Annotated in this window: 58 protein-coding genes and 3 pseudogenes (1 of these 61 running past the window's edge); 14 read left to right on the top strand and 47 right to left on the bottom strand. The window is 50.2% G+C overall.

The genetic code is table 11. The features are described from left to right. A protein-coding gene (locus tag J7E85_RS07175) for an ABC transporter substrate-binding protein (protein ID WP_215156429.1) crosses the window boundary here: on the bottom strand, positions 1-1,334 show its 5' portion. Its footprint begins 202 nt before the window's first position; only the first 1,334 of its 1,536 coding nucleotides appear in the window; its start codon is at positions 1,332-1,334; the stop codon falls past the left edge of the window. Between the two features lie 375 nt (positions 1,335-1,709). Here J7E85_RS07175 and J7E85_RS07170 point away from each other — a divergent pair, with 375 nt between their 5' ends. After that, complete coding sequence (locus J7E85_RS07170; protein ID WP_215156427.1) at positions 1,710-3,320, top strand: YifB family Mg chelatase-like AAA ATPase; 1,611 nt, start codon at positions 1,710-1,712, stop codon at positions 3,318-3,320. A 390-nt stretch (positions 3,321-3,710) separates the two neighbouring features. On the opposite strand, the gene J7E85_RS07160 is transcribed toward J7E85_RS07170, so the two are convergent. From J7E85_RS07160 to J7E85_RS07080, 18 genes and pseudogenes are all read right to left on the bottom strand, one after another. After that, complete coding sequence (locus J7E85_RS07160; RefSeq protein WP_215156425.1) at positions 3,711-4,094, bottom strand: YraN family protein; 384 nt, start codon at positions 4,092-4,094, stop codon at positions 3,711-3,713. After that, the gene (locus J7E85_RS07155) at positions 4,094-4,405 is read right to left on the bottom strand and encodes an EscU/YscU/HrcU family type III secretion system export apparatus switch protein (RefSeq protein WP_215156423.1); all 312 of its coding nucleotides are present in this window, start codon (positions 4,403-4,405) and stop codon (positions 4,094-4,096) included. The genes J7E85_RS07160 and J7E85_RS07155 overlap by 1 nt, the downstream gene beginning before the upstream one ends. Continuing rightward, positions 4,402-6,375 carry a hypothetical protein gene (locus J7E85_RS07150; RefSeq protein ID WP_215156421.1) on the bottom strand — a complete coding sequence of 658 codons (1,974 nt, stop codon included), beginning with the start codon at positions 6,373-6,375 and terminating at the stop codon, positions 4,402-4,404. Before J7E85_RS07150 ends, J7E85_RS07155 begins: the two co-directional genes overlap by 4 nt. Positions 6,376-6,455: 80 nt before the next feature. After that, positions 6,456-7,073: a ribonuclease HII gene (locus J7E85_RS07145; RefSeq protein ID WP_215156419.1), complete on the bottom strand. Its 618-nt coding sequence runs from the start codon at positions 7,071-7,073 to the stop codon at positions 6,456-6,458. 572 nt (positions 7,074-7,645) lie between these two features. After that, positions 7,646-8,512, bottom strand: coding sequence for a ribosome biogenesis GTPase YlqF (gene ylqF / locus J7E85_RS07140; RefSeq protein WP_098747089.1), 867 nt, complete (start codon positions 8,510-8,512; stop codon positions 7,646-7,648). A 55-nt stretch (positions 8,513-8,567) separates the two neighbouring features. After that, complete coding sequence (gene lepB / locus J7E85_RS07135) at positions 8,568-9,182, bottom strand: signal peptidase I (RefSeq protein WP_036663956.1); 615 nt, start codon at positions 9,180-9,182, stop codon at positions 8,568-8,570. Positions 9,183-9,284: 102 nt separating this feature from the next. Beyond that, positions 9,285-9,629: a 50S ribosomal protein L19 gene (gene rplS, locus J7E85_RS07130; protein ID WP_015736355.1), complete on the bottom strand. Its 345-nt coding sequence runs from the start codon at positions 9,627-9,629 to the stop codon at positions 9,285-9,287. A gap of 240 nt (positions 9,630-9,869) precedes the next feature. Continuing rightward, entirely contained in the window at positions 9,870-10,013 is a 144-nt protein-coding gene (locus tag J7E85_RS07125) for a hypothetical protein (protein ID WP_215156417.1), read from the bottom strand. A gap of 469 nt (positions 10,014-10,482) precedes the next feature. Beyond that, positions 10,483-11,022, bottom strand: a pseudogene (locus J7E85_RS35115) (hypothetical protein); the annotation flags it as partial. 282 nt (positions 11,023-11,304) lie between these two features. Further along, positions 11,305-11,676: pseudogene (locus J7E85_RS35110) on the bottom strand (collagen-like repeat preface domain-containing protein); the annotation flags it as partial. 228 nt (positions 11,677-11,904) lie between these two features. Next, on the bottom strand, positions 11,905-12,720 hold the full coding sequence (trmD, locus tag J7E85_RS07115) for a tRNA (guanosine(37)-N1)-methyltransferase TrmD (protein ID WP_215156412.1): 816 nt from the start codon (positions 12,718-12,720) through the stop codon (positions 11,905-11,907). Positions 12,721-12,723: 3 nt separating this feature from the next. Next, positions 12,724-13,245, bottom strand: a complete 522-nt coding sequence (gene rimM, locus J7E85_RS07110; RefSeq protein WP_215156410.1) for a ribosome maturation factor RimM — start codon at positions 13,243-13,245, stop codon at positions 12,724-12,726. Between the two features lie 112 nt (positions 13,246-13,357). After that, positions 13,358-13,588, bottom strand: a complete 231-nt coding sequence (locus J7E85_RS07105; RefSeq protein ID WP_006211360.1) for a KH domain-containing protein — start codon at positions 13,586-13,588, stop codon at positions 13,358-13,360. Between the two features lie 21 nt (positions 13,589-13,609). After that, complete coding sequence (rpsP, locus tag J7E85_RS07100; protein WP_006211361.1) at positions 13,610-13,882, bottom strand: 30S ribosomal protein S16; 273 nt, start codon at positions 13,880-13,882, stop codon at positions 13,610-13,612. 48 nt (positions 13,883-13,930) lie between these two features. Continuing rightward, positions 13,931-15,313 carry a signal recognition particle protein gene (gene ffh, locus J7E85_RS07095; protein ID WP_215156409.1) on the bottom strand — a complete coding sequence of 461 codons (1,383 nt, stop codon included), beginning with the start codon at positions 15,311-15,313 and terminating at the stop codon, positions 13,931-13,933. A gap of 21 nt (positions 15,314-15,334) precedes the next feature. Continuing rightward, complete coding sequence (locus J7E85_RS07090) at positions 15,335-15,691, bottom strand: putative DNA-binding protein (protein WP_215156406.1); 357 nt, start codon at positions 15,689-15,691, stop codon at positions 15,335-15,337. A 137-nt stretch (positions 15,692-15,828) separates the two neighbouring features. Further along, on the bottom strand, positions 15,829-16,476 hold the full coding sequence (gene trhA, locus J7E85_RS07085) for a PAQR family membrane homeostasis protein TrhA (protein ID WP_215156403.1): 648 nt from the start codon (positions 16,474-16,476) through the stop codon (positions 15,829-15,831). Positions 16,477-16,554: 78 nt separating this feature from the next. Further along, a pseudogene (locus J7E85_RS07080) lies at positions 16,555-17,423 on the bottom strand (UDP-N-acetyl glucosamine 2-epimerase). Positions 17,424-17,668: 245 nt separating this feature from the next. On the opposite strand from J7E85_RS07080, the gene J7E85_RS07075 reads away from it, so the two are divergent. The 5 genes from J7E85_RS07075 (at position 17,669) to J7E85_RS07055 (ending at position 21,512) form a co-directional block, all read left to right on the top strand. Beyond that, on the top strand, positions 17,669-18,697 hold the full coding sequence (locus tag J7E85_RS07075) for a glycosyltransferase (protein ID WP_215156400.1): 1,029 nt from the start codon (positions 17,669-17,671) through the stop codon (positions 18,695-18,697). 203 nt (positions 18,698-18,900) lie between these two features. Next, positions 18,901-19,866 (top strand): glycosyltransferase family 2 protein, encoded by a 966-nt coding sequence (locus J7E85_RS07070; RefSeq protein ID WP_251035530.1) that lies wholly within the window; start codon positions 18,901-18,903, stop codon positions 19,864-19,866. 29 nt (positions 19,867-19,895) lie between these two features. Then, positions 19,896-20,906 carry a polysaccharide pyruvyl transferase family protein gene (locus J7E85_RS07065; protein ID WP_215156394.1) on the top strand — a complete coding sequence of 337 codons (1,011 nt, stop codon included), beginning with the start codon at positions 19,896-19,898 and terminating at the stop codon, positions 20,904-20,906. Positions 20,907-20,919: 13 nt separating this feature from the next. Beyond that, the gene (locus J7E85_RS07060; RefSeq protein ID WP_251035529.1) at positions 20,920-21,246 is read left to right on the top strand and encodes an LSm family protein; all 327 of its coding nucleotides are present in this window, start codon (positions 20,920-20,922) and stop codon (positions 21,244-21,246) included. 62 nt (positions 21,247-21,308) lie between these two features. Further along, positions 21,309-21,512, top strand: a complete 204-nt coding sequence (locus tag J7E85_RS07055) for a hypothetical protein (RefSeq protein WP_076325023.1) — start codon at positions 21,309-21,311, stop codon at positions 21,510-21,512. Positions 21,513-21,604: 92 nt separating this feature from the next. On the opposite strand, the gene ftsY is transcribed toward J7E85_RS07055, so the two are convergent. From ftsY to J7E85_RS06995, 12 genes are all read right to left on the bottom strand, one after another. Then, entirely contained in the window at positions 21,605-22,606 is a 1,002-nt protein-coding gene (gene ftsY, locus J7E85_RS07050; RefSeq protein ID WP_098747111.1) for a signal recognition particle-docking protein FtsY, read from the bottom strand. 27 nt (positions 22,607-22,633) lie between these two features. Further along, the gene (smc, locus tag J7E85_RS07045) at positions 22,634-26,203 is read right to left on the bottom strand and encodes a chromosome segregation protein SMC (protein WP_215156391.1); all 3,570 of its coding nucleotides are present in this window, start codon (positions 26,201-26,203) and stop codon (positions 22,634-22,636) included. Positions 26,204-26,408: 205 nt separating this feature from the next. Then, positions 26,409-27,107, bottom strand: coding sequence for a ribonuclease III (gene rnc / locus J7E85_RS07040; RefSeq protein WP_215156376.1), 699 nt, complete (start codon positions 27,105-27,107; stop codon positions 26,409-26,411). A 12-nt stretch (positions 27,108-27,119) separates the two neighbouring features. Next, positions 27,120-28,358: a beta-ketoacyl-ACP synthase II gene (gene fabF, locus J7E85_RS07035; RefSeq protein ID WP_076325026.1), complete on the bottom strand. Its 1,239-nt coding sequence runs from the start codon at positions 28,356-28,358 to the stop codon at positions 27,120-27,122. Between the two features lie 160 nt (positions 28,359-28,518). Next, positions 28,519-28,752, bottom strand: a complete 234-nt coding sequence (acpP, locus tag J7E85_RS07030; protein WP_006211375.1) for an acyl carrier protein — start codon at positions 28,750-28,752, stop codon at positions 28,519-28,521. 109 nt (positions 28,753-28,861) lie between these two features. Continuing rightward, entirely contained in the window at positions 28,862-29,611 is a 750-nt protein-coding gene (gene fabG / locus J7E85_RS07025; RefSeq protein ID WP_215156359.1) for a 3-oxoacyl-[acyl-carrier-protein] reductase, read from the bottom strand. 46 nt (positions 29,612-29,657) lie between these two features. Then, a complete protein-coding gene (gene fabD / locus J7E85_RS07020; RefSeq protein ID WP_215156356.1) occupies positions 29,658-30,590 on the bottom strand; it encodes an ACP S-malonyltransferase in 933 nt (310 codons plus the stop codon). A 49-nt stretch (positions 30,591-30,639) separates the two neighbouring features. Further along, positions 30,640-31,629, bottom strand: coding sequence for a beta-ketoacyl-ACP synthase III (locus J7E85_RS07015; protein WP_215156353.1), 990 nt, complete (start codon positions 31,627-31,629; stop codon positions 30,640-30,642). An 8-nt stretch (positions 31,630-31,637) separates the two neighbouring features. Next, positions 31,638-32,624 carry a phosphate acyltransferase PlsX gene (plsX, locus tag J7E85_RS07010; protein WP_215156350.1) on the bottom strand — a complete coding sequence of 329 codons (987 nt, stop codon included), beginning with the start codon at positions 32,622-32,624 and terminating at the stop codon, positions 31,638-31,640. A gap of 24 nt (positions 32,625-32,648) precedes the next feature. Continuing rightward, a complete protein-coding gene (gene fapR, locus J7E85_RS07005) occupies positions 32,649-33,260 on the bottom strand; it encodes a transcription factor FapR (protein WP_179090709.1) in 612 nt (203 codons plus the stop codon). Positions 33,261-33,402: 142 nt separating this feature from the next. After that, entirely contained in the window at positions 33,403-33,576 is a 174-nt protein-coding gene (gene rpmF, locus J7E85_RS07000; protein ID WP_006211382.1) for a 50S ribosomal protein L32, read from the bottom strand. A 53-nt stretch (positions 33,577-33,629) separates the two neighbouring features. Beyond that, entirely contained in the window at positions 33,630-34,139 is a 510-nt protein-coding gene (locus J7E85_RS06995) for a YceD family protein (protein ID WP_215156333.1), read from the bottom strand. 197 nt (positions 34,140-34,336) lie between these two features. Between J7E85_RS06995 and J7E85_RS06990 the strand changes: the two genes are divergently transcribed. Beyond that, positions 34,337-35,572, top strand: a complete 1,236-nt coding sequence (locus J7E85_RS06990) for a nucleotidyltransferase (RefSeq protein WP_215156330.1) — start codon at positions 34,337-34,339, stop codon at positions 35,570-35,572. Here J7E85_RS06990 and J7E85_RS06985 read toward each other — a convergent pair. Then, on the bottom strand, positions 35,562-36,602 hold the full coding sequence (locus J7E85_RS06985) for a SepM family pheromone-processing serine protease (RefSeq protein ID WP_215156326.1): 1,041 nt from the start codon (positions 36,600-36,602) through the stop codon (positions 35,562-35,564). The genes J7E85_RS06990 and J7E85_RS06985 overlap by 11 nt on opposite strands. Positions 36,603-36,715: 113 nt before the next feature. Here J7E85_RS06985 and J7E85_RS06980 point away from each other — a divergent pair, with 113 nt between their 5' ends. Further along, the gene (locus J7E85_RS06980) at positions 36,716-37,948 is read left to right on the top strand and encodes a nucleoside recognition domain-containing protein (RefSeq protein WP_215156323.1); all 1,233 of its coding nucleotides are present in this window, start codon (positions 36,716-36,718) and stop codon (positions 37,946-37,948) included. Here J7E85_RS06980 and coaD read toward each other — a convergent pair. Both coaD and rsmD read right to left on the bottom strand, forming a co-directional pair. Next, positions 37,926-38,441, bottom strand: coding sequence for a pantetheine-phosphate adenylyltransferase (gene coaD, locus J7E85_RS06975; RefSeq protein ID WP_100538183.1), 516 nt, complete (start codon positions 38,439-38,441; stop codon positions 37,926-37,928). The genes J7E85_RS06980 and coaD overlap by 23 nt on opposite strands. Further along, the gene (gene rsmD / locus J7E85_RS06970) at positions 38,431-39,036 is read right to left on the bottom strand and encodes a 16S rRNA (guanine(966)-N(2))-methyltransferase RsmD (protein WP_215156317.1); all 606 of its coding nucleotides are present in this window, start codon (positions 39,034-39,036) and stop codon (positions 38,431-38,433) included. The genes coaD and rsmD overlap by 11 nt, the downstream gene beginning before the upstream one ends. Positions 39,037-39,513: 477 nt before the next feature. On the opposite strand from rsmD, the gene J7E85_RS06965 reads away from it, so the two are divergent. Both J7E85_RS06965 and J7E85_RS06960 read left to right on the top strand, forming a co-directional pair. Next, on the top strand, positions 39,514-39,720 hold the full coding sequence (locus J7E85_RS06965) for a DUF5316 family protein (protein WP_215156302.1): 207 nt from the start codon (positions 39,514-39,516) through the stop codon (positions 39,718-39,720). 412 nt (positions 39,721-40,132) lie between these two features. Then, positions 40,133-42,106, top strand: a complete 1,974-nt coding sequence (locus tag J7E85_RS06960) for a stalk domain-containing protein (protein ID WP_215156291.1) — start codon at positions 40,133-40,135, stop codon at positions 42,104-42,106. Between the two features lie 227 nt (positions 42,107-42,333). Here the strand turns inward: J7E85_RS06960 and J7E85_RS06955 are convergent, their stop codons facing one another. Both J7E85_RS06955 and J7E85_RS06950 read right to left on the bottom strand, forming a co-directional pair. After that, a complete protein-coding gene (locus J7E85_RS06955) occupies positions 42,334-42,441 on the bottom strand; it encodes a YjcZ family sporulation protein (protein ID WP_233355008.1) in 108 nt (35 codons plus the stop codon). A gap of 205 nt (positions 42,442-42,646) precedes the next feature. Continuing rightward, entirely contained in the window at positions 42,647-42,937 is a 291-nt protein-coding gene (locus J7E85_RS06950; RefSeq protein ID WP_251035527.1) for a helix-turn-helix domain-containing protein, read from the bottom strand. Positions 42,938-43,079: 142 nt separating this feature from the next. On the opposite strand from J7E85_RS06950, the gene J7E85_RS06945 reads away from it, so the two are divergent. After that, complete coding sequence (locus tag J7E85_RS06945) at positions 43,080-43,751, top strand: tetratricopeptide repeat protein (RefSeq protein ID WP_215156288.1); 672 nt, start codon at positions 43,080-43,082, stop codon at positions 43,749-43,751. An 84-nt stretch (positions 43,752-43,835) separates the two neighbouring features. Here J7E85_RS06945 and J7E85_RS06940 read toward each other — a convergent pair whose 3' ends face one another. The 4 genes from J7E85_RS06940 to rpiA form a co-directional block, all read right to left on the bottom strand. Further along, positions 43,836-44,471, bottom strand: a complete 636-nt coding sequence (locus tag J7E85_RS06940) for a GDSL-type esterase/lipase family protein (RefSeq protein WP_215156286.1) — start codon at positions 44,469-44,471, stop codon at positions 43,836-43,838. Positions 44,472-44,600: 129 nt separating this feature from the next. Continuing rightward, positions 44,601-45,032 (bottom strand): GNAT family N-acetyltransferase, encoded by a 432-nt coding sequence (locus J7E85_RS06935; protein WP_215156283.1) that lies wholly within the window; start codon positions 45,030-45,032, stop codon positions 44,601-44,603. 30 nt (positions 45,033-45,062) lie between these two features. Further along, complete coding sequence (locus J7E85_RS06930) at positions 45,063-45,512, bottom strand: MarR family winged helix-turn-helix transcriptional regulator (RefSeq protein WP_076325043.1); 450 nt, start codon at positions 45,510-45,512, stop codon at positions 45,063-45,065. Positions 45,513-45,561: 49 nt separating this feature from the next. Continuing rightward, a complete protein-coding gene (gene rpiA / locus J7E85_RS06925; RefSeq protein ID WP_215156281.1) occupies positions 45,562-46,278 on the bottom strand; it encodes a ribose-5-phosphate isomerase RpiA in 717 nt (238 codons plus the stop codon). A gap of 87 nt (positions 46,279-46,365) precedes the next feature. On the opposite strand from rpiA, the gene J7E85_RS06920 reads away from it, so the two are divergent. Beyond that, positions 46,366-46,563 (top strand): hypothetical protein, encoded by a 198-nt coding sequence (locus tag J7E85_RS06920; protein ID WP_215156279.1) that lies wholly within the window; start codon positions 46,366-46,368, stop codon positions 46,561-46,563. 221 nt (positions 46,564-46,784) lie between these two features. Here J7E85_RS06920 and J7E85_RS06915 read toward each other — a convergent pair whose 3' ends face one another. The 7 genes from J7E85_RS06915 to J7E85_RS06885 form a co-directional block, all read right to left on the bottom strand. Further along, positions 46,785-47,360 (bottom strand): macro domain-containing protein, encoded by a 576-nt coding sequence (locus tag J7E85_RS06915; protein ID WP_215156277.1) that lies wholly within the window; start codon positions 47,358-47,360, stop codon positions 46,785-46,787. Positions 47,361-47,429: 69 nt separating this feature from the next. Then, the gene (locus J7E85_RS06910) at positions 47,430-47,861 is read right to left on the bottom strand and encodes a hypothetical protein (protein ID WP_076325046.1); all 432 of its coding nucleotides are present in this window, start codon (positions 47,859-47,861) and stop codon (positions 47,430-47,432) included. A 56-nt stretch (positions 47,862-47,917) separates the two neighbouring features. Then, entirely contained in the window at positions 47,918-48,541 is a 624-nt protein-coding gene (locus J7E85_RS06905) for a TraX family protein (RefSeq protein WP_215156275.1), read from the bottom strand. Between the two features lie 226 nt (positions 48,542-48,767). Next, positions 48,768-51,992 (bottom strand): cellobiose phosphorylase, encoded by a 3,225-nt coding sequence (locus J7E85_RS06900; RefSeq protein ID WP_215156273.1) that lies wholly within the window; start codon positions 51,990-51,992, stop codon positions 48,768-48,770. Positions 51,993-52,099: 107 nt separating this feature from the next. Then, on the bottom strand, positions 52,100-53,110 hold the full coding sequence (locus J7E85_RS06895) for a LacI family DNA-binding transcriptional regulator (protein WP_215156564.1): 1,011 nt from the start codon (positions 53,108-53,110) through the stop codon (positions 52,100-52,102). A gap of 153 nt (positions 53,111-53,263) precedes the next feature. Further along, complete coding sequence (locus J7E85_RS06890; RefSeq protein WP_215156271.1) at positions 53,264-54,472, bottom strand: SLC45 family MFS transporter; 1,209 nt, start codon at positions 54,470-54,472, stop codon at positions 53,264-53,266. A gap of 19 nt (positions 54,473-54,491) precedes the next feature. Continuing rightward, entirely contained in the window at positions 54,492-55,214 is a 723-nt protein-coding gene (locus tag J7E85_RS06885) for a glycerophosphodiester phosphodiesterase (RefSeq protein WP_215156269.1), read from the bottom strand. A 224-nt stretch (positions 55,215-55,438) separates the two neighbouring features. Between J7E85_RS06885 and J7E85_RS06880 the strand changes: the two genes are divergently transcribed. Both J7E85_RS06880 and J7E85_RS06875 read left to right on the top strand, forming a co-directional pair. Beyond that, complete coding sequence (locus J7E85_RS06880; RefSeq protein ID WP_215156267.1) at positions 55,439-55,903, top strand: MarR family winged helix-turn-helix transcriptional regulator; 465 nt, start codon at positions 55,439-55,441, stop codon at positions 55,901-55,903. Continuing rightward, complete coding sequence (locus J7E85_RS06875) at positions 55,896-57,134, top strand: MFS transporter (RefSeq protein WP_215156265.1); 1,239 nt, start codon at positions 55,896-55,898, stop codon at positions 57,132-57,134. The genes J7E85_RS06880 and J7E85_RS06875 overlap by 8 nt, the downstream gene beginning before the upstream one ends. Positions 57,135-57,671: the final 537 nt, after the last annotated feature.

The raw sequence follows: 57,671 nt of genomic DNA, 5'->3' as shown, positions 1-57,671 counted from the left end.
TCTTCATTTGTATAGGCAAGCCTTGGCTGCGGCTTCGTTTCATGGTCAGGCGCAATTTTCATCGCTTCCCGCATTTTCGGAGAATACATGGACTCGTAAGCCGTCATATCCAATACCGTATGTGCCCCGATCGTTGCGATGCCCGTCTTGGTTCTCAAGTCGCCGAACTCTTTGTAATCCGCGTTGAATTTGCGAACCCCGTTCTCGGTTGTAAATGTCTCCCCTTCCCTGCCCCAAGTTGCCAATTCAATTCCTTCGGGGGAGAACAAGAAATCGAGGTACTGAAGCAGCCGATCCCGCTCCTTGGAATTTGCCGCCACCGCAAAGCCGTCGGATTGCAATCCGGCGAATACATTGTGGGACTTGCCATCCGGAGTTCCAACAGGAGGAACCATATAATCGAGACTGAACTCGGATGCCTTATCCCCAAGCATTAACGGAAGTTCGTCCATGATGCCGATATAGTCGCTGGCGATAAACGATTTGTTCTGAAGCAGCAGATCGTTAAATTGCTTGCGTTTATGCGCCATAAAGTCAGGGGCTACCAATCCCTCCATGTAAAACTTGTTCATGTATTCAACCATTTTCTTGTAATTGTCCTCTGTCGGGCCGTAGCGCCATTCGTCCTTCTCATCATCGTAATAATAGCTGCTATTGGTGTTAAACGCCGGTGCCATACTGACCAGAGGACTCAAACCGTTAAACACGGCAATCGGAAAGCTGTCCGGATATATTTCCTTCAATTTTTTCGCAACCGTGTACAATTCGTCGTAGGTGGTCGGCGGCGTCAGATTGTGTTTCTCGAATACGTCGTCCCGGTAAAGCCATGACCGCCTGGATTGCTGCTCAAGTCCATACAACGGCATAAAATAGTTCTTCCCCTCAGGAGACAGAATAGCTGCTTTCACTTCCGGATGATCATCGAGAAACTTCTTATAGTTTGGCATCTGATCCAGATGCTCGAAATAGTCGACAAACGCTCCGCTGGCCCCGTGCGTATTGGCGGCATTCAGGCTGTTAACCATCATAAGATCCGGTATCTCGCCCGAGGATATTGCCAGGTTCATCGTTGTGGTGTAATCGCTCATTACAGGTTGTACCTTGAAGGAGATGCCGGTTTCTTCTTTTAAGTACTTATAAATCGGCCAGTTTTCCTTATAGGGCCAATTCGTATGAGAGAAGGTCATCATTTCTAGTGTGACTTCCTTGCCTAAGGCGGCGTTTTCAGGATTCTCCTCTTTTACCGCGTTCTCTTTTGAGCAGCCGCTCAATAATGTGCTGGTTATAACGGCGGCCAAGGCCACCAACCCAAGCTTTCGGTTCCAAATTTTCACGCGAGCCCTCTCCCTTATGTAAAATGATGTAACGCCAGCCGCTCTTAAGGCAGCATGTCGTTTATGATTTTGATTCTACTAGCCGGACCCGTGCTTTGACTATTTACATTCCTTCCCGTTATTGCCTGAAGCTACGATTCTGAAAAAGTGACAACTTTCTGAACCACGGTACATTCACCGCTCAGATCCCGCACCACGGATAGGCCCTTGCCTATTGAATGGAGTTTCTTGCATAGTGCGAATTGACAGTCGAGAGGGGAAATTTTACAATACGGACTAGAGTCACCCAGCGAAAATGAGGAAGCACCCTTTTCGAATCTTGGATGTTCTATTACGATTCAATCCACTGATATCAGAAATGAGGTGCTTTCATTTATGTACGGAAAACTTCATAGCGCTTGCTTGCACGGCATTGACGGCGTTGTCATCCAGGTGGAGGTGGACCTGGCGAACGGGCTGCCCCAAACTTCTATCATCGGTCTACCTGATTCCTCCATTCGCGAATCTATTGAGCGGGTTCGGGCATCGATTAAAAACTGCGGTTTTACCTATCCCTTAAAACGGATAACCGTCAATCTTGCACCGGCAGATCTGCGCAAAGAGGGCTCTTCCTTCGATCTGGCGATCGCCGTCGGCATATTGCTAACAAGCGAGCAATGGACCTTTTCGAATGCCGAGCAAATGTTGATCCTGGGCGAACTTGCACTGGATGGTACACTTAGGCCCATCACAGGGGTATTGCCGATGGTAGAGCAAGCGAAAAAGGAAGGGTATACCGGGGTGATTCTCCCGCGCGAAAATGCTCCGGAAGCTGCATTGATCGGGGGAATCGAGGTCTATGGGCTTCAGCATTTAAAGGAGCTTGTTCAGGAAGGACCCGATGAAAACATCCATCATAGTGAAACTGGGGGAACTACAAGCTCTACCGTTTCGCTGTCAATGCTCAGATATGATCGGTCGACGACTCAAAGCAGAACTCAAGTGGACAGCCTACGGGGCAAGCAGCTTGAAGACTATCGAGATGTGATCGGTCAGCAGCATATCAAACGTGCCCTGACCATTGCTGCCGCAGGCATGCACAATATTCTGCTCATTGGGCCCCCGGGTACTGGAAAAACGATGCTCATGAAGCGCCTCCCCACCATACTGCCGCCGCTGGCGGACCAAGAAGCATTGACTACAACGAAAATCTTCAGCGCTGCCGGAAAGCTAAAGCCATCCGACGGGTTGATGACAAGACGCCCCTTTCGGTCCCCTCACCATACCATCTCGGCTGGCGGGCTCATCGGAGGCGGCACCATTCCGAAGCCGGGGGAAGTCAGTCTGGCCCATAAAGGGATTCTATTCCTGGATGAGCTTCCCGAGTTCTCGAGGCATGTGCTGGAGGTGCTGCGACAGCCCCTGGAGGATCGCGAAGTAACCATCAGCCGGGCACGAGCGGTATTTACCTTCCCTGCGCACTTCATGCTCGCTTGTTCGATGAATCCCTGTCCGTGCGGTTATTACGGCAGTGATCATCCCCATCAACGCTGCACGTGCAGCGTTACTCGAATTGCTCAATACCGCGCTAGAATATCGGGGCCCTTGATGGATCGGATCGACCTTCAAGTGGACGTGCCTCGGCCCAAGGAATGGCCGGGAAGCGCAACACCTATATCCTCCGAGCAAATGCGGGATCAAGTCTATGCGGCACAAACGATTCAATTGGAACGCTACAGCAGGCTCCCGTTCAGCTGGAACAGCGAACTGTTTGGCAGCTTCCTGAGGAAACATGCGGTGCTGGACAAGGACTCGGCAGAGCTCTTGCAAGCGACAATCGATACGCTGGGCCTGAGCATGCGCGCTTATGACCGAATCCTGAAGCTGGCCAGAACCATCGCCGATTTGGAAGCATCCGATGCAATCCAGAGCCAGCACATCGCTGAAGCGATTCAATACCGTCAGCTGGATCGACAATATATCGCAGCCGAAGAAACAACTCGTTGATAGCCGATACCTATCTGCTTGAAGATAACGGTCATGCACATGGCTTTATTTCCCTTGTGGATGATAATCTTGCGGCGTTATTCATCGATACAAATCGTCAAAATCAAGGATATGGCAAAGCTCTGTTCCACGATGCCATGGACCTTCGAAAAGTATTGAGGCTTCAGGTAAATGTCGTGAAGCTTATCAGCATCAGGAATAAAACAGAATGTGTGTCAATAGTTTTCAAGTGCTTGCCCAGCCTATTACACTTTCTATGATCTGGATAACAACTGTCTGGAAGTTTGCTCTTCAATAAATAATCTGTCCTACGCAAAGAAGGTGATGGAGCTCGGCCCCTATCACCTTCTTTTTATTGTAATCCCTATAGATGCTTTGGATCGTATCCATCTAAAATGCATTCTCGATATGATCCATCGAGACAGGCGTCAGATCCGCGCGAAGCATAACGGAGATAACATCAAACCGGATCGACCGTTCATAATAACGCTTATGATGAACGTACTGCTGGGCTGTGTTTCGGACCTGCATCACTTTACGGGCATTCACGGACTCGGCAGGCGTGCCGAAGCTATTCGTTCCGCTTCGGCTTCTGACCTCAATTACCACAAGGGTCTCCCCTGTTTCAGCGACGATGTCCAGCTCTCCAAAGCGGCAGCGCCAATTGCGGTCCAGAATCCGGTATCCTTTTTCAATCAGGGCAGCGGCTGCCAGCTCTTCGGCAGCGGCTCCTTTTTGCTTGCGGCTATCCTTTTTACCGGATGGCGAGTTCATTAGGGCATCATCCCCCCATCCTTCGCTTGACGATCCGCACGATAAACATATGTCAACACTTCCGCTACAAGCTGGTACAGCTCCTCCGGAATCTGCTGATCCAGATCCAGCTTGGAGAGAATCTCCACCAAAGCTGCGTCCTCTTGAACAGGGACGCCATGCTCTTTGGCTTTGTCTAATATAGACTCCGCCAGTTTCCCTTGCCCCTTGGCAACCACAATCGGTGCTTCGCTCTCGCCAGGCGTATATTTAAGGGCAATCGCCTTTTTCATGGCCGTTATTTGCCCTTGCTCTTTCTCTTCCTTGCTCATATCCGCATATCCACCCCTTTATAGGTTTGCGGGGTGTATTCTGCCGCCGTTCCCTGCACGGACGTGTCTGAAGTAACCGGTGCAACTAGGGGCAGCGGTTCTGTTTTTACACTGAGCAATTGATAGCCGATAGACGAAACAGCCTGAGCCAACTCTTGCTTTTTCCCCTCAAACAGCTCTGCGGCGTAACTCTGATCATTCCGAAAGCTGAGGCTGACAATCCGGTCAACGACCTGCACATCGATCAAGGTCGGGCCCAGAAATTTCATGTCCAAGTCGAACAACAGCCTGCAGTTGGTTGCATCCAGCTCGCCTTTGCGGCCTCTGCGTGATTGAATATGTACGGATGCCGTCTGTTCCCCGTCGACCCCATGCAGAGGTATGAACATGGTGACCTGCGCGAACGGTGCTGTTCGATCGGTGTTTAGCAAGAGCTGCTGGCCCGTTAAATGCTGAACGACTTGCTGTGCCGCTTCCTTTAGCGCAGGCGGCGCGTCCTGGCTGGACAACACCTGAAGCAATACTCCCTTCAGTGTGTCTTGCAGGGCAAGCGCCGATTCACCCGATGGCGTTGAGGCCATGACAGCCTGTTGTACGCCTTGGGCAATACTCTGCTGCCCGGATGGCACAACTGGCTGCATCGAGCCCTGCTGATTCACAGCACTGGCCTGAGCGTTCGGAACAGCCTGCTGACTCGCATTCGCCGCATTCCCTGACGTGCCGAGAGTCCCGGATGTAATCGCTGCTGCGCCACTGCTGCCAGGGGAAGGGGTGGCGGGCAGTGAAACTGCTTGTCCGCCTGCTTGGCCTGCCCCGGCAGCGATTGGCTGAGCTGCAGCGGGCAGCGGGGCAGCAGCACTCGCAGCTGAAGCAGATGCAGGTGCTGGCACGGCCGCATTCGCTCCTGACGCGGTGCCTGGAGCCGCGCTTGCGGCCGTGTTGCTGCCGGGCTGCGCGGTTGCCGGCTGCCCGGCAGGTGCTGCGGCGCTACCCGTGCGCGCCGCTTCGCCCGCGGGGCCCGTACCGGCCCCGCGCAGGGCTTGCTGCTCGTGCTCCGCACCGAGCAGCTTCAAGAGCCGCCCCACCCACGGCTCCGCGCCGGGGGTGGGCGGCTTTGGCGAAGGGCCCACGGCTCCTTCGCCTGGAGCTGCCGCCGGGCCCATGGCCACGGCGGCGGGTTGACCGGCGGCAGGCGTTGCCGTGCCGCCGCTGGCCCATGGCTGCGCGAGCTCGCTGCGCAGCTGCTGCAGCAGGCCTTGCAGCTTGGTCAGCAGCGCTTGCTGCGGTGCCCCGGCGGAGGCCTCCCCGCCAGCAACCGTGGGAGGTGCTGCAGATGCTGCTTGTTTCCCCGCATCCACCAAACCTCCACTACCTGCGCTTAAAGCAGACGCCAGCTGCTGCTCCAACGACTGCAGCAGTTGATGCAGTTGGGGCCCGAATACCGCCTGATGCAGTCCCTTCACGCTTTCGGGGGTAATCGGCAGTCCGCGGTGAAACGCGATCGCAGCCGACTCCGCCCATTCCGCCGCGGGAATCTGCGGAGGCTTCACGGCCAATGCCTCTCGGAACATGACGATATTGTCCTTCGTTAGCGGAACTCCCGCGTTCTGCATCCCCCGGATCATTTCGCGGTTTTCCTTCGTATCCGGAAGACCGGCAAAATCCAGCACCTCAGCCATCGAAGACGGGGACAGCGGCTGGCGAGGCGTTTGACTAAGCGGCTTGAGAACGGCCGTCCCTCCCTCTCCCGGCGGCTGAACTTGCAGAAGAGCAGTTTCCCCGGCTCGAAGCGGCGTTTCCAGCTTCGCCTTCACTTGAACGCCCTGGATCTGCACCACGGCTTCCTGTCCGTCTTCCGATACGTTCATAACGACACCGCGAACGACCTGACCCGGTTTTAATTCCAACGTCTTGGCATCTCCCGGCTTTTGCTCTCCCAGGAGGCCGCGAATCAACGATCCGATGTTCACGATAGTTCCTCCCACACCTTCTGTTTACCTTATATATCGGCAGCAGCCCGCCTTTTGACGAGGGCGGGCTGCATCGAAATCTAGAATAAGGACAATTGCTCAATCTCCATATTTTTCAGAAAGCTTCTTCTATGCATAGCGGTAGGTCCGTGCAGTTGCAGCTGTTCACGGTGAAACTTGGTAGCATAGCCTTTATGTACGGCGATTCCGTATTCCGGATAACGCGTCTCCCATTCCCCTTCGCACAATCTGTCGCGAGTGACCTTGGCAATAATGGAGGCCGCAGCAATGGACTGGCTGTTAGCGTCGCCTTTAATGATGGCGCGCTGGGGAATATCGCAATCCACCTTCTCGGCATCAACAAGCAGAAACTGGGGAGTAACAGCCAATTGCTCCATAGCCATCTTCATGGCAAGCCTTGCGGCTTGTTTGATGTTAATGCGGTCAATCGTTTCCGCATCCACCAAACCAACGCCAACCGCCAGCGCCTGTTCCATGATTAGGTCATAGAGGGTTTCCCGCTTCTTGGCACTGAGTTTCTTCGAATCGTTGATCCCCTCAATCACTAACCCCTCCGGCAAAATGACCGCCGCAGCGACCACGTCGCCGAACAAACAGCCGCGGCCTACTTCGTCAATACCTGCAATATGTATATAACGGCTCCAATACTCACGCTCGTACATTAATAAATCTGTCATAGGTTTAACCCCTTTGGTTCCGAATTACCGCTTGTTTTATGTCTGTACATACGGTGTTTCAAACACTTTCTATCAATCTAGTAACTCTTCTAGATTATCACACTCGCCACAGAGCGTCACCCTTTATCCCCCCCTTTCCGGCTGGAGCTGATGCGAAAATGCCGGTCCAAACAAGTTATATGCCAAGATGATTTTACTGTGGTCCATGTTATGAAATCATTGAAGAATAAAAATATCGCCATTTTCGTTGTCATTGCCGGCGGCTTCAATAATGCACCTGAATTGCGTATTGTATAGCCTCACTTATCAACTATACATAGCGATGAAATCGGAATTAATGCTGCTAACATGCTATTATCCCTGGTGAAAGAACCGAAGTTATCTTATCAAGTCACGCACATCCAAGCGAAATCGTTCTTCAGAGCATCTACCCAGTTAAACCAGATAGAATGAATGCAGTCTAATCTCCTCCTGTTCTGATCCATAAAAAATAACCATTCCGCCGTTAACCGGCAGAATGGTTATTTTTTGGTTTAATCTAGTGGAAGATAGCGCTCGTTCACCCTATTGAATCAATAAGGGGATTCCATCGAATAACGCCCAAGCTTGCCTGCGCGTAGTTCACGTAGGAAAATGCTCGACGCTTTTTCCAGATCGACTCTTCCTCCGCTGACAATGCAGCCTCGTTTTCTTCCGATCGCTTCCATTATCGCAACAATTTCATCCGGGTTATCCAGATCTGTTGGGCGCTCCTTAAGATCAAAACGTTCGCTCATCGATTCCCAATAATAGTTGGAGAAATATTTGATCGCAAAAAAGGCAATATCCTCTACGTTCAATATTTCCTCTTTGATGGCGCCGGTTACCGCAAGGCGGTACCCTACATTCTGATCCTCGAATTTCGGCCACAGGATACCAGGAGTATCCAGCAATTCCATCTCACCACCGGCAACCTTAATCCACTGCTGTCCTTTCGTGACACCCGGACGGTCTCCCGTCTCCGCGATGTTACGACCAGCAAGACGGTTAATCAGCGTGGATTTACCTACATTCGGTATGCCTACAATCAACACACGCATAGCTCGCGGGTTCATGCCCTTGGCTATTTGTTTATCGATCTTCTCTTTCAGCAGCAGCTTAATCTGGTTAGGAATATCCTTAACACCTGTCCCTGTGGATGCATCTACAGGAAAGGCGGTTAGGCCATTTTCCTTGAAGTGGGCTTGCCATTGCCTTGTGACCTCAGGATCTGCCAAATCGGCTTTGTTCATAATAATGAGCCGCGGCTTGCCCTGCAAAATCTCGTCAATCATCGGATTTCGGCTTGAGAGCGGAAGCCTCGCATCGATCAGTTCAATTACAGCATCGATCAGCTTCAGCTTCTCCTGAATTTGGCGGCGCGCTTTGGTCATATGTCCGGGAAACCATTGTATTGTCAAACGTCGTCACCTCTACTTTGCACTGCAAACTTTCATCGTTTCTTTAGCGCCTTAGCTAATGGTTGATGAGCCCTATGTCTTTAATCGGCCAGAAGATCAAGTCTGCTCGCCCGATAATATCCCCCAAAGGAACATATCCTATCATACGGCTGTCCGTGCTGTTGGATCGGTTATCCCCCATCACAAACACATGGCCCTCTGGCACAACGCCGTCCTGAACGAACGAGTTCGGGAAATCTGTGTTATTGTATAATCTGTTTTCAGCATGGGCTTGATCAATCGCTTCCTGTATGTAGGTTTCATTCACAGGCTCCCCGTTGACAAGCACTTTATCGCCTTCAACTTTAACCGTATCACCAGCAACTGCGATCACCCGTTTAATGAAATCCCTACCTTCATCAGGAACATGGAACACGATAACCTCTCCACGTTCGGGTTTGCGGATATCATATAAAATCTCATTGACGATCAGCTTCTGATTGGATACAAAGTTAGGTTCCATGGATGGACCCTGCACAATAAACGGTTTAAAGAGAAGCCAGCGAATGAGAACGACGAGAACCAGAGCAATGAGAAGAGCCTTCAGCCATTCTACAAGCTCGTTCTTAGCCTTTTTGGCCGGTTTCCCCACGTTGGTTTCAATTGCCTCCTGGTGTTGATCTTTCTCCATAACCCACCGTCCTTCTCTATAGATCGCTTTCGCATTATAGCGATTTTTGGATATACAAAAGGGGCTTGTATATACGCACAAGCCCCTTTTACCGCCTTGTAATTAACGACGAATTTCTTTAATTCTCGCTGCTTTACCGCGCAGTTCACGAAGATAATAAAGCTTCGCACGACGCACTTTACCACGGCGAGCCACTTCGATTTTATCGATTTTAGGCGAGTTGATTGGGAAAGTTCTTTCCACACCAACACCGTAAGAAATTTTACGAACGGTAAAAGTCTCACTGATTCCGCCACCGCGACGTTTAATTACTACACCTTCAAACAACTGGATACGCTCACGAGTTCCCTCGATAACCTTAACGTGTACTTTTAAAGTATCACCAGGACGAAAGCTCGGAATATCTTTACGAAGTTGTTCTTGAGTAATCGCTTGAACGATATTCATCTATGACTCCCTCCTCTCACACAGGTGTTCTTGCATCTTCCGGAAACTCTATGTATTTCCTTCATTATCCGCAGCGGACCACCGTATTCACAACAAAAGAAATGATAACATATTTTGCAGGCCGAATCAAGTGTTTTATCTTTACACCCTCATGCATAAAGCAGCTTTTTCACCTAGCTCTCGTCCATAAAAAACCACTTCCAGCATGAAAAATCAATGCCGAAAGCGGTTAGCCTCACCTTAATTTACGGTTTCTTTCGAGTCGTGCATGCCCTTATGGCGCTTGCCATAGTATTCAAGGATGTCGTCTACTGTTTGAAATTGAACTTCTGTATTTGTTGTTTCTGCTATTTTCGCTTCATGTTGTTGTCGATGTTCTGTCATGACAAGATGCCTCCCAGTTCTCAAGTGATTCTCCAGTTACATATTACCCATCAACGCAGGAGTTGTATCAGCAATATTAAAAAAACATGACACTGAAGTATACAAATCTGGGCTAAGAGCCAATTCTAAAGATAGAAATCCTTGCGCCGGTTTGAGGAGCATTAATCGCTTTGCTGACTGGCGATAAATTATAGAGCCCTACGGTGTTACCGGCACTTAAATTGATGACGGCAGATCCTGAAACTTCCGCGTTGGTTGAATTTGAGTTCATGTTCGCCGTACTCGTGGTATTCCCATTCACAACGATCCCAAACGTGTTAGGAGCTACCTGACCTTCAGCAAGGGAAACCTGCCAATCAAAGTAATAAAAACCCGCTGTCACGATGGTCAACGTCGTTGTACCATTAAATGTTACACCTTGAAGCGTACTGGTCGAAAAAGTTATCGGTGAGTTGGTGGCCACATTTTCGGTGGCTCCATTGCTGGCATAGATGACACTGCCACCCACAAGGGTAGTAGAGCCTGTCGGACCTACCGGACCGGTGGCTCCCGTTGGCCCAGTACCACCAGTTGCTCCGGTTGCACCTGTTACTCCCGGCGCTCCTGTGGCGCCTGTTGCCCCTGTTGGACCCGTGACTCCTGTAACTCCTGTCGGACCCGTTACTCCTGCTGGCCCCGTAACGCCGGTTACTCCTGTAGCGCCTGTTATTCCAGTGGCTCCCGTTGCCCCGGTCTCGCCTACTACTCCAGTCGCACCGGTTTCACCAGTCGGTCCGGTCGCTCCTGTTATCCCGCCAGGTGCCCCTGGCGGTCCTTCCGGACCTGTTGGACCTGTAGCTCCCACCGCACCCGTCGGGCCAGTTGCTCCCGGCACACCGTCCAATCCGGGCCCTCCTGTAGCACCAGCAGTGCCTGTCGGGCCAGTCACTCCTGTCACACCCGTTGCTCCTGCCGCTCCAGTCTCGCCCGGCAGACCATTTCCTTGTACGCTTCCTAATGTTTCCCGGATCGTAAAACTTTGAACACTTTCAGCACTCGTCTTTGCAGTGGAGGGGAGAGATTGCAAGGCGGCATTTTGGACAGCCAATGGAATACTCAATGTCGCTAGCTGTTGTGCGGAGCTCCCTAATCTTGCAGCCTGCTCATTAATTCCTTGAAACACTTCGGCAAGCCGCTGACGCGATCCAACACCTGGATTCGTAGTCGCATCCATGATATAAAAAGGTATATTATCCATAAGGTTGACTAGTGGAGCTGCATCCGTACTCTGAATGGACTCTATGCTGGATTGAATACCATTCTGTAAAGCTGTGATATCCGGACCGATATCACTGCCGACTCCGAGTCGTTCTCCATACGATTGAAACAGCGTCATGACCTCGTTCAGTCTTGTTAAGATCTCCTGCAGATTATCTGCATTGGAAATCCTGGCAATTTGCTGTACAACCTGCCTAAGACCCCGCAGTTCCCGCAGCGAGAACTTCATTCCCGAGACCAGATCGTTAAGGCTCTGCAATTGTATTTTGATAAGTGTGAAATCCTCGTTAACCGGCTGTTCCACAAATGCGCGTAACAGTGATGTTAATTGACGGATCAATGTAACGAATCGAGTGGCTTGGTTCCTTCCGACACGGATTCGTCCGGGTGTAAGTCCCTGAATCATAACCTTGCTGCTCCTACGTTTCCTTCTTTCTTGCCTCAATCGATTTCACCCCTTACGATTAATGCATCCGCAAACGCCTATTTATCACACTATTCAATTCATACGAATTTTGTTCTCAGGTGCAAGCATGGAACGTGTATATTACTACATACTAGCCACATTCAAGAAATAAAAAAAACGAACAGACCTGTGCTTACAGATCTGTTCGTGTGATTAAACAAAAAAAGCTTATGAGGATCCCGCTTCTCGTAGAAGCTTGTCTAAATATGCCCGATCCTGCTTGGACAACTCCAGCTTGTCTAACAACTCAGGGCGACGCTCCCATGTCCGCTTAAGCGCCTGTTCTCGACGCCACACGTCAATATTTGCATGATGCCCGCTTAACAAAATATCCGGCACTTTCCAGCCGCGAAACTCTGCCGGGCGGGTATAATGCGGATATTCCAGCAGGCCTGTACTGAATGAATCCGTCACCGCTGAGGTTTCATTGCCTAGTACACCCGGCAGCAAACGGACCACTGAATCGATGGCAACCATCGCTGGCAGCTCTCCACCGGTAAGCACATAATCCCCAATGGATAACTCATCGGTAACAAGAAACTCGCGAATGCGTTCATCATAGCCTTCGTAATGCCCGCATATAAACACTAGATGGTCTTCCTGAGACAACTCTTCGGCCTTTTTCTGCGTAAAGGTCTCTCCTTGCGGACACATCAGAATGACTCGTGGAGGTTTGGCTGTTACGGAGGTTTCCACTGGAATCTCTCCAACAGGATGCGTCCCATCACTATGATTCGCAATCTCATCCGTATCAGAAGCAAGAATATCCTCCACCGCAGCAAAAATCGGGTCCGGCTTTAACACCATCCCCCCACCGCCGCCATATGGAGTATCATCGACCTGGCTGTGCTTATTTCCGGCATACTGGCGGAAGTTGATGGCATTTAAGTTCACTATTTGTTTTTCGGCCGCTTTACCCAGAATACTCGAATGAAACACTCCATCGAACATCTCGGGGAACAACGTCAGCACATCAATCCGCATGGACTATAACAACCCTTCCATGAGATGCACGCGAACAAGCTTCGATTCTTTATCTACATCAAGTACAACATCCGGTATGGCTGGAAGGAGAACTTCTTTTCCCTCAGGTGTCTTGACAACCCACACATCGTTCGCGCCTGGGGTCAAAATTTCGGTGATCGTGCCAAGCTCCTCGGCAGGGTCTTCGTCGGTCATCACCTTGCAGCCAATGATCTCATGGAAATAGTACTCGTTCTCCGGAAGCTCTTCCTGAAGATCCGCTGTGATCTTCAGCAGCGAGCCCTTATATTTTTCAGCATCATTGATGCCATGCAGCTCCTTGAATTTAACGATATACATGTTTTTATGAAAACGAGATGTATCCACCGTTACTTCAATCTGACTCCCCTTGTCCGGGACAATATACAACTGGCTCTTTGGAGCAAATCGCTGGTCGGCAAAATCCGTATGCGGCATGACTTTAACTTCCCCGCGGATGCCGTGCGTATTCACGATTTTCCCTACAGTTAACAACTTTTCAGACATGGTCTTCCTCCTGCATCACATAATGAACGTTCTAAGCTGGTATGACCGGCTGATTTCTTCAGCATGTACGAAAAAGGGCTAGGACATGCATCCTAACCCCCTTTCGTATATTTTAAGAAATGATATCAACGGTCACCCGTTTATCCATTTTAACCGCCGCCGATGTTACGACTGTACGCAATGATTTGGCGATACGCCCTTGTTTGCCTATGACCTTCCCGACATCGTCAGGATGCACGTACAGCTCATATACAATCAAGTGCTCCTTCTCAACTGTTTTCACAGTCACATCTTCTGGATGATCCACTAAAGCCTTAGCAATAACGCGAACTAATTCTTCCATAGATAACCCTCGCGATCAGTCTTATTTCTGATGCTTCAGCTCATGAAACTTCTTCATTACGCCCGCTTTGCTAAGCAAGTTGCGGACCGTGTCAGATGCTTGCGCACCATTTTGAAGCCAGTTCAGTGCTTTCTCTTCATCGATTTTAACTTCAGCCGGTTGAGCAACCGGATTGTAATAACCGATTTCCTCGATAAAACGGCCATCACGTGGGGAACGGGAATCAGAAACCACCACGCGGTAGAAAGGAGCCTTGTGAGCACCCATGCGTTTCAGACGAATACGTACTGCCATTTGAAAATTCACCTCCTTCAAAAAATGTCCATTCGATATGACCGAGACTTAACGGAATGGAAACTTCATACCTTTTCCACCGGTCAAGCCTTTTAGCTGTTTCATCGCTTTGTTCTTGCCGCCTTTAGGACCCATCATATCCGAGAACTGCTTCATCACGCGGCGCATTTCGTCAAACTGCTTGATGAGCCGGTTCACTTCAGCCAGCGAGGTTCCGCTGCCTGCCGCAATCCGTTTACGACGGTTGTGATTGATGATGTCAGGCTGCTGCTTCTCCGCCGTTGTCATGGAGTGGACAATAGCCTCAATGCGTCCCATCTGCTTCTCGTCAACCTTAAGATCCTTGGCTTGCTTCATCTTGCCCATGCCAGGAATCATATCCATCAACTGATCCAGAGGACCGAGCTTCTTGACCTGATCCATCTGCTCCAGGAAATCCTCGAACGTAAATTCGGCATTACGCATTTTACGTTCCATTTCCTTGGCCTTGTCTGCATCAATGTTCGATTGTGCTTTCTCGATAAGAGACAGCATATCGCCCATTCCGAGAATTCGCGATGCCATCCGTTCCGGATGGAACGGCTCCAGCGCATCAATCTTCTCGCCAAGCGCCGCGAATTTGATCGGACATCCGGTAACCGCCTTAACCGAGAGGGCGGCACCGCCTCGGGTATCACCGTCCAGCTTCGTGAGTACGACACCTGTAAGCGTCAATTGCTGGTTGAAGCTTTCCGCGACATTCACCGCATCCTGACCCGTCATTGCATCAACGACAAGCAGGACTTCGTCAGGAGTTACAACGCTGTGAATCTGCTTCAATTCTTCCATCAGCTCTTCATCGACATGAAGACGACCGGCAGTATCGATAATGACATAATCGTGACCATTATCTTTGGCATGCTGGAGGCCTTGCTTCGCGATTTCGACCGGGCTTGTCTTGTCTCCCAGGGAGAACACCGGCACGTTAATCTGATCACCGAGTACTTCGAGCTGCTTAATCGCAGCAGGACGATAGATATCGCCGGCAACGAGCAGCGGTCGGCTGTTCTGCTTCTGAAGCAGCTTGGCCAGCTTGCCCGAAGTCGTTGTCTTACCGGCACCTTGCAAACCGGCCATCATAATGACCGTTGGCGGCTTATTGCTCTTCGCCAGTTTGGCTTGGCTTCCTCCCATCAACTCCGTCAGCTCTTTATTAACGATGTCAATAATTACCATGCCGGGCGTAAAACTGTCCATCACTTCCTTGCCGATGGCCTTCTCTTTTACTTTGGATACGAAATCCTTAACCACTTTGAAGTTAACGTCGGCTTCGAGAAGCGCGAGTCGAACTTCACGCATGGCGGCTGTTACATCTTCTTCGGACACCTTGCCTTTACCACGAAGCTTGCTGAACACATTCTGTAGTCTGCTGGTCAATCCTTCAAACGCCATATCCGCCACCTCCGTTCATACTTAATCCCATGCTTTTAATCGTTCAACCATATCGGTCATTACATTCTTATCATGTTCACCCAGGTCGCTACTCTCCACCATTTCCCGAAACTTATCCAGCTCCCGGATGCGCGTCTCATGCTTGCTCAGGAGCCCCAACTTCTCTTCATAGGACTCGAGCACCTGCTCTGCACGCTTGATATGTTCATAGACGGCCTGACGACTAATCTCAAATTCACCTGCGATTTCTCCAAGGGAAAAATCATCATGGAAATAATATTTCAAAAAGGTCTGCTGTTTCTCTGTCAGCAGCTGCTCATAGAAATCGAACAGCAAATTGATCCGGTTCGTCTTCTCGAGCCGATTCTCCTGACTCATTTAAGGGCACCCCCTCGTCAAGGAAAAACACTTTACAGTTCGCTTAACGAACCTTATCATACAAAAAACAAAGAAGGATGTCAAGCCATTTCCCTTGTCATCCTTCTTCATGTTCAGGAAGCCCTCTTCCTGCCCGTTCAACCGATAGGAAGAAGGTAGATCAGTATCGCAAAAAAGTGGAGAATCGAACCCGCCAGCACAAACAAATGCCAGATGGCATGATGGTAAGGAAAACCCCGCCATACATAGAATATGGTGCCCAGCGTGTACAGCACGCCCCCAATGGCAAGCAAATTCATGCCTTGCGGCGCTACAACCGCCGTTAACGGATTCCAGGCAATGACGATCAGCCAGCCCATCGCAATGTAAAATATCGTGGAAAGGAACAGAAACTTCTTGACGAAGAATGCTTTAAATACGACACCGAACAGCGCAACGCCCCATACGATCCCGAAGAGACTCCAGCCCAGCGTTCCCCGGATGGCAACCAGCAGGAAAGGCGTATACGTCCCTGCGATAAACAAGTAAATGGAGGAGTGGTCCATAAACTCAAAGAAATCCTTAGCTTTCCCGTCTCTCAAGCCGTGTACGAGCGTGGAGCTCAAATACAGCAGGAGCATCGTCGATCCGTAGATCGTAAAGCTAACCACATGCCAGGCAGTGCCCTTCAAACTTGAAAAAACAATCAGGAGCACCAGTGCTGCAACACTTAGCGCCGCTCCTATGCCATGTGTTATTGCATTCGCTATCTCTTCTTTGCGTGGATATGTGTAAGTATTGGCCATAACAGGTATCCTTTCGCTTAAAATCTTATACTTCATTATACGCGCTTCGGGCATGCAAAATCAAAGCCGCCCCCTATATCAGCCCCTCTGCGATTGGAAGAATTGCTGGATGGCGCTGACGATTTGGCGGGACGCGTTCCCATCACCAAACGGATTATGGGCTCTTGCCATGCTGTGGTACGCTTCCTTATCCGTCAGCAGCTGCTCTATTCCTGACTGAACCGCTTCACACTCCGTACCAACACATTTAAGAGTGCCGGCCGTGACTCCTTCCGGGCGCTCAGTTTTATCCCTCAGCACCAGAACCGGCTTCCCCAGGGACGGCGCTTCCTCCTGTATACCGCCGGAGTCGGTCAAGACCAGATAGGAACGCTGCATAATATGATGGAGATCAACGACATCGAGCGGTTCGGTCAAGTGGACTCGTTCGTGCCCCTCAAGCTCTTGCGCGACCGCCTCCTGCAGCACAGGGTTCGGATGGACCGGATATATCACTACACGTGAGCCGAACGATTCTCGGCCTTGAGATTTGCTGCGGACAGCGCCGTCGGGGCAAAGTGCATATCCGCCACTCTGCCGATCCACTCGCGGTTCATCTCCTCTGGAAACGGTGCGTATTTGTCACACGTCCGCAGCCCTGCTTCCACATGTCCCACCGGTACCTTCGCATAATAAGCTGCCAGAGCACCAATGAATGCTGTCGTTGTATCCCCGTGGACCAGCACAAGATCATATTTTCTCGCTTGGAATACCTTCTCCATCCCTTTTAGCAGGTCAGCGCTCAGACTGTATAAGGATTGCCCTTCCTTCATGACATTTAGATCCGATTGCGTCTGGATTTCAAAAAAACGAAGCACCTGATCCAGCATCGCCCGGTGCTGGGCGGTTACGCATACGATTGGAGTTAATCCCGGGGCTGACTCCAATTCCTTGACCATAGGTGCCATTTTGATCGCTTCCGGACGAGTTCCGAATATAACAAGAACATTTTTCTGATTCACGAACGTTTTATATGAAAAGATAGATCTGAAACCTCATATCTTAAGCATTATATGGAAAATTGATAGATTCGTTCCGGTCATAGAGAAGCTTGTAGAAATCAACCATTTTTCAGTTATTCGGCTCATTCGTCCAATTCTATGAAGCTAGCAACGCATATATTATCCCGAGTATAAAGAAAGGAGGAAACCTCTTGGCTGTTATCATTTATCCGAGAACAATGAACTGGTCGTATATGAAACAGAGACCGCAGCAGCTTATGGCTCTATTGGGCGCGCTTGGTCATCAGGTTTTCTTCGAAAACCTGGCACCGCTGGATAAGGAGTTCAAAGAAATTGAACCAAATGTGTTTCTATTCACAGATACCAAAACATTTCTGCACAAAAAGCTGCCTGCTCTTCGCAAAGAACATCCGATTGTCGTCTGGACGACCTGGTCTAAACTCCGTACGCGTATTTCTACACTTTTCAAACCCGACATCACAATTTACGACTGCTGTGATGAATTTCCGCATTGGGCAAAATATGAACCTAAAATGATTGATGAAGCGGACCATGTCGTATGTACCGCAGAGGTGATTCACACCCGGTTGTCCCTGGCGTATCCGGATAAACCGCTTACCCTGATCCCCAATGGCGCTGACTCTTCATTTTTTCATATTCCATTCAGTGAAAGGCCCACCGATCTCCCTCCGGGTCCTGTTGTGGCTTATATCGGCGCCTGGGCGTATTGGGTAGATCATGAGCTGTTTGCTAAGGCGGCCCTTCGTTTTCCAAACGTCCGATTCGTTTCCATTGGAGCTCCTTACGGCAGCTCCGGCGATTATTCGAAGCTTCCCAATGTGCATATACTCGGTGAAAAGCCGCACCAGGAGCTCAAACGTTATCTGACTCATATTGACGTTGCATTGATCCCCTTCCAATACCATCCGATTACGCTGGCAACCAATCCAGTCAAGGCGTACGAGTATATGGCATCCGGTGTTCGCGTACTGTCAACAGCTCTGCCGGAATGCATTGCCATGGAGCCGCATGTTACCACAGCGACAACCCATGATGATTTCTTGGGCAAGCTGTCCTCCATGCTCCATCACCCGGATTCAGCAGAGCATAAGCTGGCACGCATTGCCTACGCCAGAGAGAATCGCTGGGTTGAACGCGGATTGAAAGCCGATCAAGTGATCCGGCAGGCCATCCTGGACAAAGGCATGCGCTCCCATTGAAACCCTATGCCATACTCCGTACGCAGCCATTCGGCTACAGAGCCACCGATATTTTTGCCTATCGTGAACAAATCATTCAGGAAATCTCACAAATAGACTGTGAGTGGATTCTATGGCGCGGTACCTTGTCTTTTTCCCATAAAAGCGCACAGACTTCCATTCCGACGCCACCCCCTATTCCAGATCATGTTGTCTGTATATGCATGAACGGTGCCCCGCTGTATTGGAGAAAAACCTGGCTTCTTGCTGCTCTTACCTACTGGAATAGCAGGCTTCCGGCTGTCAAATTTCTGCCTTACGATCTGCTGCCCGAAGACTCAAGCCTTACGATGCATCTGGATCCAACGCAAAATCCTCCGTATCAAAAGGATCTGGAGTATATTCTCCCTATTCTGTCTGAAACAAGGATGCGAGAGAACACCACCAGCTCCAAAGGGACTTTATCCCCTGAAATTCCTCCGCAGCCTGTCGTCTCCATTCTGATGAGCATCCATAATATGAAGGACACTTTAGGCTGGAGCATCCGTTCCGTGTTGGCACAATCAAGCGATAACTGGGAGCTGCTAATAGGCGATGACGGCTCCGAAGACGATAGTCTGGAGGAAGCCTGCGCTTATCTTGACAGCAGAATTCGGGTTCTGTCCCAATCGCGTAACCGCGGAAAGGCGATCATGATGAATCGGCTGCTTTTTGAAGCAAAGGGTCGATATATCCTGGAATTGGACGGAGATGACTGGCTGGCACCTGATGCGGTCGCACTCCTGTCCAACGCGCTTGACAACAATCCGGACTGCCGGATGGCCACGGGCCGGTATGGATGCTGGGAACGCACCCGGCAGCTCGGTCCTCTATGGAGAAGAAACGCTGATTCCGGCAAGCTTTATTCGGCGTGGTCTACTTCCTTAAATCGAACGAATCTACACGGCCACCCGCTCGTCCCCCGTATGTATCGAAAGTCATCCCTAATCGCCATTGGCGGCTGGTGGAATCGGGAGGATCGCTTCGGATGTATCTTCGAAGATATCGATGTCACTGCCAGGCTTCTGAAGCACAGCTCACCAGTTCAGGTCGATGCTATCTTGTATCATCGCGTCATTTATGGCAGCAGTATCAGCCAACGTAACCGCAGCCTCTTTGAAGCCTGGTATCAGCAAACACAGAAGAGCTAGACAGCGCTTGAAAAGGAGGTGATACGTACATGCATATTGCCGCTTCCGGGTACTATGGAATGGGAAACTTCGGTGATGATTTATTTCTCCACACCCTTCGCCAAGCATTCCACGATCATCACGTCTATCCCTGGAACTCCCGATTGGATCCCCATCAGACGGATGCCTTCATCATCGGTGGTGGAGATTTAATTACACCTTACTCGTTCAGTCCCTATTACTTCCCGCCTCAGCTCGTAGGACAACCCACTTGGGTCTATGGCGTAGGCATTGTCGATGCCTACCCCGAACACACCTGGCCTGAAGAGCAGGTATCCGCCTATCGGAATATCATCTCCAAGGCCAACCGCGCGGTGTTCCGAGATGAACGATCGTCGGCCATCGCCAAGCGGGCAGGCTTCCACCGGAATGTCGAAACAGCCCCTGACATGGTATTCGGCTATCGTCAGCCCGATATCCCGGTGAAACGTTTCTCTAAACGTCCAACGATTGGCGTCGTTGTATTTTCCTATGAATCATTTCCGATGGACAACATGACCAAACTGCTGGCACACCTTATCGCCAAAGGCTATCATGCCGTCCTTATCCCGGTCATCCATCATCCGGGCAACGCGTACTCCGATTACAATACATGTCTGCAATTGCAGCAAAAGGTAAAGGAGTCTGCACTCGGCGCTTCCATTGAGACGCTGCCGTTTCTTATGGACATTGAGCTCACTTATCGTTTCATTCAATCTGTCGACTATTTGATATCTTTCAAGCTTCACCCGGCGCTAGCCGCTTTACGTGGCGGCAAGCCTGTACTGGCGCTTAGCACCATGAGCAAAGTGCATAGCCTGCTGAGCTCTTTTCAACTTGGTCAGTACTTTACGGATTATCGTCAACCACTTGATGTTCTGATCGATAAAACCGAAAACTTCCTTAAATACGGCCCTGGTCATGTACAGCAGGTTATGCCCATGATCCGCACGGCGGAGGAAGAAAGCACCGCTTCGCTTCTGGATTTAAAGAAGCATATCGAAGAGCACAACCGTTGGTAATTCAGAAAGGAGAATGACTATGTGTTGCTTCCTGTTCTGCAGAAGACTTGCAAGGCGAGTCCAGATTTTAACAAGGCAGGTCGAACTTCTAAGCCAGGAAACCAGTCAATTAACCGAACGGGTAGAGTCATTGGAGAGTCAGGTCCTCACCGGTTTAACAATTAATCCGGAGCTGACTCAATTTTTCGAAGTCCATACCGGCCAACAAGTCCGGGTCAGCACAACGTTTGCCACGTTGGAAGGGGTCGTTTTGGCTACTGCTGAAGATGGTGTTCAGCTCCGTGAGGCATCTGGTGATCTTGTGCTGATTCCATTCGCTAATATTACTTCTGTTCAGTAATTCCTTCGGATGATACTGGATATCACCTTTAAACATTCATTACGGCAAGGAGGTTAACCGATATGCGCTACGTGGATTGGCTGCAGGGATTTATCGGCTCGGAAACCGAAGTAATGGTGCCCGGAGATGTGATCATTGGCACGCTGACCAAAGTGGGCGAAGGAACCATCACCTTAAAAGTACCGCCCATCATCTATGGTCCTCCTACAGATACGGCCATCATCCCGCTTCGTTCAATTGAATTCGTTCGGATCGTCTCTTCATAAAAAGCATGCGCCCGTAGATCGAGCCGAACATGAAGAAGGACCGAAAGTATATCTTTCGGTCCTTCTGTATACATATTCGATTAGACCAGTGTCTAGTCTTGTTGTTCTACAGCATTCTCTTCTTCTTTAATCAAACCCGCGAAGAGGGCATGAACGAACTGCTCCGAGTCAAAGGTCTGGAGGTCGCCCATTTTCTCTCCCAAGCCTACCAGCTTCACCGGAAGATTCAACTCTTGACGAATCGCGATCACGATGCCGCCCTTAGCCGTGCCATCCAGCTTGGTTAATACGAGGCCGGTCACGCCGCTCTTCTCCCCAAACAGCTTCGCCTGGCTCAGCGCATTCTGTCCTGTCGTCGCATCAAGGACCATCAGTACCTCATGCGGGGCACTCGGGATTTCACGCTGAATGACGCGGAAGATTTTATTCAACTCTTCCATCAGATTCGTTTTGTTCTGAAGGCGTCCCGCCGTATCGCAGAGCAGAACATCCGCTTGCCGCTGCTTGGCTGCTTGAACCGCATCGAACATAACAGCTGCAGGGTCTGAGCCGGGCTGCTGTTTAATGACTTCAACGCCAACCCGTTCTCCCCATACTTCTAGCTGTTCAATCGCACCCGCACGGAACGTGTCACCCGCTGCGAGCAAAACCTTCTTGCCCTCCTGCTTGTAACGATGCGCCAGCTTGCCAATCGTAGTTGTTTTACCGACTCCGTTAACGCCGACAAACAGAATGACCGTAATGCCATCCGGATTCTCCCGCAGCTCATTGCTGCTGTCATCACGAAGGAGTCCCATCAGCTTCTCTGACAATACTGGCTGCAGATCGGCAGCATCTTCAATCCGCCGTTTCTTCACTTCGGCACGAAGATCGTCCATCAGATCCATCACGGTATTCACGCCGACATCAGCACCAATTAGAATCTCTTCCAATTCCTCATAGAATTCTTCATCGATCTTTTTCCGGCGGATCACGAGGTCCGACACTTTCTCGATAAATCCCTTCCGAGTTTTCTCGAGTCCGTCGCGGAACTGTTTTGTTACGTTTTCCGTTTTGCTTGAAATGCTCTCTTTTAACTTCTTAAAAAAGCTCATACGTACCCTCCATGTCGTTATGTTAAATTAGGCAATCTCCGCTTCCTCATTCTCAAGCTTGACGGACACCAGCTTCGACACGCCGCCTTCTTCCATCGTGACGCCGTACAGCACATCCGCCTCTTCCATCGTTCCTTTGCGGTGGGTGACCACAATAAACTGCGTTTGTTCAGAGAATTCCCGCAAATACTGGGCAAATCGAACCACGTTCGCTTCATCCAGCGCCGCTTCGACCTCATCCAGTACGCAGAACGGAACCGGCTTCACCTGCAAAATGGCAAACAGCAGCGCCATCGCGGTTAATGCACGCTCTCCGCCGGAGAGCAGCTGCAGATTTTGCAGCTTCTTGCCAGGGGGCTGTGCGACGATATCGATCCCCGTCTCAAGCAATCGATCCGGATCGATCAGGACCAGGTCGGCTCGTCCGCCTCCGAACAGCTTCGTAAATACCGTGCCGAACTCGCGCCGGATCGCATCGAACGTCAGCTTGAAGCGCTTGGACATTTCATCGTCCATTTCCTTAATGACCTGGTATAGCGTTGTCTTCGCTTCAACCAGATCCGCCTTTTGCTCACTCAAGAACAGATATCTCTCATTGACACGCTGATACTCTTCAATGGCCCCAAGATTGACATCTCCAAGGGAAGTTATCGACCTTTTCAAGTCACGTACTTCGTTCTGAGCGGCAGTGATGTCTTCCGGAATCGGATAGCGCTGCTTGGCAAGCTCATAACTCAGCTCATAGTCCTCGCTTAATTTCTTCAATATATTCTCAAGCTCAACATCGAGCCGGTTTACTCCAATCTCGGTCTGGCGAAGCTGATCATCCACGGACCGCAGCTGCGTGCGCTGTTCCTTGGTTTCGCTCTCTTCCAGCTCCAGCTTCCGGCTTAGCGCGGTGCGTGCAGCCCGTTTGAATTCAAGCTGCTGCGTCGCCTCTTCCTTCTTCAGCTTGTACTGGTTCAGATCCTCGATCTGCTTCACGCTTTCGCTTTCGTTCTGATTCAGATCTGCTTGAACGGAGGCCAGCATCGTGCGGTTCTGCTTCTGCTCCTTCTCATGGTTGTCGACATCCGACTGAAGGCGCTTGAGCTGTTCCTCCAGCGAGAAGGTTTCCTGATCCAGCTTTCCTTCGCGAACCTTGAGGTTCGTCAGCTGACTCTGAAGCTCTTCCTTCGCCGATTCATTTGCTTTCCGGGCAAACTCTGCAGCTTGGATGGCCAGATGGGTTGATTTCTCTTCTTCCTCCAGCTCGGACAACAGTTTCTGCGCGCGTTCACGGCTTGCCTGAATCTCTTTGGCTTCCTTCTCTTGACTGCTCTTCTCTTCCCCTGCCAGCTCGGCTTGTTCGAGGACGTGGCGCAGCTCATGCTCAAGCTGCTTGCGGTCCCCTGCAGCCTGCTGTTCCTCAATCCGCTTATCGTCGCCGGCTTTACGGAGCTCGTCCAGCTTATCCTGAGATTCAATCATTTGATTCCGGACGCCTTCAATGCCCTGCTGCAGCTTCTCCAACTGCTTCTCGGTTTCCGAAATTTCCTGATCGAGCTGATCCAATTGACGCTTGCGTCCCAGCAGACTGTTCGTTTTCTTGTGCTGACTACCGCCTGTCATAGATCCGCCTGCATTGACCACGTCTCCCTCGAGCGTGACTACGCGGAAGCGATAGGAGAATCTGGCGGCAATCTTGTTCGCTTGCTCCAAGGTCTCGGCGATCACGACATTGCCCAGAAGGCTGCCGACGATGTTGCTGTATCTGGAATCATACTTCACCAGTTCGGAGCCAAAGCCTACAAACCCGGCTTCCCCTTCTGCCAAATGTCGGTCGGATGCGGATACATTCCGCGGACGAATGACGTCCAGAGGGAGAAAGGTCGCCCGACCTAACTGGCGCTGCTTCAGGAAGGCAATCGCCTGCCTGGATACGGATTCATTCTCCATGACGATATGCTGAACCGATGCGCCAAGGGCGGTCTCCATCGCAAGCTCCAGCTTTTCCGGTACACGAATAAGCTCGGCCACCGCACCATGGACACCATGGAGCACGGATTTGCGCGATGCCTTCAGCACTTCCTTAACACCCAGCATAAATCCGTCAAAATCGTCCTGAAGCTCTTTCATGGTATCGCGGCGGGAAATTTGTGCCTCCCGCTTCTGCTCCCATTTCCGAAGCGCTCCCTGCGTCTCTTCCTGCAATTTCTGCAGGGATTGATATCGCTCACTCTCGCTGATATAACCGCTGCGGAGGTCGGCAATCTCTTTACCGAAGCGTTCAATGCTTCGATCGATGCTCTCTTTGCGGCGGAGCAAATCCTCTTTCAGGGCTTCCCACTTACCGGACTCTTCTTGTGCCCGATTCATCCGCCGATCCAGCGCTTCCTGCTGCTGGTCCGCATACCGGATTTCATTCCGGGCTTGAGCCATTTGGTTCATAAGCTCTAGCAAATTCCCCTTCAAGCTCTCTTCCTGCTGCTGACTGATTCCGCCGGTTACGCCCACCAGCTTCGCTTCTTCCGCTGACAGCTGATCCCGCACCTGGGTTAATTCCTGCTGGAGCTCCTGCAGCTTGCTCTTCATGCTAGCAAGCTCGCCTACGCGCTCTCCCAGACGATGATCGCCTGATTGCAAGCTTTCTTCCAGTTGCTCGCGCGTACGTTCCAGGTTACGGCGGCGTTCCTTGAGCACTTCGCCATAGCCTTCGCTCTTCTCAAACAGCTCGCTGAATTGAAGCAGCTGGCTCTGCAGATCCTCAACTTCCTGCTCCAGCTGGCGCAGCGCTGATCTGTCACTCTCCAGCTTGGCATCATGCGCGGATACAACGGTGGACAGAGCAAGCTGCTCTTCCTTCAGCTGCTCCAGCTTGGCATTGGCCTCGCTCCATGAGGTATGTATCTGTTCGATCTGATACACATACAAAGAAATTTCCTTGTGCTTCAGCTCTTCCCGAAGCTCCTTGTAGCGAATGGCCTTCTCAGACTGCTCTTTCAGCGGTCCGATCTGATCCTCAAGCTCTGTGACCAAGTCATGGATACGAAGCAGGTTTTGCTCCGTTTCATCCAGCTTGCGCACAGACTCTTTTTTACGAGATTTATATTTAACGATCCCGGATGCTTCCTCAAAAATCCCCCGGCGATCTTCTGAGCGTGTACTTAAAATTTCCTCAATACGGCCTTGTCCGATGATGGAATAGGCTTCTTTACCGATTCCGGTGTCCATGAACAGCTCCGTAATATCCTTGAGTCGGCACGATTGCCTATTAATGAAATACTCGCTGTCCCCACTGCGGTGGACCCGTCTGGTTACGGTTACCTCGTTAAAATCCAGCGGCAACACATGGTCCTCGTTGTCCAGCGTAAGGGAGACCTCTCCATAATTAACCGCTTTGCGCGCATCACTCCCGGCAAAGATAATATCCTCCATCTTGCCGCCGCGAAGCGATTTAGCGCTTTGCTCGCCGAGCACCCAGCGGATCCCATCGGAAATGTTGCTCTTACCGCTGCCATTTGGACCTACAACGGCTGTAATTCCCCGGACAAATTCCATCTCCGTCTTGTCGGCAAACGATTTAAATCCTGCTAACTCGATCCGTTTCAAAAACATATTCGACCTATCACCTCTCCTGCTATTGTACCACAAGTAGAATCGGCTTCACCGCCGTCTCTGGACGAGGTCCATCAACGTTATAAGCAGCTGTCCGCTTTATAAAGACAGACAACGAAAAGAGCAAAAAACAGTCATCCTATCCGGGTCCGGTTATCCGCTTGACTGCTCTTTGCTCTTTGTTTGTCATCACATCAGCGAAGCTTTAGGCATCCGCACGTTTCAGCTGCTTTAAGGCTACTGCCGCTGCTTGCTGCTCGGCTTCTTTCTTGGATCTGCCGCTTCCGCGTCCAAGACATTCGCTTCCCATGTAAACCTCCGAGACAAACTCCCGCTCATGTGCCGGTCCTCGCTCTTCTACGATACGATATTCCAGTGCGCCCATGCCGTGATGCTGGGTCAGTTCCTGAAGCTCGGTCTTATAATCGCTCATCTGCGGACGACCGTTGACGGTCACCGTGGGAAAGACATGGTCGCTTAAAAACCGACGAACCGCTTCCAATCCCTGATCCAGATAAAGCGCCCCCACAAATGACTCAAATACGTCTGCCAGAAGAGCCGGGCGGGTTCGACCGCCCGTCATTTCCTCTCCTTTGCCTAGCAGAACGTAACGACCAAAATCCAGACCTACAGCGAATTGCACCAAGGAAGGCTCGCATACGATAGCGGCCCGCAGCTTGGTTAACTCACCTTCCGGACGGTCCGGAAATAGGTTGTATAAGAATTCGCTTACCGTCAGCTCCAGAACAGCATCCCCGAGAAATTCAAGACGCTCGTTGTCCTGGCTCTGACTGAAGCGATGTTCGTTTACATAAGATGCGTGGGTAAAGGCCTGCTTCATCAGCATTGCATTGCGAAACTGGATTTGAAGTTTATGCTGTAACTGCTTCAGATCTCCACTCAACACACTGTCCCCTTACTCGGCGTATTTTTTCAGGATAATCGTAGCATTATGCCCGCCAAATCCAAACGAATTGGACATGACGATATCCAAATCAGCTTTACGCGGGTGATTCGGTACGTAGTCAAGATCGCATTCCGGATCTTGATCCTCCAGGTTAATCGTTGGTGCAATGATTTGGTTCTTCAAGCTCAGTCCGCAGATAACGGCCTCCACCCCGCCGGCAGCCCCAAGCAAATGACCTGTCATCGACTTGGTTGAACTAACGGCCACTTTATAGGCATGGTCACCAAGAGCCATCTTAACGGCCTTCGTTTCCGAGCGGTCACCCACCGGCGTTGAAGTCCCGTGAGCATTAATGTAATCCACTTCCTCCGGCGCAATGCCTGCGTCACGGATCGCCATCTTCATGCAGCGAGCTGCTCCATCCGGATCCGGCTCGGTAATATGATGGGCATCGGCACTAAGGCCATAGCCAACCACCTCGGCATAAATGTTGGCACCGCGTTTCAACGCATGCTCCAGGGATTCGATGACAAGTACGCCCGCGCCTTCACCCATTACAAAACCGTCGCGGCCGGTATCGAATGGCCGGCTGGCTTTCTCCGGCTCGTCATTGCGGGTTGACATTGCACGCATAGCGCAGAAACCAGCCATCCCTGTTGGACGAATGGTTGCCTCCGCCCCGCCGCAGATCATGACATCCGCATCACCACGCTGAATCAGACGATATGAATCGCCGATCGAATGCGTTCCGGTAGCACAAGCCGTAACCTGTGTGGTGTTCGGACCCTTGGCTCCCAGATTGATCGACATCTGGCCTGAGGCCATGTTTGCGATCATCATCGGAATAAAGAATGGGCTTACACGTTTCGGGCCCTTCTCGAGCAGGATATTATGCTGATCCTCCCAAGTTCCCAAACCGCCGATACCTGATCCGATCGATACGCCAACACGCTCTGCATCGGCATTCACGCCAATTTCAAGACCACTGTCCTCAAGCGCCTTCGAACCGGCTGCAACCGCAAGCTGTACAAATCGGTCCATCCTGCGGGCTTCTTTGCGATCCATGTAATCCTCCGGATTAAAATCCTTCATGGATGCTGCAATCTGCGTTGTGTAATCACTCACATCAAATGCTTCGATGCGGGATACGCCAGACTTGCCTTCCATCAAACTGTTCCAGAATGTATCCAGGTCTTGACCAATCGAGGTCATGACTCCCATTCCTGTTACAACGACTCTATGTTTCAAACAGACTCACCTCTATGTGGACTGCCCGTCCATCTATGAGGCCGTAAAGCAGACTCATGATAACGAAGGCAGTAATAATCTATCACTTGTTCGTGCTAAAGCTTGGATTGAATGTGGAGAAGTCCCGTCTTGCTAAAGAACGGGACTTAACTGTAATGACTTAGGTATGAGATTGTATGTAATTTACAACTTCACCTACGGTCGTAATTTTCTCCGCATCTTCATCAGAGATCTCCATATCAAACTCATCTTCCAACTCCATCACCAATTCAACTACATCGAGAGAATCAGCTCCAAGGTCGTCTTTGAAAGATGCTTCTAATGTTACGTCGGCTTCGTCAACACCCAGGCGGTCGATAACGATGCGTTTCACGCGTTCCAATACATCGGACATCCGGCTCACCTCCTCTTGGTAATTATACGAGATATGACTTCAAATTGCCATAGAAGGCATTTGAAAACGATTTAATGCCCGGCGGTCAGCACCGGAACAGTAGCGGCGTCTACATATACATGCCGCCATCCACATGCAACACTTGTCCAGTCATATAGGATGCACTGGAAGATGCTAGAAAAGCAACCACGCCGGCAATCTCTTCCGGCTGACCCAGTCGGGCGAGTGGAATTCCGCCAAGCAGGCCTTCCCGCATGTCCTCAGGAAGTTCCCGGGTCATATCGGTATCGATAAAACCAGGAGCCACGGCGTTCACCGTAATCCCGCGGGAAGCCAATTCCCGCGCTGCTGATTTGGTCAGACCGATGACTCCGGCTTTGGCCGCAACATAGTTGGCTTGCCCCGGGTTACCAAGCGCTCCGACAACGGAGGATATATTGATAATGCGTCCATAACGTTGTTTCATCATGGGACGCGTCACCGCCTTAAGGCAATTGAATACCCCTTTAAGATTTGTTTCGATCACCTGATCGAACTCCTCTTCCTTCATCCGCATGATTAGATTATCTCTAGTAATCCCTGCATTATTCACCAGGATATCAATTCGACCAAAAGTCTCCAACACCTGCTTTACCATGGCATCGGCTTCTTCGGTCCGTCCAACGTTGGATTTAACCGCGATGGCCGATACGCCCTTTGCGCGAATCGCTGCAACAACCTCGGCTGCTGCTGCTTCGCTTCCTGCATAATTGACAACAACGTTAGCGCCCAGATCAGCAAGTCGGAGAGCAATGCTCCGGCCAATGCCGCGGGAAGCACCCGTAACAAGCGCAGTCTGTCCTTTTAGAGCTTCACTCATACCTATTCCTCCTTTCCAGAGTGATCTGGTTTTTATCTATCGTTATTTATACGACCGTCTCCAAACTGCTGACGCTGTCCAGACTATTTACATTAATGACTTTGACGGATTTGTCAATCTTCTTGATCAAACCGCTGAGCACACTGCCAGGACCAATCTCGACGAAGGTATCCACGCCTTGAGCGATCATCCATTCCACGCTGTCATGCCACAACACGGGGGAGTATACCTGTTCCACCAGCAAACCGCGGATGGCAGCGGCATCCTCCACCGAACGCGCCGTCACATTGGCAACTACCGGCACGGAAGGGGTATTAAACGCAGCCTGCTCCAGTTTACTAGCCAGCCGGTCAGCCGCCTCCTTCATCAGGGTCGAATGGAAGGGGCCGCTAACCTCCAGAGGGATAGCCCGCTTGCCGCCAGCTTCCTTCACTCTTTCTGCAGCAGCTGCGACGCCTTGAGCTGAACCCGAGATGACGATTTGCCCCGGGCAGTTCATGTTCGCAAGTTCTACAACATGTCCCTCTGCCGAAATGCGCTTGCACAGCTCGGACAAAGCCGCACGGTCTGCGCCAAGCACGGCTGCCATTGCGCCTTGACCTCCGGGAACGGCTGCCTCCATGTATTCTCCGCGGGCTCTAACGATCGACACAGCTTCTTCGAACGAAAACACGCCTGCACATACAAGTGCACTGTATTCGCCAAGGGAATGGCCCGCAACGTAATCCGGTTCGATCCCCTTGCCGCGAATGGCTTCCAGGTAAGCCATGCTGGTTGCGAGTAGAGCTGGCTGGGTGTTTACCGTTTGTTTCAAATCTTCATCAGGACCATTAAAAATAATGGAGCTGAGCGGAAATCCAAGCTGATCATCCGCGGCTAGAAAAAGATCCCTTGCGGCAGGAACCGCATCATAGGCATCCTTACCCATTCCGACGGACTGAGCGCCTTGACCAGGAAATATAAATGCTGTTTTACCCAAAATCGTGAGCTCCCTTCTCTTATTTCACTAGGCCTAAAAGCTGTTATGTTTACCAGATAAGTACGGAGGAACCCCATGTTAATCCGCCACCAAACCCAACCATCAACACCTTGTCTCCTTCTTTCAGGCGGCCGGACTCCTGTGCTTCGACAAGAGCTAGCGGCACGGAAGCGGCTGAGGTATTGGCGTATTTATCAACATTGATCATGACTTTCTCTTCTGGAAGCTCCAAACGCTCCATGGCAGATTTAATAATCCGGATGTTGGCTTGATGAGGAATGAATAAGTCGATATCCTTTTTGTCGATGCCTGCTTTGGATAATACAGCTTCCGTGGCAGATCCCATTACCCGTACCGCAAATTTGAACACTTCGCGGCCGTTCATATAAATAAAGTGTTTATTCGTGTTAATTGTTTCAGCAGAAGCCGGTAATCTCGAACCGCCTGCCTCAATGTACAGATGCGCACCACCTGCACCTTCCGCGCCAAGATCAAAGGCTTGGAACCCGCGGCCTTCCGGCACTTCGCCGACAATCGCCGCTCCGGCACCGTCGCCGAACAGAACGCAGGTATTACGGTCGGTATAGTCCGTAATGCGGGACAAGCAGTCCACCCCGATTACCAAAGCATTGTTGTACATGCCCGTCTTCACGAAATTTGTAGCTGTAGCCAGGCCGTATACAAATCCCGAGCAAGCAGCCGACAGGTCAAATGCCGCCGCTTTTTTGGCTCCAAGCCGATCCTGAAGCAAACATGCGGTCGATGGAAAGAACATATCCGGCGTAATGGTCGCCACAATAATCAAGTCCAGATCCTCGGCATTCATTCCGGCTGATTTCAACGCATTCACAGCAGCGTGGTAAGCCAAATCCGACGTCGCTTCATGCGGAGCGGCAATATGCCGTTCCCGGATTCCCGTCATGGAGACAATCCATTCATCGCTTGTATCTACCATTTCCTCTAAATCACGATTTGACAATATTTTTTCAGGTACGTATTTGCCTGTGCCAATAATACCGACTGAACGCAAATTGTTCATTTCCTCACTCACTTCCCGCTGATTTCATTCGAAATACTCTCTACCAATCGGTTCTGCAGCGCCGTCCGCGCTTGGCGAACCCCATTCTTGATGGCGTTCGCATCCGATGAACCATGGCTCTTAACGACCAGACCGCCCAGACCAAGCAGGGGCGCTCCGCCATGCTCCTTATAATCGAGCGTCGATTTCAGGCTGCGAAGCTCCGGCATCATCAAGGCGGCAGCCATCTTGGTCTTAAGGGATTTGCTGAACTGCTCCTTCAACAGCGAAAAGAGTGCGCCAGCTGTTCCTTCAATCGATTTCAGCAAAATATTGCCCGAGAACCCGTCACATACGAGTACATCACAAACCCCGTTCATGACATCGCGGGACTCAACATTGCCAACAAAATGAATAGGCAGCTCCTCCAGCAACGGATAAGCATGCTTCGTCAATTCATTGCCCTTGCCCGGCTCAGTACCGACATTTAACAGCCCGACCCGAGGTTTGGTGATTCCATGCACCTTCTCGCGATACAGGCTGCCCATTAATGCGTACTGCTGCAGATGCTCAGGCTTCGAATCCATATTCGCTCCAAGATCCAAGGCGAGCATCCCCTTGCCATCGAGAGTAGGAATCATTGGCGCAAGCGCAGGCCGCTCAATCCCCTTCATCCTGCCCACGACGAGTAGTCCGGTCGTCATGAGGGCCCCCGTATTGCCTGCCGAGATCATGGCATCGGCTTCACCTTCGCGAATCATGCGCCCCGCCACAACCATTGAAGCATCCTTCTTCCGGCGGACAGCCTTTACCGGCTCATCCTCCGCTTCTATGACTTCACTTGCATGAACCACCTTCAGATTGGACGGTTTGTCCTTCAACAGTGCTCCAATCTGCGCTTCATCCCCTACGAGAATGATCTCAGTATCGCTCCATTCCTGTGCAGCAATGAGCGCGCCTTCGACGTTACTCTGAGGAGCGTTGTCGCCGCCCATCGCATCAATCGCAATTCTCATGCCAAACTTCCTCCTTTACTTATGTCATTCTCCTGCAGATCGGTAGATTACGAAATTCCCCTGAAACACCATTTCATCAGCGACATAAGTAAACACTTCCACCTTGGCCTTTCCCTTCTGGCCGGCAATGGACCTAACGTAGGCTTTGGCAATGCATTTCTCGCCGAGACGCACCTGTCTCAAAAACCGTATATCCGCTGAAGACGTCAACGCGATTTCTTCATTGATTACGGCAATGGCAAGTGAATTGGCTTGAGCGAACACGTAATGCCCGCGGGCAATTCGCGTTTTGCTGAATACATGTTCCTCACGGATTTCAAATATCGATATTCCGCTCTTGTCCAACTGCAAGTCAACGACATCCCCGATCACCTCTTCGAGTGACAAGGAACGAACCTGGTCATAGGAATGCTCCGCCATCTGCTTCATTCGCTCACGAAGCTCCGGGATGCCAAGTTCCATACGGTCAAGGCGTATCGTCTGAATGCTCACTTTAAGCTGGCGAGTCAACTCGCGGTCTGTAACAAAGGGATTCTCGTCGATCAGCTGAATCAGCCGCTGGTGACGGTCTTTCTTGGATAAACGATCGATGACGAAACAACTCCTTCTGCCGCTATGAAAGCCGCCATTCTTCAAACATACATATATGTAAATTAGTCGCAAATATTAGAACCTGGTACTAATGTTAAGTATAAATCATGTCACGTTAAAAAGAAAGGGGGACTTCAGACAAAAAAAATAGCACCTCACCAAAGATGAAGTACTACTTATTTAAAAATTATTGTTTGATGATCTCTCTTGCCTTATACGTTCCGCATACTTTACATACGCGATGAGCAAGTTTCAATTCTCCACATTGCTCGCATTTCACCATGCCTGGCACAGCCAGCTTAAAATGAGTACGACGCTTGTCACGACGTGTTTTGGACGTTCTACGTTGAGGTACTGCCATGTTCCCACCTCCTTATCAATTCAACCCGCTGAACACGGGTGCCAAATCCATCATCATTTAAAGAAGTCCTTCAGTCCGGCTAGCCTAGGATCGATCACTTCCGTATCGCAGTTGCACGTGCTTTCATTCAGGTCCTTGCCGCAATTCGGGCAGAGTCCCTTGCAGTCGGCTTTGCACACCGGAGCTAGCGGCAGGTGGAGCAAAAATGCTTCTTCTACATAGGGAGTGAGATCCACACTCTCACCTTGCACGTATGTAGTGTCATCATTCTCATCCTGAATCGATTCAGGATCTTCCACCGGCTGGAATACTTCATGAAAAGGGATGTGCACATGTTCGCTGATCGGCTTCAGACAGCGGGAGCAATTCATCTCCAGCTCGCCTTGCAATCGTCCACGAACATCCACCGTACCAGAAATCGATGAGGCTGCTGTCAAATCCACGTTTAATGGCTGAACAGCAATAATGTCCTTCCGATCCTTAACGGCATTGCTTACATCCACGGTTTGATGGAACTGTAACGGTTGATCGCTGGTTGTCAATTTACGAAATTGAATTAGCATATCCATCACTCCAAACAAACAAAGATTATTATACCGATTCCCAAAGACTTTTGTCAACAGGATAACCCTAAAGAACCATGATTGTTTCCCGATATTTCCCACGCTACAACGAGATTATCACCCATATTTGGCGATGAGCTTATTGTTGCAGGAACGTCCTGTAATTATGTTATATTCTTATCAAGGAGTTGAAACTAATGAAGACGGTTGGCATTGTCGTTGAATATAATCCCTTACATAACGGTCATGTGCTGCATTATCGCAAATCCAAAGAAATAACAGGGGCGGATGCCGTTGTTGCAGTGATGAGCGGTCCTTTTCTCCAACGCGGCGAACCTGCTATTGCAGGCAAACGCGCACGCGCCGAAATGGCCCTTGCCATGGGAGTAGATCTGTGCATCGAGCTGCCAGTAACCTATGCCGTGCAGCCTGCAGAATGGTTTGCATACGGTGCGATAGCTATTCTGGAAGCTACCGGGGTGGTGGACTGTCTTTCCTTCGGATCGGAGAGCGGTACGCTGGAGCAGATTCTACCGCTGTCCCGTTCGCTTGCCAGCGAATCCGGCGAGCTCCAATCCGAAATTGAAAGGCATCTCCGGGAAGGCATGAACTTCCCGTCCGCTTACGGTGCTGCTGCTGCAGCCCTATTCGGCGAGTCCGGACCTGCAATTGCCCATTTGCAAGAGCTGCTCACGCAGCCGAACAATTCCTTGGGCCTGCACTACCTGATTGCCCTCCACCGCCTGGGCAGCCGCATTACACCCTACACCATTCCAAGAGAAAACGCACACTACCACGATCCCTTGCCGGGAGCGTCGTCCATTGCCAGTGCAACCGCCATCCGTAACATCATTCTTTCACAGGGCTTGGAAGCAGCCAGACCTTACATCCCCGAATTCACACACAGCATCATGGAGCGGGAAATGGAGAGCGGACTAGCTCCTGTCCACTGGGAACAGTTTCGTCAGCCGCTGTTTCAATGCCTGCTCACGCATACACCCGCGCAGCTTGAAGGCTTCCTTGAAGTTACCGAAGGCTTGGAATATCGTGTTCAGCGCATGCTTGCGCAGTTGAAGCAGCCTACGGTCGGGGCTCTCCTCGAAGCGTTGAAGACCAAACGTTATACCCGCACCAAGCTTCAGCGTATGCTCCTGCACATCATGCTCAATCATGACAAGGCATCCATGAATCGCGAGGAGTTGGCCAAAGGTCCGGGATATATCAGGGTCCTTGGCTTCAGCGACACCGGGCGTTCCTTGCTGAAACGAATGAAGCAGAGCGCCTCGCTACCTGTTATCCAGAAGCCGACAACGCTGGAGCATCCTCAGCTGGAGAGGGACCTGATGGCAGCCGCCGTATACGCCAACGGACACCCTAAGCCGGATATCCGCCATTACTACAGTGATTACCTGCTGCCGCCACTCACCCCTTAGGCGGCAGCTGCTCCAGATAATCTACTGCATCCTGCAGATCGTCAACCGGGACCAGCTTCATATCCGTTTTGATTCGGTCCGCCCGCTTCTTGGCTTCATCGTAATTTTTTTGCGGCACAAAAAAGATATCGGCTTCCTTCCGGTCAGCCGCCACGATCTTGTGTTTCACGCCGCCAATGGGACCTACGGCACCTGATTTGTCAATGGTACCCGTTCCCGCTACCCGATAACCTCTGCTTAAATCACCTTCGGTGAGCTGGTTATAAATTTCAAGGGTAAAAATCAGTCCGGCTGAAGGTCCACCTATATTGGTATCCGCAAAATGAATGGTGTGATCGGGATTCGCCGGCTCTACGCTTTGCATCGTCGCAATCATGACGCCAAGACCCGGACGCTCCGCCCCGGTCTTCTCATCCTTAATGCTAACAAGCTGAACCTGTTCTTTAACGGTTTTCCCCTTGCGTTCAAGCTCCACGGACACCACTTCCCCGATAGTTTTCTCGCTTAACAGGCTGGCAATTTTCTCATTATCCTCTGCCGGCTGCCCATCAATCTTGATCAATTTATCGCCAGGCCGGAAATGCTCGGCATTAGCAGAATTTTCGGAGATCGACATCACGAATACATAAGCAGGCTCGATACTGTAGTCAATACCAGCTTCTTGATAAGCGGCTTCCATTGCAGCGGACTGGGAAGAATTCATGTAATACACTTGTGTGGCTGCATATTCGTCCTTACTCTGATCTCCCATTTTCTCGGCCTTTTTCACAACCTCCGAATTGGGATTAAACGCAGACATCATTAACAAAGCCATATTGGCATAGCTTGCCGACACGGTTGTCATCATAAATGTGCCCTCTTCCGCCGGATCGCTCTTCTCGACATTGATCATGGGGCGAACCTCCTCGGCGCTCCCCGGCTGGTATACAAGATAAGGGGTCGGCATATAAACGACAACGTACAGCATGACCCCAACCATTAATAAATACAGCGCAATTTTTAAGCCATTCGGTTTTACAGACTTCTTCATGTAGTTTCCTTCCCTCCGCCTTATATATCCAGCCTTCCACCAAGTTTGGTCTGACGGTTGTCTCCTTTGCATAAAGTTGTACTAGCCATGTTTACGCTGAAAGGAGATTCCTTATGAATAAAGACAACGCCGTCAAGTCATCAAACGGGCTGTGGAACACCATCCTGCTGGGTGCTGCCGCTTTCCTGCTTGTACTGGCTGTCGTCAGCGCGCCCGAACCTGCCTTCCAAGCCACCCTGCAAGCACTTAAGCTATGGTGGAATATCGTATTTCCCGCTTTGCTACCGTTTCTCGTTCTGGTGGAAATACTCATCGCCTATGGCTGGGCCCATGGAGTTGGCGTACTGCTGGACCCTTTGATGAAAAAAACATTCAAACTTCCCGGTGCTGGCGGCTGGGTTCTTATAGCAGGAATGACAGCCGGTTTCCCGGCAGGAGCGCAGGCCGCATCCGGAATGTATAGACAAGGCGAGCTTCGTGCCGATGAGGCCGGAAGGCTCGCCGCTTTATCCCACTTCTGCAATCCAATGACCATTCTCGTTGTCATCGGAACTGGTCTGCTTCATCAACCGGAAGCTGGTTATCTGCTGCTGATCGTTCATTGGATTTCCGGACTGCTGGCCGCTTGGATATTCGGGCTTTTCCATAAACCGGCTTCTTCAGAAGGAACACGGCAGTTTACAGCATCATTAAATAAAGTCCGAGCAAGCAAATTTACCCAACGTCCCCTTTTAAAAAGGGCAGTGTCTGCTGCTCTGGATGCCCATCAGCGGGATGGACGGAGCTTTGGCAAGTTACTGGGCGATTCCGTTACCCGTTCGGTTCAAACTTTAATGATGACAGGCGGCTTTATCTTGTTCTTCGCCGTCCTGACCAGAGTATTGACCGGTCACTTGCTGCCGCAGCTTCCGCCCTATCTTGTATCTGGACTATTGGAGGCCCATCTGGCAGCCCAATCCATCAGCTCATCGGCATTCCAAGCCGGCATTTTGCAGCTGGCTGTACTGTCCGCCGCACTGGCATGGAGTGGAATCAGCGCTCAGCTGCAAAGCCTGTCTCTGATGCAGGAGACCGGTCTCTCTTGGCGTTACTTTATGGTGAAGCGAGCCTTGCATTCGGTGCTCGCCTTTGCAATTACACTGGCCATGTGGAAACCGGTTAGCGCCCTTTCAGCAGGCATCGTACCAGCCTTCCGAACGGAACCGCTGGATCACGCCAACGCGGATCAGCACTTCAACTTTTGGAGCGGATTGCCTTACTTCTTGCAGGTTCAAGGCGTAATCTGCTTATTATTGATAACGGCGTTCTGGCTGTGTTCCCGTTTTATTGACCGTTATCGCCACTAAATTTACGGCGCATCGCGGCATGGACCTCGGGGCTGACCAGATCCGTTGTATCTCCATTAAAATGCGCGATTTCCTTAACAAGACTTGAGCTCAGGAACGAATATTTCGGGTGTGTCATCATAAAGATGGTCTCCGCATCCGGATTCAACTTATGATTGGTGGATGCTAGTTGAAGTTCATATTCAAAGTCGGTCACCGTGCGGATTCCCCGTACAATGACCTGGGCATTCTTCTGGCGGATATAATTCGCCAGAAGGTCACGGAAGCTGTCGATTTCCACATTCGGAAGATGTGCTGTTTCCTGTCTCAAGAGGTCCTTGCGCTCTTCAATCGTGAACAGCGGGTTCTTGCTTAGATTATTCAACACGGCCACAATCAGCAGATCAAACTGCTTGGAAGCGCGTGTGATAATATCCATATGTCCCATGGTGACCGGATCAAAACTTCCCGGGTATACGGCAACACGGTATGTACTAGTATTCTCATTTGTCATCATGTAATTCCTCCTCATCAAGCTCTGACGCTTGATCTTGCGCTGTGTCGTAACGGTATATCGATATGGCGGCTTCTCCGTACTTCGCAGTCCGGAAACAACAAAAGTCACCAAATTTCTCAGGATAATTGTAGCTTGATTCGTATTCCAATACCACCACAGCTGAATTTTGCAGCAAACCTCGCTCTGCCATGTCCAACATCAGCTCATCACCATTCTTAAACCTGTATGGCGGGTCCAAAAAGACCAGATCGAAGCTGTAGCCGCGCTTTTCTAGCGCTTTAAGCGCTCGTGCCGCATCATTGCGGTACACCTCGGCGCCTTCTTCAAGCCTGGTTGCCTTCAAATTATCCTTGATCGTACTGATGCTCTTCGGCTCCACATCAATAAAAACAGCACGTTCCATCCCCCGGCTTAATGCCTCAATGCCAAGGCCTCCCGTGCCTGCGAACAGGTCAAGCAGGACGCCCCCCTCAAAGTAAGGACCGATCATACTGAATATGGATTCTTTCACTTTATCCGTCGTCGGACGGGTGCTTGTACCAGGCACACTTTTGAGCGGCCGGCCCTTTGCACTTCCGGATACTACTCTCACTGCTTCATTCACCCGTTTCATTATCTATAAATTCATTGCCAAGACAACGCCATTGACAGTAATTATCGTAACACAATCATCCCATATATGAAAAACGAAACATAACGTCTCTCCATTTTTTTTCAAAGTCAGGTATATTTCTACCGCAGCCGGGCATCCTTGAAATATCGACATCAATGAATGTCGTAGACAACCGCGGAGAAGACTTACGTTTCCCCATAAGCTCTTCGTCCGGTTTCTCCTCTCCCATGAGGGAATCTCTTCGGAGGTTCCCGAACTAAATCCCTGTAACGGCAATGTCTATTACAGGGATTTAGTTCTTTTTTTATGTTGAGCCGCTCACCTCGTTGAGCGGCTTTTTTCCATATCAATCCTCACCTTCTAGTCAGACGATTCACCTAACCTTATATGAAAAGCATAACCAATCCCTCTCAGCCAACGTTCTAACGATAAAGGGCATGATGGGAGGAACACGTGATGAACCTGTTTTTATATGCAGGATTGGGTTGCCTGTTGGTTGCAGGGCTTCTATCCGGAGCGTTTACTAAGGGATACCAACAAAGAGACAACTTCTATGCTGAATCCAAGGACGACCGCGCATCCAGAGAGAGAGTAGCCAACTGGTTCTTATTAGCCGGTTTCGTATTTCTTGCGGTCGCCGGTATTGTGTATTTGTTCCGCTAAGTTGACAAATGTAAACATTTGCTCGCACCACGCAGCGCACGAATAAAGGCACAGAGGCACCCGTTTCAAGGGGAGGAATTGATTCATGAATCGTTTTATTAGCAATGAAGATACAGAAATAGAACGAACGAGAATGAAATATGCCTTGATCGCTTTAATCTCTATTCTTACATTCAGGAAATTCTCCAAAATCGAAATAGTGAAGAATGATTTATACGCGGCTTTATTGCTGTTGAGAGGAACTGATATTACTTAACCGACAAGACGTCCCCCGGATATCGGAGGGCGTTTTTTTGTTCCTCTTTTTGGCCATAACCCCACGCGACCTTTGCAGGAATAACACCCATTTTGTCGAATCAATATAGCTGTTTGAAAAATATTCCTAATTGTACAGTGAAGAGAGGTCATGTAAGTGAGAAGAACGTTGTATGTTCTCGTATTGTTTAGCATGCTGGTGGGACTTGGCTTTACGGGCACGACGCACGGGATCGCTGCTGCAGAAGAGTCCAGGCTCCAGATCAGCGACATTGCGGGAAGGAACACCTACCTGATGAGCGATGGCTCGATGTGGTCCCTAATTGACGGGCGACATGCCATTCGCACGCCGGGTAAAGTTACAGCCATCAGCGGTTATGAATACGAAGGCATCGGTATGACGCAGGATGGGCGATTAGTGGAATGGGATATCGGCAAGGGACCCGAGGTCGTTCCGGGAACAAGCGGCGTGAAGCAGATAGCGGGTTACTACTGGCTGAAGTCAGACGGGACTGTATGGGGCGGCTCGGAAAAAGCAAAAAGCCTCAGCGGCATTTTGCTGATCGCCAATGCCGATCAAGAATTTGCCGCCTTGTCCTCCAACGGGGAGCTGCTATTAGAGGATAACTACAAAAAGGGACAATTCAAGAAGCTCGGCATCGTGGAGAACCCGGCAGGGGTCAAATCCATGACGGTTCACAGCGGGCGTGTAGCCCTATTGCGTGACAACGGTGACGTGGTTGTATACGAAACGTCCAACTTTGACGATAACGGGCGCATCATACCGGTTACCGTCGCTCAGAATGCAGCTCATATCGTTTATGCTTCCAATGAGCCGACGGATCTTCTGATTGTCACGCTCCAAGACGGAACCGTATGGACAACCGGAGTGTATAAAGACCGCTGGAAGCTCAAGGAGCAGGTCTCCGGACTGAGCGGGATCATAAAAACCTCCATTTACGGAGATGCAAAGGATCTATCGGAGGGATTCTATGCGCAGCGCTCTGACGGAAGCTGGATCCATCACAAGGATGGACAGAACAAATCGGTGGATGTGCCTGTCGTTAAGGCCGTATCGGTTTCGGTATCCGATGCCAAGCCTTATGTAGGGGGTACCCTGGAAGTCAGTATCCAGGAGACTTACACGAACGGGGCCAAGATCAAAGTACCGGTTAAAGATGCCCAGATCGATTTAGAGAAGCCTTATTTGATGAACATGCAGAAGAATGGGACACTGAAGTCTGCGGGCGTTGGCAAGACACAGATTACGGTAACCTCGGGTGGTCTGTCCAAATCGATAACGGTAGCGTCCAGCCTGCGCAACAATTTGAAATATGCAAAACAGATCAACGGGAATATCATGGTGCCGGCGAAATCCGTCATTCAGGCACTGGGCGGCACCTACTCGGCCAAGAACGGAGCCGTGGAGGCCAAGTTCGGAGAGACCGTGCTCTCGCTTACGGCAGGCAGCAACCAGGCCAAGCTGAATGATAGTCCGCTGCGCCTAAAAGCAGCACCTATCACCGACAAAGGCGAACTGCTGATTCCGGCCGCCGTGTTATCCGATGTTCTGGGTGCGAAAATTAGCTGGGATACCAAGTGGAAACAAACGAATATCTCCTTCGGAAGCGATGCAGAGATGACCATTGTCTCCAACGAAACGGCTGGCTTGATCAAAAAAGCGATGCAAGGCAGCTTGGTTAAATTCATCGGCCGAACGTATTGGGTGAATGATTTCGAAGACTTGGAACGCTTCTCGAAATTATCGGTAACCGACATTTTGCCGGACGACAAAGGCGAATTCAACGTGATCTTCAAAACGGCATCAGGAAAAACAGTGAAAAGCTATCCTATGCGGTCTTCGGAAGTGCTGCAGCTGTTTGCAGACCGTTCTTCTTTATTAAATTATGACCCTTATCAAAAATACAAATGGTCCGCATCGGTCTGGAAACAGATTAAAGCAGGCCAGGTTTCCCTCGGCATGACAAAAGAACAGGTGCAGCTTTCATGGGGGAACCCGGCAGCCAAGGACATTACCACTGGCGGCGGAAAAACCATTGAAACCTGGGGGTACTCGAATTTCGATATCGTATCTTTCGTAAACGGTAAGGTTATATTGATTATGAAGTAACATGAGTAACAGGCCGGGGCCAGACCTCTGACCGGATAATATTCGTTCTCCCAAGAACAGACCACTCTTCTCGAGCGGTCTGTTTTTATAAAGCCGATTCTCGCTTCAAAAAAACAGGACCGCCCTAAGAAGAGGCCATGCCTCTTTAGGACGGTCTGTCGTTGTGACTGCTCATGGTGCTCGGTATCACTTATTGATTCAATTGGTTTGTTCACTCAAAAGATGGATTAGATAAATGCGCGAGTAATGATCACCAACAAGATGAATAATACCAAAATAGCACCTACAGAAGAGCCATATCCATAGCCACCATAACCTTCTCCTACTCCGCTCACATGAATCCCTCCTTTTTTGAACATACCACATGTTATGTTGGTTCCGCTCAAATGAACTGGGCTGCCGCCTGTTCGGGTTAAGAATAATGAATCAGCCCATGCTTTGGAATCTGCCGGATTTGGATTGAACATTTCCTTTGATTCCGATATGAAAAAGGCGTGGTTTAACCGTCGTTCCACCACGCCTCATGCGATCACTAATTGTCTATACCTGCGAAAGTTGTTTTTTTTCATCCCGATCGGTCTCAGGATCTGAATATACAATTTTTCTGCGGCGATCGACCAAACCTTCCTCGCCCAACTCACGGTATTTGCGCATCCATACTTTCAGCCGTCCGATATCTGATATTTGTAAGGCGGATGCCACTTCTTTCTTAGTCATACCTTCCAGCCGCATGGCGACTGCCTTTTTCTTCGTTTCGAAACTGTAATGATGGAATGTCTGTCCCTTTTTCGCCATGATTATCACCTCTTTACTACCTTTATCGGCTATCATCGACCTTCTTTCAATACCTAGGGCCTATTCCGACATGCGCATGCCTTCAAGGTCTATAGAACCGATGGTATTCCCACCTAAATAAATCCATGTTATGGTATAATTTGTGTTACAACTTTACATAGAAATTGAGGGATCTCTTTTGTTTAAACTCATCATTTTTGGATTTCTGTTCTACATCTTCGGTAATCCGATTACGGCGATCCTGGTGCTGCTTCTCATCGTGTATGTGCTGGATCGCCGTTTTGTCGGGGTATTTCCCAGTTTGACAAAACCAATCAAGCGTGCACGGAATATTTCCAAGCTGCGCAGACAGATTGCAGTTAGCCCCAGCGACGTTTCATCAAGACACGAACTTGCCAGATTGCTTTTGGAGCGCCGTAAGTATGGGGAAGCCCTGAAGTTGCTGGAATCCATAGCATCCAGTCTAGAGGACTCGGCCGAATTCTGGGACGATATTGGAAACGCACGCCTGCATACCGGAAGCATCACGCAAGGGGAAGCGAATATTATCCGGGCCCTGGAGATCAACCCAAGGGTCAAATATGGCCGGCCTTTTCTTCGGCTTGCTGATGCATTTCGGGATTCGGATCGAGAGAAGGCGCTCCATTATTTGGAGCAGTTCCATTCCACTCACTCTTCCTCCAGCGAAGCCTTTTATTTGCTGGGTTATATGTATCAATCGCTTGGAAGGACTGAGGATGCCAAGAAGTCCTATCAGGAATCGCTGGAAGTGTATCGGTCACTGCCGAAATACAAAAAACGGCAAGAACGCAAATGGGCGGTGCGAAGTTTTTTCAGGAAATTAATATAAATCATAAGTGATCATATAAACCAAAGGGCGTCCACACGGTCAAGAGACCATGGGACACCCTTTTTTACTTGATCATTCGGTTTTCTATGCAAGTGGCTTGTACCCAAGCCGATTTAATTGTTCCGCGATCACCCGGTACCCTCGGCCATTCGGGTGTAAACCGTCCACCGACATCAGTTCTTTCTCTCGGCCTGAAAATGGTGTGTAAATATCAGCTACGCGAAAATAGCCATCGCTTAACCCCATCAAATGCCGATTGAACCGAATCACGTATTCCGTCGCCTCCGTCCAGGCCGGATATGGATTATACAGACCGATAGCGCGAATAAAATAAGGTTTGCTGACCGGTGACTTTATTTTTCGGATATGTTTGACGATATTAGCCACATGATTCTGACATCGATACAAGGCAGCGTCCAGCACCTCCCGATTCGGTCGACCTCCCGTGGACTTTACCACACGTATCAAGTCATTGCCTCCGATCGATATCGTGATGATCTGGGCCTGCTGCAGATGATAGCGAAACGTAGGAAGCTGAACTACCCGATCGTATAACTCATCCGAGGTTAATCCATTGACCCCGAGATTCTCATGGGCCACGAACTGGCGAAGCTTCTCCTCCGCCATCCGACGGTATAACGGAACAAAACCGCTGCCAGGCATCGCCCCAAACCCAAAGGTCAAGGAATCGCCGACAGCGGTATAATGGTACACCAACATGTTCACCCCCTGCCCCGCTCGTTACGACATTATATGAGGGATGCCCCCATTGCGAAACGGGTTTATTGTCTTGAATGGCAATTTAATTCCACTCCAAGACGGCAAAACATGCTTTTAATAGCGAATAGCTTATTCTTCGGACTCCTCCACCTCGTAAATACAGCGGAATCTTTCAACGCCCGGATACTTCTCTCCCAGGCTGTATACCTCAAAGCCGATACTGCGATAGAAGTTTACGGCTTCTTCGTCCGTTTCCTCAATCACTCGGGCCGGTTTAGGCTGAACCTCAAGGAGCAGCTCCAAAATCAATCCGCGACCATATCCCTTTCCCCGATTCTCCGGAAGAACGGCAAGATGCCGAATGGTAAGCTCGTCCTGATCGATATCAAAACCGATGACTCCTAAGAGAAGCCCATCCTCTTCATATCCAAACAACCGGCTGCGGCCCGTCTGATAAGAAGCTGCCGCCTGATCCACCGCTTCCGGAGCCGGAAATACCGAGTAACTGAGCAGTTCCTTTACTTCGGGTTGTATCGCTTGCATCGTTATATCTTTAAGCATACGTATCTCCAATCTAAAACTTATATAGGTCTACAACATCTTCTCTGCACTGATTCCCAGCTTGCGCAGCAGCATCGCGGCCTGCGCTCTCTCGTCCTCCGACAAACCGCTAAGCACCTTAACCATTAATTCCTGATGCTGAGGAAAAATGGCTTCGAAGAATTCTTGTCCCTCTGCGGTAAGCTCAGCATAAATAACGCGGCGGTCCTCAGCGGAAGCCCGGCGAACCAGCAGGTTTTTCTTTTGAAGCTTATCCACCACATATGTAATGTTACCGCTGGAGATGAGCACCTTCTCCCCTATTTTCTGGAGCGGCTGCGGTCCTTTGTGATAGAGTACATCCAATACACCGAATTCGGTGGAGTTCAATCCGTGACTATTGATGCTGCGATTCGAATGTGTCATAACTGCGTTATAAGCTCTGGCAAGGACAACCAGCAAATGTAACGGGGTATCCTCGTGTTCTTGAATATCCGACATATTTCACCCTCCGAAAGATATCATGTTATTAAGGTTAATGAACGCCGGATCAACTGTCAAATGTATTCTTTGCTTCTATGCTCCCGGAATGCAGTATCCGTACCGTTCCATCCTGGCAGCCTATGATCGCTTGGTCGGCCATACCGATAAACAGCCCATGTTCAACCACGCCCGGAATGACGCCTAGCCGAGAGCTCAATTCCTCAGGATGGGCAATATGCTGAAACCGGCAATCAGCAATATAATTCCCGTTATCCGTAGCATAAAACCCTTCATCTTGTTTACGACGGATTTGCACCGAACAGCCAAGCTGGGCCAGTGACCGAACTGTCCACTCATAAGCAAAAGGGACAATCTCAACCGGCAGCGGAAAAGCGCCGAGTTGAGCTACGGCTTTCGCTTCATCTGCCACAATCACGAGCCGTTCGCTGTGAAAAGCAGTGATCTTCTCGCGGAGAAGCGCTCCGCCCCCTCCCTTGATTAACCGCAGCTGGTCGTCCAGCTCATCAGCCCCGTCAATCGTCAGATCCAAGCGATCGATCTGATGTATGGGCGTCAGGGATATTCCTTGTTCCATAGCCAGCTTCTCCGAAGCTTCAGAGGTAGCCACGGCCTGGATCGAGAGTCCGGATCGGACCATCTCGCCGATTTTGAGAATGGCGTAATAAGCGGTTGAGCCTGTGCCCAGCCCAATCTTCATTCCATCCTGCACATACTTGGCGGCATGCTCCGCCGCCATTTTCTTCATATTATATTCACTCGTCATGTGAACCCCTCTTTCGTCTTAAGCTGAATCAAATGCTATAATATGGAGTAAATTGATGGGTTTCATACCAAACGAAAGGATTATACCATGCGAACAGAGAACCAGATCAAATCCAAGATCAATGAACTTACGATGCAGAAGAAAAAGCTGCAAACCCGCCTGGCTGCTCTCGAAGAGAACAGTCCGGAGCGAGCCTCCCTTCTCAATCAGGAAGCCCGCCTCGACGATATGATCACGATGCTGGAATGGGTAGTGTTTGAGCCAAGCGGTTCCTATCATATGTAAAGCCGACTGACAAACAGCAGGGGCGCTAACTGCGCCCCTGACGTTTATTAAGATTATAGAATTTATAATTCTTCAGCGGAGCTGAACAATTCTATAATCGCAAGAAAACCTACCTTTGAATCGCGGTCGCTCATCCTTGAAAGGCCTCGATGGAGGTTTTCTTAAGATATCAGAAAGTATAACCTTCGAATTCTGAGAATGTACGTCGATAGAGGTTTTTCTTATACTTGCGCCTCCTTCTCCTGTGTGTACTGCTCAAGCCAATGGATATAAAGCTCTTCATTATCAGGAGAAAAACAAACCAAGTCAATCCGATCCAGGCGGTTATCCGGTAAATCTTCCTCAAGCAGCTTCGTAACCGCCTTTAACGCAACATCACATGCCGGAGCCTTAGGATACTCATAGATACCCGTGCTTATATTAGGAAAGGCGATGCTTCTGGCACCCACCTCGATTGCAAGCAGGAGACTGTTGCGATAGCATTCCGCCAGCGTATGCTCCTCACGCCGTCCACCGCCCTCCCATATCGGGCCGACCGTATGAATGATATGCTGGGCAGGCAGCCGGCCTGCACCGGTAATCACAGCATTGCCTGGCGGGCAGCCGCCTTGCTGCTTGCGAATTTCCATGCACTGCTCCATGATCTCCGGCCCGCCGGCGCTATGAATTGCGCCGTCCACGCCTTTTCCACCCAGCAGTCCCGAATTTGCAGCATTGACGATAATGTCGCCCGTCCATGTCGTAATATCGCCTATAAAGACGGAGACCGATGTCCTTCCGATTTTAAATGTTTTCATTTCGGAAAATCTCCTTTCGGTCTTTTATTTCTCTATTACCCCGCAAGTGGGTGGATTGACCCTGTTTGCCTATTCTGTTCTCGGCTTTTTTTTCGCAGCTGCAGACAGTCGATCGGTCAAGCTCTTCTCTTCCGCTCCTTGCAGCGCTTCCTCCACCGTACGGTAGAACATCAGCGTGCCGGTATCCCTGGCCTTCGTCAAATGATGAAGAAACACATTACCGGCTTGCTCCAGCTTCAAATCCTCGGATTCATTCTTGACCCGGCAAAGATATACCTTCATCATGCCTTGCGGATCACGAAATTCCATGACGCCGATGGGACTCATCGATCTTTTGTCCTCCTCCGTGAATTGAGGCGTCATATAAACGGTATATTCCGAAGCAGGCGGAGGAATGTATGCTTCCCGTTTTTTATCCGCAATTAATTTGGAATTCATGAATGCGATGTAACCCGCCGCCGCGAACAAAAGGATGCAGGCAGCAATTGCGATATTGAACATGTATGTCTCTCCTTGTTTATAATCATCCATCAGCCATTAAACTAAAGAGTTCTTCTCTATAAAAGCACCCGTAATAACGCAATAATCAGTAAATGCAGAGGATAAAATGAACGCCATACCCAGCGGCTCACCCGGATAGACTCCAGCTTCCTCCATACATGTGGGCCATAGGCTATCACAGCCGTCGGGATGACACTCCACATCTGAAGCTCCCAGTTATTAAGGAACCAGAACAACAGGTTCAACATAATATGAAGCGGAACAAGCCAGCTGGCCTTGGCATATCGGAAAATCAAAATCAACAGCAGGCCGTAAGCTCCATAATCAAACGGAAATTCACTCATTAACGCACAGGCGGCCACAACAACCATCCATGATAAGAGCTGGGAATCCGATCGTTCCAACACATACAGAATGATGGCTCCAGCTACCAGGGTAATGACCACGTTCAACCCTTCAGGAACCAGCGCAAGCTGATATGGAATTTGGGAGATCGCCGCAATAACGGCCAGCCGAATGATATACTTGGGTCTCGAAGAAGTGTAGCGGTGCCCCTGAACGAGAGCATAGACGTAGATTGGGAAAGCAATGCGGCCGATGATTCTCCAAATCTCCTGATACGGAAAAAACACAAGCCCTACATGATCAATCAGCATCGTCAGCATGGCGATCCACTGCATGATAACCCCCTCCTCGCACTCGAAGATGTTGAATCTATATGTACTTGAAATCGATATATCTATTATGGGTTGCAACACTGGGACTTGCAAGCCAAGAAAACATGAAGGAGCTCAGCCATGACAAGCGATAACAAAAAACCCCTTAATGAATAATCAAAACTTCAATTCAAATAACAATAAATAGACCACCCGATATTTCCCGGGTAGTCTATTTGGCAAGTGACATCTATTTCAATACAGCATGAATGGCCCGGATGCTCCCGTTACGGACTTCATGAGCCAACTCTCCTGTAATAAGAGGCCCATCCACCTCGATCGTATCCCCTCCCACCGTGATGAGAGTTAATCGCTGAATCGTAACGCCATCCTGCCCATACGTATTTGCTGCGCGCTCACTGCGATACGTCACCTTAACGGAACCAAGGAAGGTGAACGACACTTCTTGATTCTCGTCAAACAGCCAAGCCGGAAGCAGTGGGTTCAGATGCAGCAGAAGCTGGCTGCCTTCGTAACGGAATACCTTCTTCCCTGCCATCATCGTAATCCACATGCTTAGGAATTCGGCCGTCGATCCGCTAAGCCTTGCCACAAAACCTCGTCCATGCACGTGAAGATCCGGATTGACGCTGCTGGCAATGAACGAGGAATTCTCAAGCGTGCTGCGTCCATAAACCGCCGGGTCCAGAAAAGGTACAAGGGATGTTTTGATTTCCGAGAAAAACTCGTCATACAATCCGGCTTTTAATAATGAGAGCAAGTATTTATAGGTCATATGCAAAAATACGGATTCCCGCTCCAGCCACCCGGCTGTAAATGCACGGATGCGTCCGATTTCATCGGTTTCGCCTGCCAGGCTGACGGACGTTTTATACATCCCCAGCGCGGGATCATACAGATCGGAAGCCTTGATCCGATCATACATCGTTCTCGCCTGGCCTTCATCAGCGAGCTTCATTCCGCGGGCCGGTGCCTCCAGAAAATGCGGGAGCGCATAAGCCTTGAATTCAAGCACTTTTGCCGCGGGCAAACCATAGCGGGTGATCACCGGGTTCCCCGCTGCATCCCGAACCTCTTCAAAGCGCTCGGCTTCAAAGCGGAAATACGTTGGTACGATTCCGCCTCCCATCAGTTCGGCACGCTGAATCCCTTCTTCGATTTTGTCCAGGAATGCCGCGTACATTACCTTCACGTTCTTCACCGAAATTTCAACCTCCTGGCCGCTGATCCCGTACCGGACCGATGCACGATAGGATTCACGCTGCCCAGCTACCAAGTCCCAATAACCGAATGAGTCCAATAAGCCGGACTGATATTGCTGTACAGCTTCGTATACACTACCTAAGTAAGACGCGATCTCCTCAGGTACCTGAAGCACTTGATGGCCGAACCGCTCGGCCGCATCCACGATAAATGCGACCAAACGCTTCAATTCCATCGTTTCGCTCATACCCGACCCAAACAGGCCCGGCAAGCCATTCATTGCATCATTCCAGCCCGGCTTGTTCGCCTCCATCTCTACCCCCATCCCGTAAGGATCGAGTGTCGCCATTTTATTGAGGGACAATGAGATCATTTTGACAAACAGATTCGTACGGTACATGCCGCCTAGTCCACCATCTACCCGCAGCCATTCCGCGGCGTTCCGTTTTCTGCCGAGCTTATTCAGCTTCTCCTCGTCCTCCAGCAGCGCACCATATTGCCGAACCTTGCCTCCTCGACTGATCACTACCTTCTCACTCCGCGGAAGAACATACACCGGGCTGTCGAAGAACGTATACGTATTCTCGCCAAACAATAGTTCCTCATAACGGTCGGGATAAATATCCAAGTAGGTATCAACCAAATCCATATTATACGTCCAATGATCCGACCAGAACCCTTCCCCGAACGAAGCCGCAAAATGTTGATCGGATAACGTAAACAGCCCGGATAAGAACTGTTCCTCACTGTTCTCCAGCCTGATGCCTTGATCCGAAATCGCGTTGATGATTTTTCCTGGCGTAAAATCCCCGGCGCATGCCTTTGCCAGCTTCTCATAATCTTCCTGAGCCGTGGAGGCACGCAATAGCCTCTGCAGCTCCTCCTCCTTCCCTTCGCTCACGCGAAATTTCGTCCCTTCTACGCTAAGCGGGTTATAACCGTCGGCTTGAATGAGACTGAAAAACATCCGGATATTGAATGTGCCCACCTTCGGGTTAAAAAACACATCATTTCGTCGATTCTGATTCATATCCCGGAAATTGCCGTTCCCTTGTGAATAGTACTCCGGCGCAAGAGAGAAGAAGTTATAATCCCGTTCCAGATCCCCATGCTTGCGGGAGTATAGGTGAACAACGGCCCCGTCCTTCCCGTTATCAAAAAGGAATGGATATCCGCCCCGCAGAAAATTGTCCAGGTAGGACTGACGGCTATATTCGTCAAATAGGGGTAATCCCGTTTTGGTGGCCACATCCTCGGTTAATTTTCGGGTCAATGCCGAGGCCTCCTCGCGTTTATGGAGGATATAGGTAGAAGAACACAAATCTTTGGAACGTTTATTGATTTTACCGATATCGTTCACATGACCAACCAGTGTATAAACGGTCGCCGTCTCCCCAGGCTTAAGCTGAGTCGATAATCCGCTGAATCCGCATGGCACTTTGTTAACGGGATACGGAGTGGCTTTCATCAAAGCTTCCATCGAGCTCACAGCAAATCGATCAGGGTGGATTAATGAAGTGTTACCGCCAAAGATCAGCTCAAAGTCTACAAGAGGTTGGAGCTGCTTCCCGTGCTGATCAAACGACAGATAGAAGTGACCGCTCGTAACTTCGCTGACTTCCGCCTCGTCGTGCGTACTGGAGCGAACTTTATAGAACGGAATCCCCTGATCCAGGTTCTCCACTTCCATCCAGCTCCGCAGCAGATTGCCGACCTCCTTGTACCCGCTATTCTCGACACCGTATGGCAGAATCTCCGGCATGCCGTCCAGCAGTTCAAGCGATACAGTCTGGGTTCCGATATTCGTTACACTGACCTCGCGGACAAGCGCGGCAAAATCCTCACCAGGCAGCTGAAAGTATGACACCGAAGTGCGAAGTCCGTTACCGGCATGCTCTTCCTCGATGACCAGCTCATTCTGACGGATCAGCATCGTTCTCTTCGCTTTGGAATCCGGCTGAAAGGATTGGAACGGCTCATACACGGGCGCTGTCCCCGCCATCTTGATAAACGTGCGAAAGCCGGTAGTCGAGACGTTCTTATACGAGATATTCGCCGGGGAAAATTCCATGATCGGCGAGTTCTTATCGCGTATGCCAAAGCTGCAAATCCCCTGACCCCGATTCACATAAAAGGTCCACATCGGAATCCCTTTCAAGCCTGCGATTCCCGGCAGAAAGCTGGAAAATGGTTTGGCAAGATCATACTGCTCGATAACAAAGGTATCCTTCTCAAAACGATAATTTGACATGGTAGATCCTCCTTAAATGGGTTCATAATCGACTCAACTCTAGAGTTCGTCTTTTTCGAAACCGGTTTCGAAAAAGGGTAAAAATGAGTCCTGCCTTTATGTTTCACCTAGGTGACCGGGCGGCAGGATTCCCGGATAATCAATTGAACTGGCAGCATAACCGACTTTACTGTTGCGTCTTGCTCTTCGATGGAAGAAAGAAGGAGTTCCGCCGCAACGGTGCCCAGCTGCTCCGTATCCTGGCGTATGGTCGTTAACGCAGGGGTGATGTAACGGGACATTTCAATATCATCAAAACCGATGATGGACACATCTCCCGGTACATGCAGGCCATGTTCCTGAACGGCACGAATCGCTCCAAGCGCGAGCAGATCACCTGCCGCATAAACAGCAGTCGGTCGATCCTCAAGCCCCAGCAGCTTCTTCATGGCTTCGTATCCGCTCTCGGTGGAGAAAAAATCGCTGCCGGTTATGTACTCTTCCCTTAGATCCAGATCAAGCTCCCGAAGGGCTTGCTCATAGCCTTGTTGGCGCTGCTCGCCTGCAAACGTATTCAATCCGCCCGATATATGGGCAATGCTGCGATGTCCGAGCGAATGCAAATACCGAAGTGCCTGCATGCTCCCTCCGATATTGTCGGAGTAAACCGAATGCACATGCTCCGGTGACGAATCCAGAATGACGCACGGAATGCCGCTATCCAGCAGCTCCTGGAAATCGGGATCCTCGCTGCTCGACAGAATGACGACCACACCGTCGACGCCTCGGATTTTGCAATGCTCCACATAACTGCTTCTTCGGCCGCCGACATCCTTGGAGATGAACATCAGATCATACCCTTTGGATACGGCAATTTTCTTAAAGCTTTCGATAACAGCTCCAAAATAGGGGTGACGAATCCCTGCTCCAGTGGCTTCTACAAAAAGAATACCAATGGTCCAGGATCGCTTCGTTGTAAGCGATCTGGCGTTTGCGTTTGGAAGATAGCCCATTTCCTTCGCGGTTGCCAGGATCTTGGCTCTCGTCTTCTCCCGGACATCCGGATAGTTGTTGAAGACTTTGGACACCGTCGTAGGCGAATAACCTGTTTTCTTGGCAATATCATAAATCGTTGTCAACCTTGGAATCAGCTCCTGCACCTTCGCCGGCATATTCTAATTCAAATCTATCTGATATTAGATTCTACCTGTGCAGGCAGGCTCTCGTCAATGTTATTCCGCACGGACGGACTAGCAGGGAGCCGAACCTTCGGTTATCAAAATACAAATCGGCTAGGACAAGCTGGCGGAAGCGGTCTGCGATTTTGCAGGACTTTCCGTTTCCTGATGGCGAATCATCAGAACGCAGATCAGCGCGAGCAGCATGCTGCCTGCGGCACAATAAAACAGAATCGAATATCCCATGCCATCAATGAGCTTGCCCAGAAGAGGCGGTGACGAGATCGCCGCCAGCGAGGATACCAAATAGTACATTCCTGTCCGTGTCCCAATGCTGTCCTCCGATCCGGTAGATACGATAAACGGATAGGAGTTAATATTGATACAAGCCCAGAATAACCCGCCAACAGTCAGCAATACACGGAGCAACAGCATTGATTCAACCCATGGTACAAGCGTGAAGACAATCAACAGCCCGCTAACGCCGATCAGAATCATCCGTTTCTTGCCGAATTTACCCCCAAGCCATCCGCTTGGAATGGCGAACAGAACAAAGGCGAGTGAAAAAAACGTTAAGGAAAAGGACGCCTGCGATTCCGTTAGCCCCATCTCGTTCTTCCCGTACAACGTAAACAGCGTCTCAACTCCCTGATAAGCGACAAACCAGAAAAATATAGCCGCCAAGAGCAGCACCGTCGTCCGATTAAGCTGACTCTTAAAGGAAACTTTAGCTTTGGCAGCAGTCTGAGCCTGATAGCCTGGAGCATCGCGCTTCTCCTGAATAAACGTTCTCAAAATGAACAACGACACCAGCGTTATGCCGGCCGCAGCAATAAAAGGCAGGGAGCGATGAGCGCTATATAGTACCGAGCCTACGCCAAAAGCCAATATAGACCCTATGCCGCCCATAAAGTTAATGATGCCGTTGGCTCTCGTGCGTCGTTTCTCCTCCGTAATATCCGGCATTAGTGAAACGGTAGGTGAACGATACAGGCTCATGGCCAGGTTCATGAGAACCATGAACAGTATCAATGTTGCCATCCCGGTGTGAAACGGAATTATTGCGGTAAACAGAGCGCCAAGCGGCATTCCGATGAGCAGGTAAGGCATTCTTCTGCCATACCGGGTGTGAGTACGGTCGCTTCGACTTCCAATCCATGGCTGCAAGAACAAGGCAAAGTAATTGTCGATCGTCATAAAAAAACCGATCAGTGCGACACTGGATATGTAATCCTCCAGAAAATAGGGCACAAACGCATTGTAGAGCGCCCAGGTAATGCTAATGCTGAAAAAGCCAAAGCCCAGCAGCCATGTTTTTTTCACAAAGTCACACTCCCTTGGTTTATAGCAATCCCCCGAGTACATCCGGATAATCCGTAATAATGCCCGCTACGCCTGCATCGATCAAGGCTTTCATCTGTTCCTCGTCATTGACGGTCCACGGGTGATAGACAACACCATGCTGATTCGCTTCCGCTACCCATTCCGGCAGAACTGCGCGATGGTATGCATGAAGCGCATCCGCTTTAGCCAATTTGGCATACTCCCACGGTTTGTATAACCCTTCCCCATACAGCAGGCCAGTACGGATTTCAGGATCAATATGTTTGCACTCTACCAGGGAATAATGATTGAAACTTGAGATGACGATTTGCTCTGACATTTTGTAGTGTCTTACAGCGTCGATCACGCGCTTTTCCAGCTCAGGATATTGAATCGCCCCGTTCTTCAGCTCGATGTTCACGATCGTGCCACGGTTTTTCGTTAATTCCAGCAGTTCTTCCAGAAGCGGAATCCGTTCCCCTTGAAAAGCCGATCCAAACCATGAGCCTGCGTCCAACTTGGCCAGTTCGTCGTATGTATAATCTTTGACTAGCCCCTCAGCCCCCGTGGTACGGGCGACACTCTCATCATGGATCAGAACCAGCCTTCCATCCTTCGTCATCTGAACATCGGTTTCAATCCCGGTAGCTCCCTGCTCCAAGCCTTTGACAAAGGCAGCCATCGTATTCTCGGGGCATATAGCCGATGACCCGCGGTGTGCAAAATTAATCAATTGTGACATTTGTACTTCCTCCTGAGTGGTTAGAAATTGGTTTGTACTATAAATATAGCTCGCAATTGTTAGAGCTATGTTATCATTCCATTTTTCATATTCCACATCGTTTTACGAAACCCTGTCATGCATACAATTAATTTTTTGAATGGTTTGACTGATTTGCATGTCAGGCATATAATTGTTTAGACAACTATTTTTGAAAACTTGAAATGAAAGGTGTGACTTGTTTCTTGAAAGTACCTAAACGCAACCCCTCCATCGGTTTTCATCTGGGTTACACCTATCGCCGCGCATCCCATTTGTTTGCTAACGCCTTGAAGCCCTATGATATCACCCCTGAGCAATGGCTGGTGCTGTACCACATCGGAGAGCACGAAGGGTTAAATCAAAAGGAAATTGCCGCCAAAGCGGACAAGGACCAGCCGACCACTACCCGCATTTTGGATCTGCTCGAGAAAAAAGGATACACCCGCAAGTCTGTATCGGTAAACGACCGAAGAGCTTTCCAGCTCTTTTTGACGGATACAGGCAAAGAATTGATCGAGACAACTACAACGATCGAAAGTCAATGCGGGAGCCAGTTAATCGAAGGCATTGACGATCATCAATTAGAGATGTTCTGGGACACACTCTCACGCATCAATACCAACATACACAACGTAGAGAATAACAGGAGTGATGTTTCACATGAATGAAGTAAATTCGAAACAACGATTATGGACCAAAGAATTCATCACCTTGATGGTCAGCAACCTGTTTCTGTTTCTGACCCTGCAGATGATGCTAACCACGCTGCCCGCATACGCCAAGGAGGCGTTTATGGCAAGCCCACTTCAGGTCAGCCTGATAACCAGCCTGTTCGCCTTCAGTGCGATCGCGTCCCGCTTCGTGTCAAGCAAAGCGCTGGAAAAGGGAAAACTGCGCCTGCTTCTGTACGTCGGGCTGTTGATATCGCTGGCAGCCACGCTCGGCTATTACTGGGCATCCGGCATCGCCTTTCTGCTGCTGATGCGCATTTTGTTTGGCATCGGCTTTGGCATGACCAGCACCTCGTTTCCTACGATGGCTTCAGACGTCATTCCTATCAAACGACTGGGCGAGGGCATGGGGTATTTCGGATTATCCACCACACTCGCCATGTCGATCGGCCCGATGATCGGCTTGACGCTCCTGCAAGACGGGGGTTTCACACCGCTTGTGGTCATCACCGTCATCATCAATGTACTTATCTTCCCACTCGCCTACGTTCTGACGTTAAAATCGGCAAAACGGAATACGGAGCGCCCCGCAGCCGTTCAACCTCGAGTTGAGGAACAACCGAAGGGCTCATTCAATAAAAGGCTGATTCTACCCAGCGTCCTTAACTTTTTGATGTCCATTACGTACGGCGGGCTGCTGAGCTTCATGGCGTTGTTCGGTGCCGAGGCTCATCTCCGGAATCCCCAGTATTTCTTCTTGTTCAATGCCATTGCCATTATACTGGTACGGCCGTTCTCTGGCAGAATCTATGACCGGTATGGACACAAGGCGATGGTTATACCCGCTGCAGTTCTGATGGTCACCGGTTTGCTATTGCTGACCTTTGCCTCATCGACGGGTATCATGCTGTTATCGGCATTATGTTATGGTCTTGGCTTCGGCGCGATGCAGCCATCCATCCAGACCTGGATGATCCAGGAGGTTCATCCGCTCCAGCGCGGCATGGCCAACGGCATGTTCTTCAACTCCCTGGATTTCGGTGTCGCTATTGGCTCTATCGCGCTCGGCTCCATCGCCAAATCCACTTCGTACGCTATCATGTACCGGTATTCAGCCATTGCGCTTGTGCTGTTGATCCTGATTTATATCATCATGCAGGCAACCGGCAAATCGCGCACTAAAGCAACGTCAAAGCTTGAGGATACCGAACCCACCGTTGCAGGATGACGGAGATTCGCAGCGAAGGACCGGACCGGATGGATCATGCGGAGCCCGTTTACTCGATTATACGAGTGGACCTTCGTTCCCTATGCTCCCGATCGGTACCCGAATATGAGAGAAGGGGGTGTCCCAAAAGATCTTAGATCTTGCGGGAGGCCCCCTTCTTGCTGTTAGAAGACGCTCCATGTACGAATCGTTCCTACCATCGCTGTTGCCCCCACATTTCTTGGAATGGTTCTGAGCAAGGACGAAATGTGGGGGCAAAGGCGAGCGCTGACGCTTGTCCGGAATCGATTCGTCCTCTCCGCTACGCCGTGCAGATTTCTTACTTTTTTAGACGCAAAGAAACCGTTCTTTGGTAAAATGGAAGTGCTACCCACCATTTACGAAAGGAACGGTTTCTTTGTACATTCAATATACCATGGACCAACTTCATCTGCCAATGGACTTGGAGAACGACATTCCTCCCCATCATCTTGTTCGCATCGTAAATGAAGCGGTCAACCGCTTGGATAAGCGCATCTTTTCGCAGCTTATCCCGGT

The organism is Paenibacillus sp. ISL-20 (genome assembly GCF_018613005.1).
GTDB lineage: Bacteria > Bacillota > Bacilli > Paenibacillales > Paenibacillaceae > Paenibacillus_AQ.
This window is presented reverse-complemented; position numbering and strand designations above follow the sequence as displayed.

Excerpts from the sequence above, each read along its gene's own strand:
- rpmF (WP_006211382.1), bottom strand. The coding sequence starts at position 33,576 with ATGGCAGTACCTCAACGTAGAACGTCCAAAACACGTCGTGACAAGCGT.
- trhA (WP_215156403.1), bottom strand. The coding sequence starts at position 16,476 with ATGGCCAATACTTACACATATCCACGCAAAGAAGAGATAGCGAATGCA.
- J7E85_RS07065 (WP_215156394.1), top strand. The coding sequence starts at position 19,896 with ATGCATATTGCCGCTTCCGGGTACTATGGAATGGGAAACTTCGGTGAT.
- plsX (WP_215156350.1), bottom strand. The coding sequence starts at position 32,624 with ATGAGAATTGCGATTGATGCGATGGGCGGCGACAACGCTCCTCAGAGT.
- rimM (WP_215156410.1), bottom strand. The coding sequence starts at position 13,245 with ATGTCTGAAAAGTTGTTAACTGTAGGGAAAATCGTGAATACGCACGGC.
- J7E85_RS07015 (WP_215156353.1), bottom strand. The coding sequence starts at position 31,629 with ATGAACAATTTGCGTTCAGTCGGTATTATTGGCACAGGCAAATACGTA.
- J7E85_RS06990 (WP_215156330.1), top strand. The coding sequence starts at position 34,337 with ATGAAGACGGTTGGCATTGTCGTTGAATATAATCCCTTACATAACGGT.
- J7E85_RS07070 (WP_251035530.1), top strand. The coding sequence starts at position 18,901 with ATGAACGGTGCCCCGCTGTATTGGAGAAAAACCTGGCTTCTTGCTGCT.
- rpsP (WP_006211361.1), bottom strand. The coding sequence starts at position 13,882 with ATGGCAGTACGTATTCGTCTGAAACGCATGGGTGCTCACAAGGCTCCT.
- J7E85_RS06900 (WP_215156273.1), bottom strand. The coding sequence starts at position 51,992 with ATGTCAAATTATCGTTTTGAGAAGGATACCTTTGTTATCGAGCAGTAT.
- rplS (WP_015736355.1), bottom strand. The coding sequence starts at position 9,629 with ATGAATATCGTTCAAGCGATTACTCAAGAACAACTTCGTAAAGATATT.
- ftsY (WP_098747111.1), bottom strand. The coding sequence starts at position 22,606 with ATGAGCTTTTTTAAGAAGTTAAAAGAGAGCATTTCAAGCAAAACGGAA.
- J7E85_RS06910 (WP_076325046.1), bottom strand. The coding sequence starts at position 47,861 with ATGTTCAATATCGCAATTGCTGCCTGCATCCTTTTGTTCGCGGCGGCG.
- J7E85_RS07125 (WP_215156417.1), bottom strand. The coding sequence starts at position 10,013 with ATGACAGAACATCGACAACAACATGAAGCGAAAATAGCAGAAACAACA.
- J7E85_RS06920 (WP_215156279.1), top strand. The coding sequence starts at position 46,366 with ATGCGAACAGAGAACCAGATCAAATCCAAGATCAATGAACTTACGATG.
- smc (WP_215156391.1), bottom strand. The coding sequence starts at position 26,203 with ATGTTTTTGAAACGGATCGAGTTAGCAGGATTTAAATCGTTTGCCGAC.
- J7E85_RS06935 (WP_215156283.1), bottom strand. The coding sequence starts at position 45,032 with ATGCTTAAAGATATAACGATGCAAGCGATACAACCCGAAGTAAAGGAA.
- lepB (WP_036663956.1), bottom strand. The coding sequence starts at position 9,182 with ATGGAGAAAGATCAACACCAGGAGGCAATTGAAACCAACGTGGGGAAA.
- trmD (WP_215156412.1), bottom strand. The coding sequence starts at position 12,720 with ATGCGGATTGATGTGCTGACGTTGTTCCCCGAGATGTTCGATGGAGTG.
- ffh (WP_215156409.1), bottom strand. The coding sequence starts at position 15,313 with ATGGCGTTTGAAGGATTGACCAGCAGACTACAGAATGTGTTCAGCAAG.
- J7E85_RS06980 (WP_215156323.1), top strand. The coding sequence starts at position 36,716 with ATGAATAAAGACAACGCCGTCAAGTCATCAAACGGGCTGTGGAACACC.
- J7E85_RS07060 (WP_251035529.1), top strand. The coding sequence starts at position 20,920 with ATGACTATGTGTTGCTTCCTGTTCTGCAGAAGACTTGCAAGGCGAGTC.
- J7E85_RS06950 (WP_251035527.1), bottom strand. The coding sequence starts at position 42,937 with ATGATAGCCGATAAAGGTAGTAAAGAGGTGATAATCATGGCGAAAAAG.
- J7E85_RS06930 (WP_076325043.1), bottom strand. The coding sequence starts at position 45,512 with ATGTCGGATATTCAAGAACACGAGGATACCCCGTTACATTTGCTGGTT.
- J7E85_RS06915 (WP_215156277.1), bottom strand. The coding sequence starts at position 47,360 with ATGAAAACATTTAAAATCGGAAGGACATCGGTCTCCGTCTTTATAGGC.
- J7E85_RS06940 (WP_215156286.1), bottom strand. The coding sequence starts at position 44,471 with ATGTTGGTGTACCATTATACCGCTGTCGGCGATTCCTTGACCTTTGGG.
- J7E85_RS06965 (WP_215156302.1), top strand. The coding sequence starts at position 39,514 with ATGAACCTGTTTTTATATGCAGGATTGGGTTGCCTGTTGGTTGCAGGG.
- J7E85_RS06875 (WP_215156265.1), top strand. The coding sequence starts at position 55,896 with ATGAATGAAGTAAATTCGAAACAACGATTATGGACCAAAGAATTCATC.
- coaD (WP_100538183.1), bottom strand. The coding sequence starts at position 38,441 with ATGACAAATGAGAATACTAGTACATACCGTGTTGCCGTATACCCGGGA.
- J7E85_RS07160 (WP_215156425.1), bottom strand. The coding sequence starts at position 4,094 with ATGAACTCGCCATCCGGTAAAAAGGATAGCCGCAAGCAAAAAGGAGCC.
- J7E85_RS07170 (WP_215156427.1), top strand. The coding sequence starts at position 1,710 with ATGTACGGAAAACTTCATAGCGCTTGCTTGCACGGCATTGACGGCGTT.
- acpP (WP_006211375.1), bottom strand. The coding sequence starts at position 28,752 with ATGTCCGATGTATTGGAACGCGTGAAACGCATCGTTATCGACCGCCTG.
- J7E85_RS07055 (WP_076325023.1), top strand. The coding sequence starts at position 21,309 with ATGCGCTACGTGGATTGGCTGCAGGGATTTATCGGCTCGGAAACCGAA.
- rpiA (WP_215156281.1), bottom strand. The coding sequence starts at position 46,278 with ATGACGAGTGAATATAATATGAAGAAAATGGCGGCGGAGCATGCCGCC.
- J7E85_RS06995 (WP_215156333.1), bottom strand. The coding sequence starts at position 34,139 with ATGCTAATTCAATTTCGTAAATTGACAACCAGCGATCAACCGTTACAG.
- J7E85_RS07155 (WP_215156423.1), bottom strand. The coding sequence starts at position 4,405 with ATGAGCAAGGAAGAGAAAGAGCAAGGGCAAATAACGGCCATGAAAAAG.
- J7E85_RS06905 (WP_215156275.1), bottom strand. The coding sequence starts at position 48,541 with ATGCAGTGGATCGCCATGCTGACGATGCTGATTGATCATGTAGGGCTT.
- J7E85_RS06885 (WP_215156269.1), bottom strand. The coding sequence starts at position 55,214 with ATGTCACAATTGATTAATTTTGCACACCGCGGGTCATCGGCTATATGC.
- J7E85_RS07105 (WP_006211360.1), bottom strand. The coding sequence starts at position 13,588 with ATGGAAGAATTAGTTCGCGTTATTGCTAAGGCTTTAGTGGATCATCCA.
- J7E85_RS06985 (WP_215156326.1), bottom strand. The coding sequence starts at position 36,602 with ATGAAGAAGTCTGTAAAACCGAATGGCTTAAAAATTGCGCTGTATTTA.
- fabG (WP_215156359.1), bottom strand. The coding sequence starts at position 29,611 with ATGAGTGAAGCTCTAAAAGGACAGACTGCGCTTGTTACGGGTGCTTCC.
- J7E85_RS07090 (WP_215156406.1), bottom strand. The coding sequence starts at position 15,691 with ATGAGTCAGGAGAATCGGCTCGAGAAGACGAACCGGATCAATTTGCTG.
- J7E85_RS07145 (WP_215156419.1), bottom strand. The coding sequence starts at position 7,073 with ATGACAGATTTATTAATGTACGAGCGTGAGTATTGGAGCCGTTATATA.